Annotated in this window: 41 protein-coding genes, 1 tRNA gene and 2 pseudogenes; 14 read left to right on the top strand and 30 right to left on the bottom strand. The window is 61.7% G+C overall.

Annotation, left to right across the window (positions count from 1 at the left end):
- From pyrG to cyoA, 5 genes and pseudogenes are all read right to left on the bottom strand, one after another.
- A pseudogene (pyrG, locus tag V7M64_RS15300) lies at nucleotides 1–404 on the bottom strand (CTP synthetase); the annotation flags it as partial.
- A 223-nt stretch (nucleotides 405–627) separates the two neighbouring features.
- Nucleotides 628–999 carry a cytochrome o ubiquinol oxidase subunit IV gene (gene cyoD, locus V7M64_RS15295; protein ID WP_333680223.1) on the bottom strand — a complete coding sequence of 124 codons (372 nt, stop codon included), beginning with the start codon at nucleotides 997–999 and terminating at the stop codon, nucleotides 628–630.
- Nucleotide 1,000: 1 nt separating this feature from the next.
- Nucleotides 1,001–1,621 carry a cytochrome o ubiquinol oxidase subunit III gene (cyoC, locus tag V7M64_RS15290; protein ID WP_333680221.1) on the bottom strand — a complete coding sequence of 207 codons (621 nt, stop codon included), beginning with the start codon at nucleotides 1,619–1,621 and terminating at the stop codon, nucleotides 1,001–1,003.
- A 3-nt stretch (nucleotides 1,622–1,624) separates the two neighbouring features.
- Complete coding sequence (gene cyoB, locus V7M64_RS15285; RefSeq protein WP_333680220.1) at nucleotides 1,625–3,640, bottom strand: cytochrome o ubiquinol oxidase subunit I; 2,016 nt, start codon at nucleotides 3,638–3,640, stop codon at nucleotides 1,625–1,627.
- A 3-nt stretch (nucleotides 3,641–3,643) separates the two neighbouring features.
- Nucleotides 3,644–4,573, bottom strand: a complete 930-nt coding sequence (gene cyoA, locus V7M64_RS15280) for a ubiquinol oxidase subunit II (protein WP_333680219.1) — start codon at nucleotides 4,571–4,573, stop codon at nucleotides 3,644–3,646.
- 593 nt (nucleotides 4,574–5,166) lie between these two features.
- Here cyoA and V7M64_RS15275 point away from each other — a divergent pair.
- Nucleotides 5,167–6,966 (top strand): aminopeptidase P family protein, encoded by a 1,800-nt coding sequence (locus tag V7M64_RS15275; protein ID WP_333680218.1) that lies wholly within the window; start codon nucleotides 5,167–5,169, stop codon nucleotides 6,964–6,966.
- A gap of 85 nt (nucleotides 6,967–7,051) precedes the next feature.
- Here V7M64_RS15275 and pcp read toward each other — a convergent pair whose 3' ends face one another.
- The 6 genes from pcp to pxpB all read right to left on the bottom strand — a co-directional run bounded on the left by pcp (nucleotide 7,052) and on the right by pxpB (nucleotide 11,986).
- Nucleotides 7,052–7,705, bottom strand: a complete 654-nt coding sequence (gene pcp / locus V7M64_RS15270; RefSeq protein ID WP_333680217.1) for a pyroglutamyl-peptidase I — start codon at nucleotides 7,703–7,705, stop codon at nucleotides 7,052–7,054.
- Between the two features lie 17 nt (nucleotides 7,706–7,722).
- A complete protein-coding gene (locus V7M64_RS15265) occupies nucleotides 7,723–8,691 on the bottom strand; it encodes a DUF979 family protein (protein WP_333680216.1) in 969 nt (322 codons plus the stop codon).
- A 2-nt stretch (nucleotides 8,692–8,693) separates the two neighbouring features.
- Nucleotides 8,694–9,377 carry a DUF969 family protein gene (locus V7M64_RS15260; protein ID WP_333680214.1) on the bottom strand — a complete coding sequence of 228 codons (684 nt, stop codon included), beginning with the start codon at nucleotides 9,375–9,377 and terminating at the stop codon, nucleotides 8,694–8,696.
- 13 nt (nucleotides 9,378–9,390) lie between these two features.
- Nucleotides 9,391–10,167, bottom strand: a complete 777-nt coding sequence (locus V7M64_RS15255) for a 5-oxoprolinase subunit PxpA (protein WP_333680213.1) — start codon at nucleotides 10,165–10,167, stop codon at nucleotides 9,391–9,393.
- A gap of 8 nt (nucleotides 10,168–10,175) precedes the next feature.
- Complete coding sequence (locus tag V7M64_RS15250) at nucleotides 10,176–11,147, bottom strand: biotin-dependent carboxyltransferase family protein (RefSeq protein WP_333680212.1); 972 nt, start codon at nucleotides 11,145–11,147, stop codon at nucleotides 10,176–10,178.
- Between the two features lie 155 nt (nucleotides 11,148–11,302).
- Nucleotides 11,303–11,986 carry a 5-oxoprolinase subunit PxpB gene (gene pxpB, locus V7M64_RS15245; protein ID WP_333680211.1) on the bottom strand — a complete coding sequence of 228 codons (684 nt, stop codon included), beginning with the start codon at nucleotides 11,984–11,986 and terminating at the stop codon, nucleotides 11,303–11,305.
- 541 nt (nucleotides 11,987–12,527) lie between these two features.
- Between pxpB and parE the strand changes: the two genes are divergently transcribed.
- From parE to V7M64_RS15230, 3 genes are all read left to right on the top strand, one after another.
- Nucleotides 12,528–14,417: a DNA topoisomerase IV subunit B gene (parE, locus tag V7M64_RS15240; RefSeq protein ID WP_333680210.1), complete on the top strand. Its 1,890-nt coding sequence runs from the start codon at nucleotides 12,528–12,530 to the stop codon at nucleotides 14,415–14,417.
- Between the two features lie 184 nt (nucleotides 14,418–14,601).
- Nucleotides 14,602–15,360: a hypothetical protein gene (locus V7M64_RS15235; protein WP_333680209.1), complete on the top strand. Its 759-nt coding sequence runs from the start codon at nucleotides 14,602–14,604 to the stop codon at nucleotides 15,358–15,360.
- Between the two features lie 49 nt (nucleotides 15,361–15,409).
- Nucleotides 15,410–15,931, top strand: a complete 522-nt coding sequence (locus tag V7M64_RS15230; protein ID WP_333680207.1) for a 3-hydroxyanthranilate 3,4-dioxygenase — start codon at nucleotides 15,410–15,412, stop codon at nucleotides 15,929–15,931.
- Between the two features lie 109 nt (nucleotides 15,932–16,040).
- Here V7M64_RS15230 and V7M64_RS15225 read toward each other — a convergent pair whose 3' ends face one another.
- Nucleotides 16,041–16,505, bottom strand: coding sequence for an NUDIX hydrolase (locus V7M64_RS15225; RefSeq protein WP_333680227.1), 465 nt, complete (start codon nucleotides 16,503–16,505; stop codon nucleotides 16,041–16,043).
- A gap of 214 nt (nucleotides 16,506–16,719) precedes the next feature.
- Here V7M64_RS15225 and V7M64_RS15220 point away from each other — a divergent pair, with 214 nt between their 5' ends.
- The 3 genes from V7M64_RS15220 (at nucleotide 16,720) to V7M64_RS15210 (ending at nucleotide 20,936) form a co-directional block, all read left to right on the top strand.
- Nucleotides 16,720–17,697, top strand: coding sequence for a transporter (locus tag V7M64_RS15220; RefSeq protein ID WP_333680206.1), 978 nt, complete (start codon nucleotides 16,720–16,722; stop codon nucleotides 17,695–17,697).
- Nucleotides 17,698–17,900: 203 nt separating this feature from the next.
- Nucleotides 17,901–19,385 (top strand): amino acid permease, encoded by a 1,485-nt coding sequence (locus V7M64_RS15215; protein WP_333680204.1) that lies wholly within the window; start codon nucleotides 17,901–17,903, stop codon nucleotides 19,383–19,385.
- A 78-nt stretch (nucleotides 19,386–19,463) separates the two neighbouring features.
- Nucleotides 19,464–20,936 (top strand): amino acid permease, encoded by a 1,473-nt coding sequence (locus V7M64_RS15210; RefSeq protein ID WP_333680202.1) that lies wholly within the window; start codon nucleotides 19,464–19,466, stop codon nucleotides 20,934–20,936.
- Nucleotides 20,937–21,347: 411 nt separating this feature from the next.
- Here V7M64_RS15210 and V7M64_RS15205 read toward each other — a convergent pair whose 3' ends face one another.
- Entirely contained in the window at nucleotides 21,348–21,680 is a 333-nt protein-coding gene (locus V7M64_RS15205; protein ID WP_333680200.1) for a high-potential iron-sulfur protein, read from the bottom strand.
- Between the two features lie 156 nt (nucleotides 21,681–21,836).
- Between V7M64_RS15205 and V7M64_RS15200 the strand changes: the two genes are divergently transcribed.
- The 4 genes from V7M64_RS15200 (at nucleotide 21,837) to V7M64_RS15185 (ending at nucleotide 25,171) form a co-directional block, all read left to right on the top strand.
- Nucleotides 21,837–22,517 (top strand): methylthioribulose 1-phosphate dehydratase, encoded by a 681-nt coding sequence (locus V7M64_RS15200; RefSeq protein ID WP_333680198.1) that lies wholly within the window; start codon nucleotides 21,837–21,839, stop codon nucleotides 22,515–22,517.
- 230 nt (nucleotides 22,518–22,747) lie between these two features.
- Nucleotides 22,748–23,308, top strand: coding sequence for an acireductone dioxygenase (locus V7M64_RS15195; protein ID WP_333680197.1), 561 nt, complete (start codon nucleotides 22,748–22,750; stop codon nucleotides 23,306–23,308).
- A gap of 134 nt (nucleotides 23,309–23,442) precedes the next feature.
- Entirely contained in the window at nucleotides 23,443–24,129 is a 687-nt protein-coding gene (mtnC, locus tag V7M64_RS15190; protein WP_333680196.1) for an acireductone synthase, read from the top strand.
- Between the two features lie 19 nt (nucleotides 24,130–24,148).
- Entirely contained in the window at nucleotides 24,149–25,171 is a 1,023-nt protein-coding gene (locus V7M64_RS15185; protein ID WP_333680225.1) for a C13 family peptidase, read from the top strand.
- Nucleotides 25,172–25,262: 91 nt separating this feature from the next.
- On the opposite strand, the gene hisIE is transcribed toward V7M64_RS15185, so the two are convergent.
- The 9 genes from hisIE to V7M64_RS15140 form a co-directional block, all read right to left on the bottom strand.
- Nucleotides 25,263–25,895: a bifunctional phosphoribosyl-AMP cyclohydrolase/phosphoribosyl-ATP diphosphatase HisIE gene (hisIE, locus tag V7M64_RS15180; RefSeq protein ID WP_333680195.1), complete on the bottom strand. Its 633-nt coding sequence runs from the start codon at nucleotides 25,893–25,895 to the stop codon at nucleotides 25,263–25,265.
- A complete protein-coding gene (hisF, locus tag V7M64_RS15175; protein ID WP_333680194.1) occupies nucleotides 25,888–26,679 on the bottom strand; it encodes an imidazole glycerol phosphate synthase subunit HisF in 792 nt (263 codons plus the stop codon). Before hisF ends, hisIE begins: the two co-directional genes overlap by 8 nt.
- Nucleotides 26,673–27,401 (bottom strand): 1-(5-phosphoribosyl)-5-[(5-phosphoribosylamino)methylideneamino]imidazole-4-carboxamide isomerase, encoded by a 729-nt coding sequence (hisA, locus tag V7M64_RS15170; RefSeq protein ID WP_333680193.1) that lies wholly within the window; start codon nucleotides 27,399–27,401, stop codon nucleotides 26,673–26,675. The genes hisF and hisA overlap by 7 nt, the downstream gene beginning before the upstream one ends.
- 158 nt (nucleotides 27,402–27,559) lie before the next feature.
- Nucleotides 27,560–28,150 (bottom strand): imidazole glycerol phosphate synthase subunit HisH, encoded by a 591-nt coding sequence (gene hisH, locus V7M64_RS15165; protein ID WP_333680192.1) that lies wholly within the window; start codon nucleotides 28,148–28,150, stop codon nucleotides 27,560–27,562.
- Nucleotides 28,150–29,214 carry a bifunctional histidinol-phosphatase/imidazoleglycerol-phosphate dehydratase HisB gene (gene hisB, locus V7M64_RS15160; RefSeq protein ID WP_333680191.1) on the bottom strand — a complete coding sequence of 355 codons (1,065 nt, stop codon included), beginning with the start codon at nucleotides 29,212–29,214 and terminating at the stop codon, nucleotides 28,150–28,152. Before hisB ends, hisH begins: the two co-directional genes overlap by 1 nt.
- Nucleotides 29,215–29,222: 8 nt before the next feature.
- Nucleotides 29,223–30,314 carry a histidinol-phosphate transaminase gene (gene hisC / locus V7M64_RS15155; RefSeq protein WP_333680190.1) on the bottom strand — a complete coding sequence of 364 codons (1,092 nt, stop codon included), beginning with the start codon at nucleotides 30,312–30,314 and terminating at the stop codon, nucleotides 29,223–29,225.
- A complete protein-coding gene (gene hisD, locus V7M64_RS15150; protein ID WP_333680188.1) occupies nucleotides 30,311–31,618 on the bottom strand; it encodes a histidinol dehydrogenase in 1,308 nt (435 codons plus the stop codon). The genes hisC and hisD overlap by 4 nt, the downstream gene beginning before the upstream one ends.
- A 10-nt stretch (nucleotides 31,619–31,628) precedes the next feature.
- Entirely contained in the window at nucleotides 31,629–32,522 is an 894-nt protein-coding gene (gene hisG / locus V7M64_RS15145) for an ATP phosphoribosyltransferase (protein WP_333680187.1), read from the bottom strand.
- Nucleotides 32,519–32,854: a YerC/YecD family TrpR-related protein gene (locus tag V7M64_RS15140; RefSeq protein WP_188796381.1), complete on the bottom strand. Its 336-nt coding sequence runs from the start codon at nucleotides 32,852–32,854 to the stop codon at nucleotides 32,519–32,521. Before V7M64_RS15140 ends, hisG begins: the two co-directional genes overlap by 4 nt.
- 196 nt (nucleotides 32,855–33,050) lie before the next feature.
- On the opposite strand from V7M64_RS15140, the gene V7M64_RS15135 reads away from it, so the two are divergent.
- On the top strand, nucleotides 33,051–33,683 hold the full coding sequence (locus V7M64_RS15135) for a DUF998 domain-containing protein (protein WP_333680184.1): 633 nt from the start codon (nucleotides 33,051–33,053) through the stop codon (nucleotides 33,681–33,683).
- Here the strand turns inward: V7M64_RS15135 and V7M64_RS15130 are convergent.
- The 3 genes from V7M64_RS15130 to hisS form a co-directional block, all read right to left on the bottom strand.
- Nucleotides 33,680–35,572 carry an aromatic amino acid ammonia-lyase gene (locus V7M64_RS15130; RefSeq protein ID WP_333680183.1) on the bottom strand — a complete coding sequence of 631 codons (1,893 nt, stop codon included), beginning with the start codon at nucleotides 35,570–35,572 and terminating at the stop codon, nucleotides 33,680–33,682. The genes V7M64_RS15135 and V7M64_RS15130 overlap by 4 nt on opposite strands.
- 48 nt (nucleotides 35,573–35,620) lie before the next feature.
- A complete protein-coding gene (locus tag V7M64_RS15125) occupies nucleotides 35,621–35,917 on the bottom strand; it encodes a GIY-YIG nuclease family protein (RefSeq protein WP_333680181.1) in 297 nt (98 codons plus the stop codon).
- Between the two features lie 167 nt (nucleotides 35,918–36,084).
- Nucleotides 36,085–37,458, bottom strand: a complete 1,374-nt coding sequence (hisS, locus tag V7M64_RS15120) for a histidine--tRNA ligase (RefSeq protein ID WP_333680179.1) — start codon at nucleotides 37,456–37,458, stop codon at nucleotides 36,085–36,087.
- Nucleotides 37,459–37,619: 161 nt separating this feature from the next.
- On the opposite strand from hisS, the gene V7M64_RS15115 reads away from it, so the two are divergent.
- A tRNA-Pro gene (locus V7M64_RS15115) sits at nucleotides 37,620–37,696 on the top strand.
- A 56-nt stretch (nucleotides 37,697–37,752) separates the two neighbouring features.
- Here the strand turns inward: V7M64_RS15115 and V7M64_RS15110 are convergent.
- From V7M64_RS15110 to V7M64_RS15100, 3 genes are all read right to left on the bottom strand, one after another.
- On the bottom strand, nucleotides 37,753–38,598 hold the full coding sequence (locus V7M64_RS15110; RefSeq protein WP_333680177.1) for a hypothetical protein: 846 nt from the start codon (nucleotides 38,596–38,598) through the stop codon (nucleotides 37,753–37,755).
- Nucleotides 38,599–38,726: 128 nt separating this feature from the next.
- Complete coding sequence (locus tag V7M64_RS15105; protein WP_333680175.1) at nucleotides 38,727–39,875, bottom strand: hypothetical protein; 1,149 nt, start codon at nucleotides 39,873–39,875, stop codon at nucleotides 38,727–38,729.
- Between the two features lie 57 nt (nucleotides 39,876–39,932).
- Nucleotides 39,933–41,405 (bottom strand): PLP-dependent aminotransferase family protein, encoded by a 1,473-nt coding sequence (locus tag V7M64_RS15100; RefSeq protein ID WP_333680173.1) that lies wholly within the window; start codon nucleotides 41,403–41,405, stop codon nucleotides 39,933–39,935.
- A gap of 216 nt (nucleotides 41,406–41,621) precedes the next feature.
- Here V7M64_RS15100 and V7M64_RS15095 point away from each other — a divergent pair, with 216 nt between their 5' ends.
- Complete coding sequence (locus V7M64_RS15095; protein WP_333680172.1) at nucleotides 41,622–42,518, top strand: transporter; 897 nt, start codon at nucleotides 41,622–41,624, stop codon at nucleotides 42,516–42,518.
- A gap of 222 nt (nucleotides 42,519–42,740) precedes the next feature.
- On the opposite strand, the gene V7M64_RS15090 is transcribed toward V7M64_RS15095, so the two are convergent.
- Both V7M64_RS15090 and V7M64_RS15085 read right to left on the bottom strand, forming a co-directional pair.
- A complete protein-coding gene (locus tag V7M64_RS15090; protein ID WP_333680171.1) occupies nucleotides 42,741–43,550 on the bottom strand; it encodes a ferritin-like domain-containing protein in 810 nt (269 codons plus the stop codon).
- Nucleotides 43,551–43,748: 198 nt separating this feature from the next.
- Nucleotides 43,749–44,255 (bottom strand): annotated as a pseudogene (locus V7M64_RS15085) (amidophosphoribosyltransferase); the annotation flags it as partial.

Genomic DNA, 44,255 nt, shown 5'->3' with positions numbered 1-44,255 from the left:
ACGTCGAAGCCGCGGGTGGCCTCGTGGATGCAGTGCTTGATCTCGTCGGTGATGTGCGGGATCACCTGGACGGTGGCGCCCAGGTAGTCGCCGCGGCGCTCCTTGCGGATCACCGATTCGTAGATCTTGCCGGTGGTGATGGAATTCTTGCCGGTGAGACGGGTGTGGACGAAGCGCTCGTAGTGGCCAAGGTCCAGGTCGGTCTCCGCGCCGTCGTCGGTCACGTAGACCTCGCCGTGCTGGAAGGGACTCATGGTGCCCGGATCCACATTGATGTAGGGATCGAGCTTCATCATGGTGACCGAGAGGCCGCGGGCCTCGAGAATGGACGCGAGCGACGCCGCCGCGATGCCCTTGCCTAGCGAGGACACCACACCGCCAGTGACGAAAATCAGGGGGGTCATGGAAAGCAGCCGTGCTGGAAATCGGCATTTTAGCGGCAGATCGCTTCTACCGCGAGATGGCTGCGCATGGAAAGAGAGAAATATTATGCTGCGGCGCGATTGGGCGAGACGCCAATCGTGGATTTGGGTGGGCGAATGAACCCCAATATCGCCAGCCTGGATCGACTCGGCACGGTTGGGGTCGCATTCGCTCACCCCAACCGGTGGGTGCTCGCAATTACGTCTAGCCGATGCTCGAGGAAGTGGACTGCATCACCGGATGCATCATGTACAGGTTCATGTTGTGCATCACCCACAACGAACCCACCACCACGATGGCGATGATGAGCAGGGTAAACACGCCGATCGACAGGTTGTCGCGCTGCCCCGGTGCAGCACTCATGTGCAGGAAGAACGCCAACTGCACCAGCAGCTGTGCAACGCAGAACACCACGATGCCAGGCGCCACCAAATGCTGCGGCACCGCCCCGCTCATCACGCAGCCAAACGACAGCACCGTGAGGATCAACGACAGCGCGAAACCGACGGTGTAGCTCTTCAAGCTGCCATGTGCGTTATGCGCGTGGGCGTCAGAATGACCATGCTGGCTCGACATTTCAGAGCACTCCGAACAGATAGACGAAACTGAACACGCAGATCCACACCAGATCCAGGAAGTGCCAGAACAGGCTCAGGCACGACAGGCGGCGCTGCACGGCATCGTTCAGGCCGAACTTGCCGACCATCACCATCATCACCGCCAGCCAGATCAGGCCGGAGGTAACGTGCAGGCCGTGCGTGCCGACCAGGCCGAAATAGGCTGAAAGGAACGCGCTGCGATCCGGGCCGGCGTGCTCGAACGCAATCAAGTGGTGGAATTCGTAGACTTCCATGCCCACGAAGCCGGCACCGAACAGGAAGGTGACCAACAACCAGGCAATCACCTTGTTGCGCTTGCCCGCGTGCATATTCAGCATCGCCAGGCCAAAGGTGAAGCTGCTGATCAAGAGCAGCATGGTTTCACCGAACACGAACTTCAGATCGAACAACTCCTTGCCGGTGGGGCCGCCGGCGGTGGCGTGTCCCAGCACGGCAAAGGTGGCAAACAGGCCCGAGAAGATCAGGCAGTCGCTCATCAGGTAGATCCAGAACCCCAGCAGGGTCTTGGAACCGTCGTCGTGATGCTCGTGGGCACCGCCATGTGCGATGGCGCCGTTAGCAGTAATTGCGGTACTCATGGATTAAGCCACCTTCTCGCCGGCCGAGGCCGGACCCACGTTTTCGATCAGCTTGTGCAGCGGCACCAGGCGTGCACGCTCGATCTGCTCGACCTCGGCACCCGGCACGTAGTAGTCCACGTCGGTATCGAAAGCGCGCACCAGGAACGAGCCGATCATGCAGAGCAGGCCGCCGATGGCCAGCCACCAGATGTGCCACACCATGGCAAAGCCGAACACCGTGCCGAACGCGGCCATGATCAAACCGGCGCCGGTGTTGCGTGGCATGTGAATGTCGTCGTAGTGCGCGTACTGCGGGTAGGCGCGTTTGTGTTCCTTGTCGGCCCAGAACTGATCCAGTTCATCGACCTTCGGCAGCACCGCAAAGTTATAGAACGGCGCCGGCGAACTGGTCGCCCACTCCAGCGTACGACCGCCCCACGGATCGCCGGTCAGGTCGGGATTCGCAGCGCGGTTGCGGATGCTCACCACGAACTGCAGCAGCATGAAGCCGATGCCCGCAGCGATGAAGACGGCACCTACAGCAGCCACGATCAGGTAAGGCTGCCATGCCGGGTTCGCATAGTGGTTCATGCGGCGCGTCATGCCCATCAGGCCCAGCACGTACAGCGGCATGAAAGCCAGATAGAAGCCGACCACCCAGCACCAGAACGACGCCTTGCCCCAACGCTCTTCCAGCTTGAAGCCGAAGGCCTTCGGGAACCAGTAGTTCATCGCCGCGAACAGGCCGAACAGCACGCCGCCGATGATTACGTTATGGAAGTGCGCGATCAGGAACAGGCTGTTGTGCAGCACGAAGTCCGCACCCGGCACCGCCAGCAGCACGCCGGTCATGCCACCGATGGTGAAGGTGACCATGAACGCTACCGTCCACAGCATCGGCAAGGTGAAGCGGATGCGGCCGCGGTACATGGTGAACAGCCAGTTGAACAGCTTCACGCCGGTCGGAATCGAAATGATCATGGTCGAGATGCCGAAGAAGGCATTCACGTCCGCGCCCGAGCCCATGGTGAAGAAGTGGTGCAGCCACACCACGAAGGAGGCGATGCCAATACCCGCGGTGGCGTACACCATCGACTTGTAGCCGAACAGCGGCTTGCCACTGAACGTCGCCACCACTTCGGAAAACACGCCGAAGCACGGCAGGATCAGGATATATACCTCAGGGTGACCCCAGATCCAGATCAGATTGATGTACAGCATGGCGTTGCCGCCAAGCTCGTTGGTGAAGAAGTGCATGTCCAGGTAGCGGTCGGCCGCCAGCAGCGCCAGCGCCACCGTCAGGATCGGGAATGCCGCCACGATCAGGATGTTGGTGACCAGCGCCGTCCAGGTGAACACCGGCATCTGCATCATCTTCATGCCTGGCGTACGCATGCGCAGGATCGTGACGATGAAGTTGATGCCGCTAAGCGTGGTACCCAAACCTGATAGCTGCAGCGACCAGATGTAGTAGTCCACGCCCACGGTTGGACTGAACTTCAACTCCGACAGCGGCGGATACGCCAGCCAGCCGGTAGCGGCGAAATCGCCCACGAACATCGAGATCATCACCAGCACCACGCCTGACGCGGTGAGCCAGTAGCTGAGCGAATTCAGGAACGGATACGCCACGTCGCGCGCGCCGATCTGCAGCGGCACTACCAGGTTCATCAGGCCCACCACGAACGGCATGGCCACGAAGAAAATCATGATCACGCCGTGTGCGGTGAAGATCTGGTCGTAGTGATGCGGCGGCAGGTAGCCCGCGGCGTCCGCCGATGCGATCGCCTGCTGCGCGCGCATCATGATGGCGTCGGTAAACCCGCGCAGCAGCATCACCAGCGCGAGGATCACGTACATGATGCCGATGCGCTTGTGGTCCACCGTGGTGAACCATTCGCTCCACAGATAACCCCACTTGCGCTGGAGCGTGACCCAGCCGAGCAGCGCCGCGCCGCCCAGGGACACCATCAGCAGGGTGCCCATGATGATCGGCTCATGGAAAGGAATGGCCGATAAAGAAAGTTTTCCGAACATGGCCTACTCCGCAGCCTTGGCGTGATCGTTTGGCGAGGGGATGGCGCTGGCCTGTGCCGGCGCATCGCCGATCTTGTCCATCTTCATGTCGCCCATGTACTGGCCGATGATGGCGTTGAACAGGCCCGGCTTGACGTTGGTGTAGTACGTCACCGGCACCTTCTCGCTCGGTTGTGCCAGCGCGTGATAGGTCTGGTCATCCAGGCTGAGCTGGCTGGCCTTGGCTTTGTTGATCCAGTCCTTGAAACCTTGTTGCGAGGTCGCAATCGCCGTGAAGTGCATGTCCGAGAAACCCGCGCCGCTGTAGTTGCTGGACAGGCCGGCATAGGTGCCCGGATGGTTCGCAATCAGGTGCAGCTGCGTTTCCATGCCCGCCATCGCGTAGATCTGGCTGCCCAACTGCGGAATGAAGAACGCGTTCATCACCGAGTCGGACGTGATCTCGAAATGCACCGGCACATCGGTCGGCAGCGCCAATTCATTGACGCTGGCCACGCCGTATTCGGGATAGATGAACACCCACTTCCAATCCATTGACACGGCCTGGATGGTGAGCGGCTTGGCCTCATGCGCCAGCGGCTTGTACGGATCGAGCGCATGCGTGGTGCGCCAGGTGATGGTGCCGAGTATCGCGATGATGATGCAGGGAATGATCCACACCACCGCCTCGATCGCGGTCGAATGCGACCACTTCGGCGCGTACTTGGCTTTGGTATTGGAAGCACGGTAGCGCCAGGCAAAGATCAGGGTCATCGCGATGACCGGGACCACGACCAACAGCATCAAACCTGTGGCGATCAGGATCAACGACTTTTCCTGGGCGCCGATATCGCCCATGGGCGACATGAGTTCCAGATTGCAACCGCTGAGCAATAGCGCAGCGATACCTACGCACGACCAGCGCGCGGCGGAGACGAGGGAACGCTTGTTCACGAACGACTCTTGAGAAGGACTGATTGGGATGTGTCGTTGGGGAAACGACCCGTATATGTTATCGCGCTGCAGCAAGGTGTGACTAGCCTGTGAACGGTTGCCGCCGCCAGACGGAATGTCGCAGGCGATGCGCGTGACGCATCGGTGATCGACTCCCCCCCCTGCGTACAATAGGGGAGAGGGCTGGGTCTGAGGTATCCCCGCGTTTTTGCTCGTCATTCCGGCGAAGGCCGGAATCCAGTCTAAGTACGCGGTGCGCAGCACACATTGCTTTTTCTATGCTGCGTGCCTCGCACATCGTATTGCACTGGACCCGGCCTTCGCCGGAATGACGATTCGCTTCGAAATGGGCTCGATGTAACCCTTACATTTTCTGGACAATTGGCAAAAAACGCGGGGATACCTCAGGGGCTGGATGGGGCGAAGCGAATCTTGCGGTGATGTTCGATCATGCGCGGGACATCAGTCCGGCGTAGCCGGACGCGAGCTTCGCTCGCAGCACCCCACCCCAACCCACCCTGTAAACAGGGGAGGGAGTGCAACGTGGCAAGCATGGGTTACGCTGCACTAACCCAACCTACGATCCAGCGCCGATGAGCACTCCGATCCCCGCACGCATTGCTGCCTTGCGCGAAGCGATGGCCAAGCACGCCATCGCCGCCTGCCTCGTTCCTACCGCCGATCCGCATTTGTCCGAATACCTGCCCGCGCATTGGCAGGCACGCGAATGGCTATCGGGTTTCAACGGTTCGGCCGGCACGTTGCTGGTTACCGCGATGGACGCCGGCGTGTGGACTGATTCGCGCTATTTCTCACAAGCCGAACAACAGCTTGCCGGCAGTGGTATTGCGCTGATGAAGCAGCGCGTGTCGCACGCGCCGGAACATTTGACCTGGTTGCAGCAACACCTGCATCAAGGTGACGTGGTGGCAGTGGCTGGCGACAGCGTCTCGGTGGCCACGCAGCGGCAGATCGAGCGACTATTAAATAGCGTGGGAGCCACATTGCGCGTCGATCTCGATTTGCCCGGCATGGTATGGCTCGATCGCCCCGCCCTGCCCCATGCACCGGTGTTCGAGCATCCGCTCACCTACGCCGGCACCACGCGCGCCGAAAAATTCGAAAAGTTGCGCAACGCCATGCGCAAGCAGCATGCGACACATCACCTAGTCTCCAGCCTGGATGACGTCGCCTGGCTCACCAACCTGCGCGGCAGTGACGTCGAATGCAATCCGGTGTTCCTCGCGCACTTGTTGGTGGAGGCGTCTGGACGGGCCACGCTGTTCGTCGATCGGGACAAGCTCAAGGATGACGTCGTCGCCGCCTTGCTGGCCGACGGCATCCGCATCGCCAATTACGCCACCCTGGATGATGCGCTCGGCGAATTGAAGGCCAGCGACACCTTGTTGTTCGAGCCGGGGCGCGTGGTGAGCAAGGTGCTGCAAGCCGTCGCGCCGGAGGTGAAGCGCGTCGAGGCGCCCAACCCTTCCACGGCTTTCAAGGCGATCAAGAGCAAGAGCGAGCTGGCGCATATCCGCGAAGTGATGCGCCGCGATGGCGCCGCCCTGGCGCGTGCCTTCCGTCGCCTGGAAGAACGCCTCGCCGCCGGCATGGCGCAAACCGAGCTGGACGTGGATGCCTTGCTGCGCAACGAACGCTCCGCGCAACCCGACTTCGTTGGCGAAAGTTTCGCCACCATCGCCGGCTACATGGAAAACGGCGCGCTGCCGCACTATCGCGCCACGCCCGAAGCGCACAACACCTTGCAGCGCCACGGCCTGCTGCTGGTCGACTCCGGCGGCCAATATCTTGGCGGCACCACCGACATCACCCGCGTGCTGGCCCTGGGGCCGACGACGCCGGAGCAACGACGCGATGCCACGCTGGTGATGAAAGGCATGATCGCGCTCTCCCGCGCGCGCTTTCCCAAAGGCGCCAGCGGTCCGCAACTCGATGCGCTGGCCCGCGCACCGCTGTGGGCCAGCGGCATGGACTACGGTCATGGCACCGGCCATGGCGTGGGCTACTTCTTGAACGTGCATGAAGGGCCGCACGGCATTCGTCCGCCGGCATCCGGCGCCACGCTGGTGTCGCTTGAACCAGGCATGATCACCTCGATCGAACCTGGCTTATATAAACCTGCGCGTCACGGCATCCGTCACGAGAATCTCGCCGTGGTGGTGGAAGCCGACCAGACCGAGTTCGGTGATTTCTACGCGTTCGAAACGCTCACGCTGTGCCCGTTCGACCGGCGCGCATTGGAACCCGGCCTGCTCAACCCCGAGGAGCGCGCCTGGCTCGACGACTACCACGCCACGGTGCGCGCGGCATTGGCGCCGTTGCTGGAAGATGCGGATCTGGCGTGGCTGGAAAAACACTGCGCGCCGCTCTAGATGTCGCTAGATGATCATGTCGGCCGGGGAAAATTTCCGCGTCGACAAGCGCACGAAAGCAGGGATTTCATTCCAGCCTACGTTATCAATCGAGCGTACCTGCGCCAAAGCGGTCATCGTCGCGCCGCGCCGTTGCAATCTCCAACACAATGGACAGGGCGCGCAGCACATCTTCGCCACCCATGCTTGGCGCATTCGGAAAGCGCACCGCCTGCGAAGGCGAGTACGGAATGTGGATAAACCCCGCGCGCACACCGGGACGTTTCGCCGCCAAGTGCAGCATTAAATAAGCCACGTGATTGCAAACGAAGGTCCCTGCCGTATTGGATATCTCGGCCGGCAGCCGCTCGGCAAGCAGGGCCTTGAGCATCGCCTTGATCGGCAGGGTACTGAAATAGGCAGCTGGCCCCTCCACCACGACGGCTTCATCAATAGGCTGCGCACCGCTGTTGTCGGCCATGCGCGCGTCCTGCACGTTGATCGCCACGCGCTCGATGGAAAGCCGGCTTCGCCCACCCGCCTGCCCTACGCCAAGCACGATCGCCGGCGCAAGCTCATCCATCATCATCGCCAGCTCGCGTTGCGATTGCGCAAACGCGGTGGGCAGCACGCGCGATATCACGCGATGACCGCCGATGTGCTTGCCATCAAGCACCCGCACCGCCTCCCAGGAAGGGTTGATGTCTTCTCCGCCGAACGGCGTGAACCCCGTCAGCAAGATGCGTGGCTGTTCGCTCATGGCGTTACGGATACCTGTCAACGGAAGACCAGCAGCCACATGGTAATGAAGGTGACCACAAAGATGCTTGCCGCACTCCATGCCTGCGCGCGGATGACGCCATATGGACTGCGCAGTTCCAGCAACGCGGCAGGGACCAGGTTGTAGTCGGCGGCCATCGGCGTCAGCAGCGTACCGCAGTAACCGCACAGCATGCCCATGGAGCCCAGCACGGCCGGATTGGCGCCATAACGCTGCACCAGCAGCGGCAGACCGATGCCCGCCATCATCACCGGGAAAGCCGCAAAGGCGTTACCCATGATCACGGTGAACAACACCATGCCGAACGCAAACACCAGCAAGCACAGGAAGGCATTGCCTTCGGGTAGCAGCATGCTCGCCAGCGCCGCGATATCACCGCCAACGCCACTCTGCGTGAATACCTCGCCAAGCGCAGCCAGCAACAAAGGCAGCAAGGCCGCCCAGCCGATGGCGTCGAGCAGCCGCCGCCCTTCCGCCAATCCCTGATGTGGCGACACTCGCGCAATACGGGCGGCGGCAAGTAAAGCCACCACGCACGCCAATGCGAGACCAGTCAGCGTCATTTGCGGCTTGGCGAACAAAGCCACGCCGCCGACAGCTAGGTGCGCGCCAAACAACGCGACCAGCAGCGTGACCAGCGGAATCAACAACGCCGGCACAAATAACTTATGGCCAAGGCGGATCGCCGAGGCGATCCGCACAGGACTGCTCACTGGCTCCGAATGCGATCGCCTGCGCAGGCATGGCGCCAGCAGCGCCAGCGCAATCACCATGCATCCGGCCAGCTGCGCGGGCCACGCGTTGCCAGCTTGCTGTTGCGCGAGCACGACATCGCCGCCCGCGAACAACACGCCCAACAGCAACCAGAAAGTGGCACGCGCAAACTGCCGTTCGCGCAGATTGCGCCAGGCGGTGAACAACAGAAAGACCGCGATCAGCCAGTACACATACTCGATGCGCAACATGCTCAGGCTTCCGTTGCCTGCGCGCGGCGTGCGAGACGGCGCTGAAACAACCAGACGCGTACGGACTGAATCACGAATGCAGCAATCGCCGTGGGCAATGCCCACAGCGCGATGGACAGCGGCGCAAGCTCGATGCCGTGCTGCGCGTAGAACCCTTGAATCAACAGCACGGCGCCCAAGGCAATGAACACGTCTTCGCCAAAGAAGCGGCCAATGTTGTCAGTGGCGGCGGCGACAGCGCGCACATCGTCCCGATCGGCGTCGCTCAAGCCAGCAAGCATTTTTTCGGCAGCGGCCTCGCTCATTGGCGCCAGCAACGGACGCACCGTCTGCGCTGGCCCTGCGACGCCAGTGAGCCCCAGCATCGCCAATCCTTCGCGCACCACCAGATAACCGATCAGCAGGCGCGCAAGGGTAAGGCCTCGCAATTGCTCCATCCATCGTTGGGCGTGTTCGCGCAATCCGGCATGTTCGAGCAGGCCGATCGCAGGCAAGGTGAGCACGAACAACAACAGCATGCGCGAGGACTCAAAGCTCTTGCCCAACAGCCCCAGCAGATCCGGCAGATGCAGTCCGGCCAGCAAGCCGCTCACGAGCGCCGCCCCAACCACCACCGGAACGGCATTGAAGCGCACGGCAAAGCCGATGACGATCACGGCAACACCCAGCAGTGGCCAGTAGTTCATCCCGGTTCCTTGTTCAATGTGGGCGTGTGATACCCATATCGGCCGCTTCCAGCGCGGCGCGCAGCTGGCGTGCAAAATCCACCGCATGCGCACCATCGCCGTGCACGCACAAGGTATCGGCCTGCAACGCAACAATGCTGCCGTCGACTGCACGCACATGCCCTTCGCGCGCCACCGCCATCGCCTGTGCGATGGCTTCGTCGCTTTCCTTGATCACGGCATCCGCCTCGCGTCGCGATTGCAGCGTGCCGTCGGCACAATAACGCCGATCGGCAAACGCTTCAGCGGCCACCGGTATGCCGATGGCTTTGCCCGCATCGACGAGCGCCGAGTTCGCCAGGCCAAACAAGCGCAGTGCGGGATCGAAGTCATGCACCGCGCGTGCGATCGCCGCCGCCAGCTTTGCGTCGCGTGCCGCCATGTTGTATAGCGCGCCATGCGGTTTTACATGGCTCAACCGCGTACCTGCCGCCTGCGCGAATCCGTGCAATGCGCCGATCTGATATAGCGTGAGCGCATAGGTCTCGTTCGGCGTGATGGCCATCTCGCGACGGCCAAAACCCTGCAAGTCGGGCAGCGATACGTGGGCGCCGATGGCGACATCGTGCTCCACCGCCATCGCCACGGTGCCGCGCATGATGTCCGGATCGCCGCCGTGAAATCCGCACGCGATATTGGCCGAACTGACGATGGCAAGCAGTGCCGCATCGTTGCCCATGCGCCAGGCGCCGAAGGATTCGCCCAAGTCGCTGTTGAGATCGATGGTCTTGGCGAAGCTAGTTCTTTTCATAGAGATTCCTATGTGGATTCCAGCCCTTGTCCGATGCGTTGGAGCAGTTGCCGCAAGGATGCCTCGCGCTTGCGCAGTCGCTGCCATGACTCCTCCATGGACGTCTCGCGGAAATATACGGCATCGCCCGGCCGGCGCTGCGCAAGGCGCGCAAGATCGACGGCGGCAAGCTGCCCGATGCGCGGGTAGCCGCCGGTGACCGGCGCCTCGGCCAGCAACAGGATCGGCTGTCCTGAAGGCGGCAATTGCAAGGTGCCGGGCAGCGTGGCCTCGGAGATCAACTCAAGCGTCTCGCGCAGACGCAGCGGCGTGCCATCCAGGCGATTGCCCGTGCGGTTGCTGTCCTTGCTGACCACGAAGCGCTGCGTGAACAGCACGCGTTGCGACGCATCGTCGAGGGCAGCGTAGTGATGACCACGCATCAGCGCCAACGGCCCCTGCGGATAATCCAACCAAGGCTGCGGATCGGGTCCCCAGCGCAGCGCCTGCATCTGTGTGCCGGAACGGAACCACGGCGCCGCGGTGTGCCCGCCTACCGTCAACACATCGCCTGCCTTGATGGCGCCGCCAATGCTTGCGTGCAGATCCGTGCTGCGGCTGCCGAGCACAGGCGTGCTGTCAAAACCACCGCGCACGGCGAGATAGCTACGGCAACCGTGACGCATGCCACCAAAACGAAGCACGGTACCGGCCGGCAGCAAGCAGCTTGTCCACAGCGGTACTGGCTGGCCGTTTGCGCGTGCATCGATGATCGCGCCCGTCACCGCAACCACCGCATGCTGATGAAAACGCAACGTTGGGCCGCCAAGCGTCATCTCCAACGCAGCCTCACCATCCGCATTGCCCACCAGCGCATTGGCGAGCCGCCATGCTGGCTCATCCATCGCACCCGCGCGCCCCACGCCGAGCGCGGCATAACCGCGGCGCCCCGCGTCTTGCAGGCTGGTGAGCAGGCCGGGCTTGATGACCTCAATCGCCATTGCCGAAAGCCCATGCAACCCGCATGGCCGTCATTCCCGCGAAAGCGGGCATCCACTTGCTCTGATGCAAAAGCGAAGATGGATGCCCGCTTTCGCGGGAATGACGGCCATATAACGCCGCATGCATGGAAGAGCATGTTGGGCTTCGCATTCGCTCACCCCAACCTACGACGATATTCGCGTTCGTCGATCGCTTGAAAGCGCACGTAATCCCCCGGTTGAACCAGCGATGGCTGCTCCGCCGCCACATCGAACAGCCGCAACGGCGTGCGGCCAATCAATTGCCAGCCACCGGGAAGCGCTTGCGGGTAGATGCCGGTTTGTTGCCCACCGATCGCCACGCTGCCGGCGGGCACCCGTATGCGCGGATGGCTTCTCCGCGGCATGGCCAACGCAGGATCAAGACCAAGCAGGTAAGGAAAGCCTGGCGCAAAGCCGAGCATCGCAACGCGATACGTCACGCCCGTATGACGGGCAATCACCTCGTCCGCCGACAACTGCGCATGTGCCGCCACAGCATGAAGGTCCTCGCCTGCCGCTCCGCCATAGCAGACGGGAATGGTCACCTCGCGCGATGCGGTTTCCGGTTCGCCTGATGATTGCAGGACAGCGCCGATGGCATCGCGCAAGCACCGAGCGGAAAAGTGCCCCTCATCATCCAGCCAGCGCGCGGGGTCGAAACGCAACAGCAGGCTCGCATAGGCTGGCACGCATTCCACATCGCCAAGCTCCGCTTGCAGCCTCGCCGCAGCAGCAAGCACCCGCGCGTTCACGCCGGCGTCGATGGTGTCGCCAAAACGCAACAGCCATGCGTCTTCCGCCAACGGCTCCGCTTGCATGTTTGACCAGACCCTTTCCGTGTCATCCAGTCGATGACTTTAATCCAGTTGCCGCCACAAATCCGTCATTCCAGCAAAAGCTGGAACCCAGTGCCTCCAACCCCAAAAGTCGCTGGATTCAGCTTTCGCTGGAATGACGAGCAAGCGCTTCCGGCGATACTTAAGGCAACACTGATCAAGTATCGCCGTCGTCATGATGGCTGGAAGGCTCGCAGGGTGTGCCGCGTGGCGCGGGGAAGGCTGGCCGTCTTGCCAAGCCGCGCGGCACACCCTGCGGGCCTTCCAGACATCACCCAATCATTTAAATTCAGCATGTGGGGCCAGCTCTGTCTGTCCGCATGCCGCAGGGCTGGTGACGACGTCGATACTTACTCAGTGTTGCCTTAAGCTCGAAGCACCGGGTTGCGCCCTCCGTGGGCGGCAGCCCCAATGCTATGATCCGGCGCAGCCTGGCCAACCAGGCCATTCAACCACACCATCCGCTTGACCTCCCCGGCCTGACCACCCATTCTCCGCGCTCACTTCCGTATCCAGCACCCGCATGAGCAGTCGCTACAACGCCGCCGACATCGAAGTTCTTTCCGGCCTAGACCCCGTCAAACGCCGGCCGGGCATGTACACCGATACCACGCGCCCGAACCATTTGGCGCAGGAAGTGATCGACAACTCGGTCGACGAGGCGCTGGCCGGCCACGCCAAATCGATCGAAGTGATCGTGCATACCGACGGCTCGGTGGAAGTGAGCGACGATGGCCGCGGCATGCCGGTGGATATCCACCCGGAAGAAGGCATCCCCGGCGTCGAGCTGATCCTGACGCGCCTGCACGCGGGCGGCAAATTTTCCGGCAAGAACTACAACTTTTCCGGCGGCTTGCACGGCGTGGGCGTGTCGGTGGTGAACGCGCTGTCGAACAAGGTGGAAGTGACCATCCGCCGCGATGGCAACGAATACCGCATGACGTTCGCCAACGGCGACCGCGCCACGCCGCTGGAAACCATCGGCACGGTGCCGAAGAAAAAGACCGGCACCACCGTGCGCTTCTGGGCCGATCCGAAATACTTCGATTCGCCCAAGATCTCGCTCTCCAAGCTCAAGCACCTGTTGCGCGCCAAGGCGGTGCTGTGCGCCGGCCTCAACGTTAAGCTCACCGACGAAGCCAGCGGCGAAGTCAGCGAGTGGTATTACGAGGACGGCCTGCGCGACTACCTGCGCGGCGAACTCGACGGCGCCGAGTGCCTGCCGGCCGAATTGTTCGTGCATCACGTGGCGCGCGACACGGAAGGCCTCGATGTCGCCCTCACCTGGCTGCCGGAAGGCGAACTGGTGCAGGAAAGCTACGTCAACCTGATTCCCACCGTGCAAGGCGGCACGCACGTCAATGGCCTGCGCAGCGGCTTGACCAATGCGGTGCGCGAATTCTGCGACATCCGCAACCTGCTGCCGCGCGGTGTGAAGCTGGCGCCGGAAGATGTGTGGGAGCGACTGGCTTTCGTGCTGTCGGCAAAGCTGCAGGATCCGCAATTCGCCGGCCAGACCAAGGAACGGCTTTCCTCGCGCAATGCCGCCGCACTGGTGGAAAGCGTGGCACACGATGCTTTCAGCCTCTGGTTGAACCAGCACGTCGATCTGGGCGAACGCATTGCGCAACTGGCGATCGAACGCGCCAGCGCACGCCTGAAAGCCGCCAAGCAGGTGGTACGCAAGAAAATCACCCAGGGCCCCGCCCTGCCCGGCAAGCTGGCCGACTGCACCGCCACCGACCTCACCCGGACCGAACTGTTCCTGGTGGAAGGCGATTCGGCCGGCGGCAGCGCCAAGCAGGCACGCGACAAGGAGTTCCAGGCGATCCTGCCGCTGCGCGGCAAGATCCTCAACACCTGGGAAGTGGAATCCACCTCGGTACTGGCTTCCGAAGAAGTGCACAACCTGGCCGTGGCCATCGGCTGCGACCCCGGCAAGGATGATCTCTCCGGCCTGCGCTACGGCAAGGTGGTGATCCTGGCCGATGCCGACTCCGACGGCCTGCACATCGCCACCCTGCTCAGCGCGCTCTTCCTGCGCCACTTCCCTGCCCTGGTGCGCGAAGGCCACGTGTTCGTGGCGATGCCGCCGCTGTTCCGTGTCGACGTGGGCAAGCAGGTGTTCTATTGCCTCGACGAGAACGAAAAGCAGGCCATGCTGCAGAAAATCGAGCGCGAGAAGATGAAGGGCCAGGTCACGGTGACCCGCTTCAAAGGCCTGGGTGAAATGAATCCTGCGCAGCTGCGCGAATCCACCATCCATCCCGATACGCGTCGCCTGGTCCAGCTGACCGTGGAAGACAATGACGGCACCGCCAAGCTGATGGATATGTTGCTGGCGAAAAAACGCGCTTCCGATCGCAAGAGCTGGCTGGAAGAAAAAGGCGACTTGGCCACGCTGGAGGTGTGAACCTCCTGCCTCACGTCGCTATGAATGCCAACACTGGGGTTCGCGTTCGCCCACCCCAATCTACGGGCGGCATTCGCTTGCACCATCGCACGGCGAACACCGAATAGGGCCGCGACGAAACATCCAACACAATGCGCCGCCACAAGCGGCGCATCTTTTTGCGCACATGGATAGGCGCATAAGCATGAAAAAGAAGAAGTACGTGAGAGGGTGGCTGACGTTGCTTGCCGCGGCTTGTGCAGGCTGCAAGCCCATCCCGCCCGTCAACGGCCACATCGTGCCCGAAGCGAAACTCACCAAGGGCCAGCTTATCCAGTCCGATCCCAATCGCATGGCCAGCCTGGAGATGCGCAACAACCTCGACGCGCTGTATTTACTGATGGACAAGCTCTACAAACGCAACCCCGCGGAATGGAAAAAGGGCGGAGCCGCCAGCCGCGACGAGGCCGAGACTCAGGTAAGCCGTGCCATCGACCAGCGCACACCGCTGCCCGGGCTGGATGCGCGCGACACGAAGGCGATGGCATTGGCGCTCGACCCGCACTTCAAGGGAGATCGCGTCGCCACCTTCATCTATGGCATCGGCGACATGCTGGTCACCGCGCACGGCGGCAAGCACGTCTTCTACCTTGTCGACGGACTCGACGCACAACGCGTCTACAACGCCGCTCGCAACGTGGAGATCGCCATGTGGCTACTGTCACAGCGCAAAGACAGTGCCGGCCATCCACTGCTGCTCTCCAATGCACTTTCCGGCGAAAACCAGAATCTCAGCTTTGAGCGCCTGTTCGGTGGCATCATCGGACGCACGGACCTGGTCGCGGAATTCACTGCCGAAAAATACCGACGTGCGGTGATCGATTATGGACAAAGCTTTTTTGGCGGCCAGTTCCTGCAATTCCTGCCGGTGAGCGAGGTCGCGGGTGCAGCATCTTCCCTCTGATGCCGCATCGGCGTTATGGTGACGGCCGGTTTTTCACCGGATCGGGCTTATGTCGTTGCTACCACCCTTCGACCTGCAACGCTGGATCGACGAACACCGCCACTTGCTCAAGCCGCCCGTTGGCAATAAATGCATTGTCGATGGCGATTTCATCATCATGATCGTCGGCGGCCCCAACGCGCGCACCGACTATCACCATGACGAAGGCCCTGAGTTCTTCTACCAGCTCGAAGGCGAGATGGTGCTGAAAGTGCAGTACGAAGGCGTTGCCCGCGACATTCCCATCTGCGCAGGCGAGATCTTCTACCTGCCGCCTCGTGTACCGCATTCACCGCAACGCATGCCCGACTCCATCGGCATGGTGATCGAGCGCCGCCGGCTTGCGCACGAGAAAGATGGCTTGCTGTGGTTTTGCGAGCGATGCAATCACAAGCTGTACGAGGAATATTTTTTTCTGCAGAGCATAGAAGCCGATTTCCCGCCAGTGTTCGATCGTTTCTATGCTTCGAAAGAAGTGCGTACGTGCAAGGCTTGCGGGCATCTCAATCCAGCGCCGGCGCGTTACGGCTAACCCTTCCCTTCACGGGGTACGGGTTGTCATGAAAACGCATGCTCCTTTGTGGTCGTCATTCCCGCTTTCGCGGGAATGACGACCATGAGGCAAAAACGCAACCGCACGTTCAAACAGCGCACGCCAGCCACTTTTTCGCCATGCGGCGTAGCGATTCATCAGTGTCGTCCGCGCCCACCAGCTCGCGTATCGCCACCCAGGCAAGCTCCAGCGATTCTTCACTGACCGCGAATTTTTCATCTTCACCCGCACGCACGACATAACGCACGTCGTAATGCCAATGCCCAGGCTCATGCTTGCGTTCCGGTATCCAGTGCCGGTCGACATCAAAAATACCGGGTTCGACGGTCAAACCTTGCAAGCCTGATTCCTCTTCCGCTTCACGCAACGCCACCGCAGCAAGATCGTTGTCACCGTCCGCGTGGCCACCCAATTGCAGCCAACGCCGCAACTTGCGGTGGTGGGTCAACAACACACGCTTGCCATCGCTGCTCACCAGCCACGCCGAGCCCGTGAAGTGTCCCGGCGCATGCTCGCGATCGAACGGCCGCTCCGCTTTCTCAAGAAAATCCAAAAACGCCGTTGCGTGTGGATCGCAGGGAAAGATTTCGCTGTAGCGCTGCAAGGCCTGTTGCAAGTTCACGTGCATTTCCTCAATGAACATGTTCAACGTGGATGGATTTTAAAAGTAATCCGATGGTTCAACTGCGCCCCCTTCTTTTAGTTTCGATCGAGTGTCGGCGCGCACCTACGGCGTCTTCTTATTCCCCGCGATCGAGACTTTTTCCATGCAACGATTTGGCCTGAAACATACGACCCTCGCATTGTTGTTCGCTTCCGTCGGCTGGTGCGCACAAGCCAGCGCCGCCGATTCGGATATCAACCTCACCGGACCGCTGCTCACTGCAAGCCCGAACGTTCCATCCAAGGGAACATGGAATATTGAGCCCTATCTCATGTACTACAAGAGCGCAGACTCTTACGACGACCGCGGCGATACGCAAGCCAAAGACAACAGCACGTACCAGTGGCAGACGCTGGTGCCAATCACCTACAGCGTCACCGACCGCTTCATGCTGACTGCATCCGTTGGCATGGCACACGCCATGTCCGCTGGCATGCGCACAGATGGCTGGGGTGCCACAGATACCTCCATCGGCGGCCAATATCAGTTGCTTACGCACAACGAACAACGCACCACGCCGGCACTGGCCGTGCGCTACACGCACCGATTTCCCACCGGTAGCTATGACAAGCTCAACGAAAACCCACTCAATGCCACCGGCAACGGTGCGCACGTCGATACCTTCTCGCTGCTGGCCCAGCAGTACGCTTGGCTGCCCAACGGTCGCCCCCTGCGCTTTCGCGCGTCAATCTCCTACTCGCTCCCTCCCAGCCACGTCGACGTGAAAGGCACAAGCGCTTACGGCACGCCGCAGGATTTTCACGGCGGCATTCGCCTGGGCAGTGCGTTCGGTATCTCCACCGCAGTGGAATACAGCATCGACTCGAAATGGGCGCTTGCGCTGGATCTGACCTATAACCGCAGCTCAGCTTCGCAGTTGCATGGCGTGCAAGGGAAAGGCGAAAACATCGCGCCGTTTTCGCGCCGCGATCCGGTGCAGCACGTGTACAGCCTGGCGCCCGCGGTGGAGTACAACTTCAATGATCGCTTCGGCCTGATCGCCGGCGTGCAATTCAGTTTTGCCGGACGCAACAATGATGCATTCATGACCCCCATGGCGGCCTTCAACATGGTGTTCTGAAGGACGATCAGCGCAGAAAACACAAGTGCCATCCGGCGTCGGGAAAACGGTGTCGGAGTGATTCACACCTCGTGATTCGAACTGCAATGCAGCTTGTACCATCGCCCTCCGCTGGGCTATGGTTCGCCGATGCCTCGGGCCTGCGGGCTGATTCTTAAAGGTGTCGATTAAACGAGGCAGTTCGTTCTCACGGGGACCACTCAATGCTATTCAAACGCGTCAAGCCACTCGATCAGATTCTCGCCACGGCCGAAAAAAAGGGCCTCACTCGACAGCTTGGCGCATTCCAGCTCACCATGCTCGGCATGGGTGCGATCATCGGCACCGGCATCTTCGTGCTTACTGCCGAAGCAGGCCAGAAAGCCGGTCCCGGCATGATGGTCTCGTTCGTCATTGCCGCCATCGTCTGCGCACTGGCCGCGCTGGCCTACGCGGAACTCGCATCGATGGTGCCGGTGGCCGGTTCCGCTTATACCTACACGTACGGCGTGCTCGGCGAAGGCCTGGCCTGGGTCGTCGGCTGGGCGCTGGTGCTTGAATACACGATCGCGGCCAGCACCGTGTGCGTGGGCTGGTCCGGCTACATGAACGGCCTGCTCGCCAATCATGGACTCGGCTTGCCAGCCTTCCTGCGCGCAGGTCCGATGGACGGTGGCGCATTCAATCTGCTGGCCTTCCTTATCGGCGCCCTGATTACTTTTCTGCTGATCATCGGTACGTCGAAGTCGGCGAAGGTCAATTCGATCCTGGTGCTGATCAAGGTCATCGCCTTGACTGTCTTCATCGTCATCGCCCTGCCAAGGGTGCAGGACACCAACTTCCATCCCTTCACTCCCAATGGCTGGGGCAGTCCGATGGGCGGCATTGGCGTGCTGGGGGCTGCCGCCTCCATCGTGTTCGCCTATATAGGTTTCGATGCCGTTTCCACCGCCGCCGAGGAAACCAAGAATCCCAACCGAAACATTCCCATCGGCCTGATTGGTTCGCTCGGCATCTGCACCGTCTATTACTTGTTGGTGAGCTATGGCGCGATTGGTGCGGTGGGTGCGCAGCCGGTGACCGGTCCGGGCGGTGCGGTGCTGCAGCCTGGCACGCCGGGCATGGCGGAAGCCTGCAATGGCTCTGCCGCACTGGTCTGCAGCAAGGAAGCGCTTGCGCATGCCCTGCGCCTGCTGCACCACAATTGGTGGGGTGACGTGATCGGCGCAGCAGCCAGCATTGCGCTGCCTTCGGTGATTCTCACCATGACGTACGGCCAGACCCGCATCTTCTTCACCATGGCGCGCGATGGCCTGCTCCCCGCATCGTTCGCCAAGATCCATCCACGTTTCCACACACCGCACGTGATCACACTGACCACCGGCCTGTTCGTGTCGCTGTTCGGCGCCATCTATCCTGTGGGCCAACTTGCCGACATCACCAATTCGGGCACGCTGTTCGCCTTCATGATGGTGGCCATCGGCGTCATGGTGCTGCGCGTGAAGCAACCCGATCGCAAGCGTCCGTTCCGCACGCCACTGGCGTGGCTGGTATGCCCGCTCGCCGTGCTTGGTTGCCTGCTGCTTTTCGTCAACCTGCCAGCCAGGACGCTGGCCGTCTTCTTCGGCTGGGGTATCGTCGGCCTGGTGGTCTATTACCTCTACGGCCGCCGCAAGAGTCATCTGGCCAACGGCACCGAACCTGCCTGAGGTTGCGCGCCGCGTCATAAAGTGAATCTGATCCGGCACGGTGAGCCACACCGTGCCGGCTTTCTTTCAGGGAATCGTATGCTGAAACAGCTGTTCGCCCGCAAAACCGATTTTTCTGACGATACCGATACCGGGCACGGGCCGAGCTTGCGGCGAACACTTGGTCCCTGGGGCATTACCGCACTAGGCATCGGCGCCGTCATCGGCACCGGCATTTTCGTCGTGACGGGTCAGGCAGCCGCTGATAATGCGGGGCCGGCCGTACTCATCTCTTTCATTCTGGCGGCGATCTGCAGCGGCTTCACTGCGCTGTGTTATTGCGAGTTCGCCACGCTGATCCCGATTTCCGGCAGTTCCTATTCCTATGCCTATGCCACGCTGGGCGAACTGGTCGCCTGGTTCATCGGTTGGAACATGGTGCTGGAATACGCCATCTCCGCGTCAGCCGTCGCGGTGAGCTGGACTGGCTATTTCACCAGCCTGCTCGATCACGCCGGTCTTCACCTGCCCGCCGCATTGACTGGAGCCCCGCTCGATTTTTCCAACGGCCACCTGGTCGCCACCGGCAATCTGTTCAACCTGCCGGCGGTCGCCATCGTGCTGGCGCTTACATGGGTTTGCTACATCGGCATCCGGGAATCTTCAGGCATCAATTTCCTGATGGTGCTGCTCAAAGTTGGCCTGATTGTGATCGTAGTGGTGGCGGGCTATCGCTACATCGATACCGCCAACTGGCACCCCTTCATTCCCGAATCGCAAGGCGGACATAAATACGGCTGGGCCGGCATCATGCGTGGCGCAGGCATGGTGTTCTTCGCCTACATCGGCTTCGAAGCCACCTCCACCGCCGCGCAGGAATGTAAAAACCCGCAGCGCGATCTGCCATTCGGCACATTGGTGTCGCTGGTGATTTGCACCGTGCTTTATCTGGCCATGGCCGCGGTGTTGACCGGCCTGATCCCGTACACCCAACTGGGCACCGATGAGCCCGTGGTCACCGCCATCAAGGCGCATCCCGAGCTCGGCTGGCTGAGGTTGATCGTGGAGATCGGCGCGATGATCGGCCTGTCGTCGGTGATCCTGGTGATGATCATTGCGCAGCCGCGTATCTTCATGATCATGTCGCGCGATGGTCTGCTGCCGACGGTGTTCAGCCGTATCCATCCGCGCTATCGCACGCCGCATCTGAACACGCTCATCACGGGTTTTGGCATCGCGATACTCGCGGCGTTGTTTCCGCTTGGCGTACTGGCGGACCTCACCTCCATGGGCACATTGATCGCTTTCGCGGCCGTGTGCGTCGGCGTGCTGATCCTGCGCTATACCGCGCCGGAGCTGCCGCGTACGTTCCGCGTGCCATGGGCGCACTTCGTATGCATCGCCGGCACCCTCAGCTGCGGGGCGCTGCTTGCCACCATGGGCTGGTACAACTGGGCGCTGATGGTGGTCTGGACCCTGTTCGGCTTTGCGATTTATTTCACCTATGGGGTTCGCCATAGTCACCTGCGGCGCGCCAATGATTCGATAAAGAGCCGAACGCCGGCAATTTGACGCAATCTTCGGGGAACGCCAGGAATCAGCCATCCATTAGTCGCTAACGGTCTTTTAATGAATCGAATGTAGATTCGCCGTTTTATTGCCCAATCTATTGAATTATAAGAATATTTTTTTCAGTCCACACAAATTTCCTACCCCAGCCCGCCCCATTTCGGCCAACCGGAGTATCATCAGTGGCCCGTGGGTTGATCACTTGGCAGTGGGCCCCGGATCGCGACCCGGCGCATCAGGCCAGTTAGCTCCTCGTCCTGATGCGCCGGGAAGCACCTTTCAGCAACACCCCTTCGTTTCTTTTTACAAACGCCTGTCTCGCACAGGCGTTTTTTTATGCGTCCGTTTTTTGGACGCATTCGCGCAAACAAAAAGGCCGGCGCGAGGCCGGCCTTGCTGGTATCAGGCAACGTGTCAGGCTTGCTTGGCGGTGTGCGAGATACACCAGCCCTTCGCCGACACGGCTTTGCCGGGGAACAACTGGCACGGACCATAACCCGTCGGACCGCCCGAGTAGAACTGGCAATTGGCGCACGTATCGCCCGCGTGGTGCTTCGGATCTTTCGTTGTCGAAGCATCCTCGACGTAGCCGAGCGCCTTGGCCGTTGGGTCGGCATCGGAAACATGCGGCATATCATCGGCGCGCGCGACGCGCGGCAACCCGCTCACCAGCGCCGCTGCGGCAGCAGTGCCGGCAGCAAACTTGAGGAAACGACGGCGTGATTCGATATCTTTTGGTTCTGACATAACCACCCTCATGGCACGTTGTTCGCCGCGGGGACTGCGGCGATGCTTTTCGCATCCTAACGCCATGCCTCCTGCCGGAGCCTTTTCGCGAATAACTCGCATTTGGCGCTTTCCCTGCCATGCTATAGTCGCCGCTCATTTGGACGTCCATTTGCCATGAGCCAAGCCCTGCCCGCCTCCATTCCCGCCGCGCTTTTCCACGAGCGGGCCGACGCTATTGCCGACACGGCGCGCGAACTTGCGCAACACGGCTGGACACCTGCGACCAGCAGTAATTTTTCCATGCGCGTAGACAGCGATCACGCAGCGATAACAATCTCCGGACGCGACAAAGGCAAGCTCAGCCGCGACGACATCATGCTGGTGGACATGCAAGGCAAGGCCGTCGGCACCGCCTCGCGTCCCAGTGCGGAAACCGAGTTGCACACGCAGGTATATCGCCGCTGGCCCGAGGTGAATGTGGTGCTGCATACGCACTCGCGCACGCAAAGCGTGGCCTCGCGCCTGTTCGCCGCCAACGGCGTAATCCGGCTGGAAGGCTGGGAACTGCAAAAAGCGATCCGCGGCCACACCACGCACGAAAGCGTGTTGAACATTCCGGTGTTCCCCAACACGCAACACATGCCCGAACTGGTCGCACAAGTGGATGCCTGGATCGACGCCGGCAAACCCCTGCACGCCTACTTGATCAATGGCCACGGCATCTACACCTGGGGTCATGACATGGCCGAAGCGCGCCGCCATCTGGAGGCGCTGGAATTCCTGCTCGGCTGCGAACTCGATCTTAGGGTCTGCCTAGGGTCTCAGCATGGCCCACGCCGGGATCTGTTTGCCTGACGGACAAGGAGTAACGAAGGCGTGTATGTCGATATGCAACTGAGAGAGGACGCGGCCCGGCGAGCAAACAGACCCGGCCCTTCGGGTTGTCACGGTGCGTCCACCATGCGGCAGCGCGCAGCTTGGCTTGCCAGCCAGGCAAGCGCTGCGCCGCGCACTGCCACCTGGCGGACGCACCGTGACAACGCGGGCTATGCTGAAACCCTAAGCAGACCCTGGAGACTGAACGCATGAGCCGCCTGCGAATTTTCGACGAGCGTCATCCGCAAGAACCGCTCTCGGTGCACAAGGATCACGCGAGCATCACTCGCGAACTCGGGAAGGTTGGCGTACGCTTCGAGCAATGGGCAGCCAACCAGCCGGTGGCGCCCGGCGCCAGCCAGGACGAAGTCATCGCCGCCTATCGCGCGGATATCGACCGCCTGATGCGCGAAGAGGGCTATCAATCCGTCGACGTGATCAGCCTGACGCCGGATCACCCCGACCGCGCCACGCTACGCCAGAAATTCCTGGGCGAACACACGCACAGCGAAGACGAAGTGCGTTTCTTCGTTGCCGGCGCGGGCCAGTTCACCCTGCACATCGACGGCAAGGTCTATGACGTGCTGTGCGAACAGGGTGACCTGATCGGCGTGCCGGACGGCACGCGCCACTGGTTCGACATGAGCGAGTCGCCGTATTTCGTGGCGATCCGCCTGTTCACCAACAAGGAAGGCTGGGTCGCCAATTTCACCGGCTCGGATATCGCGGAACAGTTTCCACGGATGCAGCCCCTGGCGGCCGTGGTGTAAACCGCGGCATCCACTCAGCTTCCAGACGCATCGGCATGGCCATGCTGGGATTTGCATCCCAGCCCACGAAATCAACCGCTTGCACCCGCGCAAGCCCACGCTAAGCTTGGGAGCCCCATCCCCCGGCCGCTCCCATGACCGCCATCCGCGCCATCGTCACCGACATCGAAGGAACCACCAGCTCGATCCGTTTCGTCAAGGACGTGCTGTTCCCCTATGCCCGCCGACGCCTGCCAGCCTATGTGGAAACCCACGGCGACACGCCCGAAGTGCAGCATTGGCTGCACGAGGCGGCCAAGGAAGCGGATATCGTCGAAGCGACCCGGCAGGAAATCATCGAGCTGCTGCTGCGCTGGATCGACGAAGACCGCAAATCCACTGCCCTCAAGGCCCTGCAGGGCATGATCTGGCGGGAAGGCTACGAAGCCGGCGAATACCGCGCACACCTGTATCCGGACGTGGCGGCGCGCCTGCACGCCTGGCGCGGCGAAGGGCTGCATCTTTACGTGTATTCCTCCGGCTCGGTGCCGGCGCAGAAGCTGTTCTTCCGCTACAGCGAGTCCGGCGACCTCACCCCGCTGTTCGCCGGCTACTTCGATACCGAGACCGGTCCCAAGCGCGAACAAGCCTCCTATCAGCGCATCGTGGAAGCGATCGGCGAGCGGCCCGAACACGTGCTGTTCCTGTCCGACATCGAGCAGGAGCTGGATGCCGCACGCGCCGCCGGGCTGCGCACCGGCTGGCTGCTACGACCGCCCCTGGAGATGCCGCCCCGGCCCAAGCATCCTGCCTATACCAGCTTCGACGCCATCCAGCCCTGAGCGTGAACCCACCATGCGCATGCGCACCCTACTGACCGCCCTGCTTTCCTTCGCCGCCGGCGTGCTGGTGATGTTGCTGGTCACCGGCCACCGCCCGCCGCCCAATCCGGAACCACCGGGCGTGGCGGCCAGCAGCAGCGCCTCGCCGGCGCCCGCTTCCTCCAGCAGCGATACGGATGACAACAACGACAACGACAATTGGCCCAGCCAAGGTCCCTCGCCGGAACAGGTGATTTACTCGCAGCCGAACATGGTCAGACAGGCCGTTTCGAAACTGTCGCCGCGCGTACCCGACAAAACCAATCTCTACCTGGTCACCTTCGCCGGCGACGCCGGCGAAGATGTCTTCCGCAACGAAGCCGAATACGCCGCCCAACTGTTTACCCAACGCTTCGGCCCTACTGCGCACGCGCTGGTGCTGGAAAACAATCCCGCCACCTTGCAATCGCATCCGCTGGCCAGTTGGAGCAACCTCGAAGCCACGCTGGATCAACTCGCTGCGGTGATGAAACCCGACCAGGACATCCTGGTGCTCTACATGACCTCGCACGGCGATGAAGACCACAATTTGCTGGTCGACATGGATCCGCTGCCGCTGGACCAGATCGGCGCGCCCGACCTCGCCGGCATTCTCAAAAAACGCCAGTTCAGATGGAAAGTGGTGGTGGTGAACGCCTGCTATTCCGGTGGCTTCGTGCCCGAGCTGCGCGGCGCCGGCACGCTGGTGCTGACGGCAGCACGCACGAACCGCAGCTCGTTCGGCTGCGGCAGCGATTCCGACATTACCTATTTCGGCAAAGCGTGGCTCGTGGACGCGCTGAATAAAACGGACGACTTCGTCGATGCGTTCCAGCTCGCCAAACGCGATATATCCAATTGGGAACAGCAGGACAAGCTCACGCCATCCGAGCCGCAGGTGGATGTTGGCGCGGGCATAGCGCAGCAGCTCGCTGCGTGGCGCAAGGAAGTGACGCCAGGACCGCCCGTGCCGTTCGTGCCACCGCCGCCGTCGGCAAGCGGTGCGAGTACGGCAACACCATGATCTTTCCCGCGGGAATGCGGGCCGGGATGACAATCCCAGCTTTCATGCAAGCGTCCTGACGCTGGGATTTCATCCCAGCCTAGGCATCGCCCTACCCGTGCCGCTCCACCAGCACCTGCGCTACATCAGCAAGCCCGAATCCGCGCGCGCGCAACAACACGGTGAGATGGAACACCAAATCCGCCGCTTCGCCCAGCAGCTCCTCGTCGCCTTGCGCGACTGCAGCAAGCGCCGTCTCTACGCCTTCCTCGCCCACTTTCTGCGCAATCCGCCGCGTGCCGTTGTCGAACAATTTGGTGGTGTAGCTACCTTCGGGCATCTCGTTCTTGCGGCTTTCCACTAGCGCATCCAGTTGCGCCAGAAACCCCAGCGGCGGACGCACTTCATTACCGAAGCAGCTGCGCGTACCGAGGTGGCACGTCGGTCCATGCGGATCGGCCATCACCAGCAAGGTATCGCCATCGCAATCCACGCGAATCGACTTCAAATGCAGGACGTGGCCCGAGCTTTCACCCTTGGTCCATAGGCGTTGCTTGCTGCGGCTGTAGAAGGTCACCTTGCTGCTGGTCTGCGTAAGGGCCAACGCTTTCTGGTCCATATAACCGAGCATCAGCACCTCGCCCGTCAACCAGTGCTGCACGATGACGGGCACCAGTCCATCCGATTTATCCCAATCGATCTGGCTCAGGTCAAGCGCATCGAAGCCGTTCACTATTTCACTCATGGTTGGCTGTCTCTTGCAATCGAATGACGATGCCTTCCTGCCGCAAATACTGCTTGAGCTGGGGAATGGCGATGGTGCCACCGTGGAAAACGCTGGCCGCCAAAGCACCATCAACACGAGCCTGCGTGAATGCGTCGCGAAAATGCTGCTTGTCGCCAGCCCCACCCGATGCGATCAGCGGCACGGTGCACACCTTGCGTGCCGCTGCCAGCTGCGCCAGGTCGTACCCCTGGCGCACGCCATCCGTATCCATGCAGTTGAGCACGATCTCGCCGGCACCCCGGCGCTGCGCTTCGACCATCCAGTCCAGCGTGCGCCGAGCCAATGGGCGCGTCTTGGACGGATCGCCGGTGTACTGGCGCACGCGCCATTCGCCATCGGCATCGCGCATGGAATCGATGCCCACCACCACGCATTGCACGCCGAAGGCATCGGCCAATTCATCGATCAGTTCCGGGCGTTCGAGCGCAGGCGAGTTGACCGATACCTTGTCTGCACCGGCATGCAATACCTCGCGCGCATCCGTGACCGAACGGATGCCACCTGCCACGCAGAACGGAATGTCGATTTCCCGCGCTACGCGTTCCACCCAGCCGCGATCCACGCTGCGTCCTTCGGGGCTGGCGGTGATGTCGTAAAACACCAGCTCATCAGCGCCTTCATCGCGATAGCGCAACGCCAGTTCGACGATCTCACCCATCACCACGTGATCGCGAAAACGCACGCCTTTGACGACCTTGCCATCGCGTACGTCCAGGCAGGGAATGATGCGGCGACTCAACATGCTAACGCGCCCTCCAGCGTAAAGCGCCCTTCCAGCAGGGCGCGCCCAAGGATCACGCCGCGCGCGCCAGCATCACGCGCCGCGCGGATGTCGTCCAGCGAACGCACGCCACCCGACGCCTGCACGGCCAACTGCGGAACCGTTTGCGCCAGATGGCGATAAAGCTCCAGATTGAAGCCGGCCAGCATGCCGTCGCGCTCGATATCCGTGCACAACAGATGATGTGCTCCGCGTGCGGCATACCATGGCGCCAGCTCGTCCAGGGTACGCGCTTCGTCCTCCGTCCAACCCGCGCTCGGCAGCGTCCAGGCGTTGTCGCGACGACGCGTATCCAGCGCGACGGTGAAATGCTCCGCACCATGCGTGTTCAACCACTGCGCTACGCGTTCGGGTTCGCGAATGGCCACGCTGCCCACCACGACGCGGCGGACGCCGGCATCGAACAGCCGGCGCACGTCATCCTCAGCACGCACCCCGCCCCCCGCCTGCACCTGCATGCCGGCCTTGGCCAGCGCTTCGATCACCGAAAGATTGGCCAGGTTGCCGGCACGCGCACCGTCGAGATCCACCACGTGCAGCCAGCGCGCACCGGCTTGCGCATATGTCGCCGCCAGGTCGCTCGGTGACGGCGCGTACTGTGTTTCTTGCGCGTAATCGCCCTGGCGCAGGCGGACCACCTGGCCGCCGCGCAGGTCGATGGCTGGAATCACTTCAAAGTTCATGCTGATCGGCTCTTTTACTATGTAAACAGAACACTCATGCTTGTCCCGCAACGCTCAATCTTGCCCGGCCGTCATTCCCGCAAAAGCGGGAATCCATCTTGCTCTGATGCATCCCTAAAATGGATTCCCGCTTTCGCGGGAATGACGGCTTGGTGAAGTCAAAGCTCAAGAAAATTCTTCAACAACTTCGCCCCCACCTGCGCCGAGCGCTCAGGGTGAAACTGCATGCCATGAAAATTCCCATTGGCGATCACCGCCGAAAAAGCATCGCCATACTCGCAACTCACCAAGGTGTAATCACCCATCGGCACCGCATAGCTGTGCACGAAGTAGGCCCAATCGCCCTCTTCCAACTGTTTGAGCAGCGGATGGCTACGCTTCGGTGACAAACGATTCCACCCCATGTGCGGCACGCACAGCTCCGGTGTCTCCTCGAACTTGCGCACGGACGCAGGAATCACGCCCAGGCACGGGGTATCGCTTTCTTCGGAATGCTCACACAGCAATTGCATCCCCAAACACACGCCCAGCACCGGCTGCGTCAGCGAACAAATCACATCCACCAGGCCCAGCTCGTGCAGCCGCGCCATGCCCGGCTTCGCCGCGCCCACGCCCGGCAAAATGACTTTGTCGGCCGAGCGAATGCTTCGGGCATCCGCCGTCAGCGCGGCATCAACGCCAAGGCGCTGTAACGCATAGCGCACCGAGCCGATATTGGTGCCGCCGGCATCGACCAGGACCACGCTCATTACAGCGCTCCCTTCGTGCTCGGCAACTCATCGCCTTCGCGCCGGATCGCCTGGCGCAGGGCGCGTGCCGTCACCTTGAAGCACGCTTCCACCATGTGATGCGCATTCTCGCCCTGCACGCTCAAATGCAGATTGGCACCAAGCGTGTCGCACAGCGAGCGGAAGAAATGCGGCACAAGTTCGGTCGGTACTTCACCCACGCGCTCGCGCGGAAAATGCCCTCCGAAGACGAAGTACGGGCGCCCCGAAAGATCCAGCGCGGCACTGGCCAGCGCTTCATCCATCGGCAAGGTAAAACCATAACGGCCGATGCCGCGCTTGTCGCCCAAGGCTTGGCGCAAGGCCTGCCCTAGCGCGAGGCCACAATCTTCGATGGTGTGGTGCTCATCCACCTTGGTATCGCCATTGCATTGCAGGCTTAACGCAAAGCCGCCGTGCTTGCCGATCTGTTCCAGCATGTGATCGAAGAAGCCCAGCCCCGTATGCGCCACCGGCTCGGTCTGTGTGTCCAGGTCCACACGCACCTTGATGCGCGTTTCCTTGGTATTGCGCACGACTTCCGCCACACGCGGCCGATCGAGCAGTTGATGCGCGACAGCCTCCCAGCTGATGCCTTGTGGCCCCACGCGAAAACCGCGCACGCCCATGTTGGCGGCAAACAGCAGATCCGTCTCGCGGTCGCCCACCATCGCCGATTCGGCACGCGTCCAGCCGTCATCGGCCAGATACTCGCGCATCATACCGATGCCTGGCTTGCGCGTATCCAGCCCTTCGTGCGGGAAACTGCGATCGATCAGCACCTCGCGAAAGCGCACGCCCTGCGAGGCCAGGATGCGCATCAAAAGGTCATGCGGGCCATCGAAGTGCGCTTGCGGAAAACTGTCCGTGCCCAGGCCATCCTGATTGGTCACCATCACCAGTTCGTAGCCGGCAGCGACAATGCGCTGCAAGGCCGCGATCACGCCGGGCAACAGCGCAAGCTTTTCATAGCTGTCGATCTGCTCGTCGGCCGGCTCCTCGATCAGGCAGCCATCACGGTCAATAAAAAGAATCTTGCGGCTCATGGCTTGCCTTATGCCAGTCCATTGGCAAAACCCCGGCCATCCATGGCCGGACTGTTCAAAAGGGTAAGCACGCGGGCGTTTTCCTCGGGCGTGCCGATGGTAATGCGCAAGGCCTCCTGCAACTTGGGATAACGGCGCACGTCGCGCACCACGATGCCGGCTTGCAACAGGCGCTGGTAAATCTCGCCCGCATCGCCGAAGCGCACCGCCAGGAAATTGGCATCCGAAGACAGCACCTCCCGCACGCAAGGCAGCTCGGCCAGCGAGCGACGCATGAAGGCGCGTTGCTCGCGCACAATCGCGATATGCGCGCGCGCAGCGGCCTGCCCCGAGGGCGAGAGCGCAGCGAGCGCCGCCGCCACGCACGGCAACGGCAGCGGATAAGGCGGCATGATGCGGCGGATCAATCCAATCACATCCGGACTTGCCACCAGGCTGCCGATGCGCGCGCCGGCAAGCGCCCACGCCTTGGACAAGGTGCGCAGCACGGCCAGATGCTCATAGCGGCCGATCAGCTCGATTGCACTGCGTTGATCGGAAAATTCGATGTACGCCTCATCCACCACCAGCAAGGCACGCCCAGCCAAAGCCTGCGCCACCTGTTCGATATCCGCGCGCGATATCGATTTGCCGCTGGGATTGTTGGGCGTGCAGAGAAATACCAGCTTCACTGCTGGTGTGATCGCAGCAAGCAGCGCCGAGATATCGAGGCTGAAATCCTCCGCCAGCGGTACGTCGATCACCGCGGCATTTTGAATGCGCGCGCTGACCGCATACATGCCGAACGTGGGCGGCTGGATCACGATGGCATCCTGCCCGGCGCGGCAGAACGCGCGCACCAGCAGATCGATCGCTTCATCGCTGCCACGCCCCACGAACAACTGATCGCGCTGCACGCCATACAGCGTCGCCAGCGCCTGCAACAAGGTTTGCGGTTGCGGATCGGGATAGCGGTTGCAGCCGGCACCTGCTTCACCGATTGGCTCCCAAGCGGATTCGTTGGCATTGAGCATGATCTTCCCACCGCTCGCTTCCATGCGTGCCGACGAATACGGCTGCAGCGTGCGGATTTCTGGCCGCGCCAGGTCGAGAACGCTCATAACCGAGTCCCCAGCGCTTCCAGACGAAGCGTGACAGCACGTCGATGCGCTTCCAGCTGCTCGGCCTCCGCCAGGATGGCCGTGCACGGACCGATCGCGCGCAAGCCATTGGGGTCCAGTTCCTGCACCGTGATCTGCTTGAGATAGCTGGCCACCGACACGCCGCTGTAGCTGCGTGCATAGCCGTAGGTTGGCAAGACGTGGTTGCTGCCGCTGCAGTAATCGCCAACCGACTCGGGCGTCCACGCGCCGACAAAGATGGACCCTGCGCTTTCGATGCTGGCCACCAGCTCGCGTGCGTTATTCACTTGCAGGATCAAATGCTCCGGTGCATAGCGATTGCTGACTTCCACCGCTTGCGCCAGCGATTGCACTTCAATCAACCGGCTTTGCGCCAACGCCTGCTCCGCAATGGCGCCACGCGGCAGTTGTGCGCATTGGCGGTCCACTTCCGCGGCCACCGTGTCGAGCAGCGCCGCAGATGGACTGACCAGCACCACCTGCGAATCCGGACCGTGTTCGGCCTGCGACAGCAAATCCGCCGCGACGAACGCGGGATTGGCTTGCGCATCGGCAATCACCAAGACTTCGGAGGGCCCGGCGGGCATGTCGATGGCCGCGCCATTGGGATCGGACGATACCTGCAGCTTCGCCTCGGTGACCCACGCATTGCCCGGGCCAAACAGCTTGTCGCAACGAGGCACGCTTTCCGTGCCGTACGCCATGGCCGCAATCGCCTGCGCGCCGCCGAGCTTGAATACGCGATGGACCCCGACGACGCGCGCCGCGAATAGCACGGCTTCATCGCAGGTACCGTCGGCACGCGCCGGCGAGCACAGCACCACGTCGCGGCAACCGGCGATACGCGCCGGCACGCCCAGCATCAATGCAGTGGAAGGCAGCGGCGCGCTGCCAGCAGGCACATACAAACCGACGCGATTTATGGGGCGAAGAATGCGCTCCACGCGCACGCCGACGGCGGTATTCACGCCGACCGGCTGGGGCGCCGCTGCCGTGTGGAAAGCCTCGATGCGCGCAGCGGCTTCGCGGATGGCCGCTTTCAATGCGGGCGCCAGCTTGGCCTCGGCAGCGACAAATTCCGCCTCGTTGACTTCAATCGCATCCAGCATGCAGCGGTCATAACGGGCGGAAAGCTCACGCAGGCCCGCATCGCCCCCGGCGCGCACTTGGGCAATGATGCTTTCCACGCCATGGCGTAGCTCTTGCGCGCGTGACTGGGCGGGTCGCGCCAAGGCGCTGCTGCGCTCGGCCTCGTTCAAGGTGTTCCAATCGATTCGCTTCATGCCGAACGTCTCATGCGAGCATCTTCTCGACCGGCAGCACGAACATCTCGCGCGCACCGGCCTTCTTGATTTCTTCCAGTTGCCGCCAGCTCACCTCGCCGGCGCACAGCGCCTGCAACATCAGCTGATCGGGCTGGCCCGCCACCGGCAACAAGGTGGGTTGCGGACCGCCTGGCAACAGGCGCGTCACCGCATCGAGCGTGTTGCGCGAGGTTTGCAGCAACAGCAGGCGCGATTCACGCACCTGGATCACGCCGTCCAGCCGCTTGAGCAGCAGCTCGATCATGTCGCCGCGCTCGTCTGTGGGCAGCGCTTCCGGGCCGGCCAGTACGGCTTCGCTCTGCAGCAGCACGTCCGTTTCGCGCAACTGGTTGGCCACCAGCGTGCCGCCGCTCTGCACCAGGTCGCAGATCACATCGGCAGTGCCGAGCTTGGGTGCGATTTCCACCGAGCCGGCCAGCGTGATGATGCTGGCGTCCACCTGCTGTTCGCGCAGCCAGACGCCAAGCAACCCCGGATACGAAGTGGCGATGCGCAGGCCGGAAAGGTCGCCCGGCCCGCCGTATGCGACATCCTGCGGGACAGCAATCGAAAGGCGGCAACGGCCGAAACCCAGCGAACGCCATTCCGTCAACGTTGCCGCACCGTCGCCAGCCACGCCTTTGAATTCGTTGAGCACGTTGCGGCCGACGATGCCGAGATCGCATACGCCCTGGGCGATCAGCCCGGGGATGTCGTCGTCGCGTACCAGCAGAAGATCCACCGGCTCGCCTTCGCCGAAGCAGAACAGCTTGTCGCGGCTTTGGCGGAAGGTAAGGCCGCAGCGATTGAGCAGATCCAGCGCCGGCTCGGTCAAGCGGCCGGATTTCTGCATGGCGATACGCAAACGATCCCGCGGTTTCATGCGCGCGCCCTTTTCGCTGCCGCACGCGCACGCGTCGCACGCGCCGCCGCTGCGAGGTAACCGCCGCTACCCTGGTTGAGATAGCGAGCGACGCGGCCGATGGTGGTGATGCTCACTGCCGTGCGGTCATGGATCTCGCGGTAGGACACCCCTTCCAGCAGATACGGCACCACTCGCCAGCGATCCACCAGCACTTCCAGCTCGGCCGGCGTGCACAGGTCGTTGAGGAAGGCATTCATTTCCTCGGCGTTCTTCAGCGAAAGCAAGGCGCGGCACAGGCTTAGCCTGGCGGACTCTTCCGGGGTTTCGGGATCGATCGATCGGCGCTTCATAATGTGCTAACGCGTTAATACAGTGGAGCGGATTGTAGTGGGATGCCGGGGCCGACGCAAGCTCGCGGGCCTGGATGACAATCCTGACGTTTTGCAGCCTCCCGCTGCCCGCGGTTGTCACCCCCGCGTTCCATCGTGCCGACACCTGTATCATCTGGCGCAGACGGCATCCACACCGCCTGGACATGGAGATGTTATGAATCACGGAATTTCACCGGCGATACGTCCCGCCGCTTACTTGACGATCTTCGCGGCTTTCGCCTTTGCCGCCATCTGCGGTGCAGCACAGTTCTGGCGCACGGATCTGGACCCCGTCCATGTACCGCTAAGCATCTATCTCACCGGCCCAGGCGGTTCATACGTGCGCATGACGTATTACCTGATGGGCGTTGCACTGATCTTCTTTGCGGCAGGCAGCTACCGCGCCACGGCGATACCGCTGCGTAGCGGCCTGGCACTCGCGCTGTTCGCCATACCCGGATTATTGCTGCCCGTGGTGGCAGCCACCGAACTATTCAAAGGCACGCCGTATGAAAGCCTGGCCGGCTTGATACACGGCCTGGCGGCGCAGTCCACGTTTCTCACCCTGAGCTTCGGCATGCTGCTGCTTTCCAGCCGCTGGCGCCGCGATCTGCGCCTGCACGCGAGCCGCCACCTCGGCGTGTCGCTCGCCTGGCTCGCTACAGGCGTACTCTGGTTGCAAACCTTCATGCGCACGCTGCCGCATGGCTTGATGCAGAAGCTGCTGATCGTGCTGATTCTGCTGTGGCTGGCATGGGCCGCACGCCAATTGCTGCGTGCAGCCCGGCCACGCTACGCGAGCGTTTAAACGCCTGCGAACGCGCGCTGCTGCACCAGTTCGCACACTGCGCGCACATCGCCATCCATCGCACGATCGCGGTGGATAAAGCTGATCTTATCGCGCAAGGTTTCATACGCCTTGCGCACCGCTTCACCGGCGTGGAACTCGCCCACTTCCGCCAAGGCGGCCGTGAGCTGTTTCACTTCCTCCACAAACCGCGCGTAATGCGCATGGTCTTCGCGCGGCGCGTTGTTCACCTTGGAAGCCAGCGCCTGCCAATCGCCGCGTGCCGCAAGGCGACGGGCAGCGTTGAGCATTTCCTGGCGGTAATCCAGCGCTTGTGCCGCGGTGTAGAGCTCCAGCGCCAGCACGTGGCTCAGGTCTTCGGTCATCTCCAGCACGTGGCGCGCTTCGTTGGCACCCATGGAAACGTGGTCTTCGGCATTCGCACTGGTCGGAACCGAGTACACGCTGGCCGGATGCGCACGCGTGGCCAGGTCATTCACCAGCGCCGCCGCCGTGTACTGCACGATCATGAAGCCTGAATCGGTGCCGTCTTCGTTGCCGGTGAGGAACGCCGGCAAGCCATCATTGGTAGCGGGATCGACCAGCTTGTTGAGGCGCCGCTCGGAGATCGAGGCCAGCACCGGAATCGCTGCCTTCACGTAGCTCATCGCCAAGGCGAGCGGCATGCCATGGAAGTGGCCCGCCGAAATCACCTGCTCTTCGATGTGTCGGGCATCGGTGTTGTCGGGGAAGATCAGCGGATTGTCGGTGACCGCATTCAATTCGATATCGATCACGCGACACGCCTGCGCCCAGGCATCGCGCACCGCGCCGTGCACCTGCGGCATGCAGCGCAGGCAGTAGGCGTCCTGCGGCTGATGCTTCTTGCCGCCCTTGAACGGCAGGAAACGGCTGTAGAACGCCTCGCGGCCGTGGCGCTGGTTGGCCGGCACCCAATCCCAGCCGATGTCGAAGCTGAGCGCCTGGTCTTCCGGCGTATTCCACGCCTCCGCGCTCCATGGACGGAAGCGCGGCACCAGGTGATAAGGAATGTCGACCAGGGTGGAGCCAGTAAGTAGGTCGCGCACGTGGTCAGCCGCCTGCACCTGGCCCGGATGCGGACGCAGCGCATGCACTTCCGGCCGCAGCGCACCGCTGCGGCCAGCAAAGGCATCCAGGGTCATCGATGCGGCGAGATCCGCCACGTTGAGCAGGTATTCCAGCGTATCGAGCGCCAGCGCGGCGGTGGCGAGCATCTGCGCCGTGCCGTTGTTGAGCGCCAGACCTTCCTTGAAGGAAAGACGGATCGGCTTCAAGCCCGCGCGCTGCAGCGCTTCGGCGCCCGGCAAACGCTGGCCCTTATAGAACGCCTCACCGCCACCGAGCAGCACGATCGCCAGATGCGAAAGCGGCGCCAGGTCGCCACTCGCGCCGACGGAGCCCTTCTCCGGCACCACCGGGATCACCTCGCGGTTGAGCAATTCCGTCAACGCTTCCAGCGTCTCGACGCGAATGCCGGAATGGCCGCGCATCAGCGTATTGATGCGGATCACCAGCAACGCGCGCACCACTTCAGCCGAAAACGGCTTGCCCACGCAGACCGCATGTGTGGTGATGAGGTTGTGCTGAAGCTCCTCCAGCAGCGTGCCTTCCGGCTTATGGGGATTGCCACCCGGCAGTTCGTCACGCAAACGATAAGCGCCCAGCAGCTTGTCCGCATTGCTGCCGAAGCCGGTGGTAACGCCATAGATCGGCTCGCCGCAGCTCACCTTCTCCGCCAGGAAATCCGCCGTGCGGCGCACGCGCGTAAGTTGCTCGGCATCCAGTCTTACGCCGTAACCGTGACGCGCCACCGCGACCAGTTGCTGGCGGCTGAGGCTGTTACCGTCGAGGAGAATGGTTTGGTTCACAAAGGCTCCAACGTGTTGTCATGTCCGCTTTAAGCGGGAAACCACGAGTCAATCCTGCAGATGTTCCCAGAGCTCATGCCGTGTGGGGTTGGCCGTCTCGATCAGTTGAAGCTTCCATGCGCGAGTCCATTTCTTTAGTTGCTTTTCGCCGGTGATGGCTGCTGGAAAGTCCGCATGATGTTCAAACCAAACCAGACGCTTCACGTCGTAGCGTTTGGTAAAGCCACCACCCAAGCCTTCACGGTGCTGCCATACGCGGAATTTAAGGTTTCCTGTTATGCCGATATACAACGTGCCGCGCTCGGCGCTGGCCATGATGTAAACGGCAGGTTGCCGTTGAGCCATCCATGCTCTCCTTCCAAGATGCAGAACCTGAAAACAATAGCCTCACCCTCCCTCAAGGCCGTCATTCCCGCGAAAGCGGGAATCCATTTTGCTCTGATGCAAAGGCGAAGGTGGATTCCCGCTTTCGCGGGAATGACGGCACAAGGAAAGCTGAGGCAGCTAAACCCTCACCCCATCACCGCCGCCTGCTCCAACTCCACCCGCAGCGTCTTCACCAATTCCATGCGCGCCACTTCAAACTGGTCCTCGCGACGCAGATCCTTTACCGTCACCACGCCCTTCGCCAGCTCGTCCTCACCCAGCACGATCACAAAGCGAATACCTGCGCGGTCCGCATACTTGAACTGCTTGCCAAGCTTGCCGCCTTCCAGCACCACCTCCGTGGCAATACCCGCCGTGCGCAATTCGCTCGCCAGCGCCAGATAGGCCGGCAACCGCGCCGCATCCATCTGCGTGACCAGCACATCCACCGTACTGCGCGCCGTGTTGACCAGGCCGGCATCGCGCAGCTGCCAATAAAGGCGCGTCAGGCCAATGGAAATACCGACGCCCGGCAAGTGCGACTTGGTGTACTGGCCGGCCAGGTTCTCGTAGCGCCCGCCCGAACAAATCGAGCCGATCTGCGGGTGGTCGTTGAGCGTAGTCTCGTAGACCGTGCCGGTGTAGTAATCCAGGCCGCGCGCGATCGACAGGTTCAGCGCGTAATGCGTTTCCGGCACACCGAAATCGCGAATCAGGCCCAGCACCTCTTTCAGTTCCGCGCGCCCCTGCTCCATCGCCTCGGGGCCCGCGCCCAGCGCATCAAGTTTGTCGAACGCATCCTGCAATGAGGTAGAGCGCACCTGCACGAAATCGAGCACCTTCTGCGCCACTTCCGCGTTGAGGCCAAACGCCTCGCCGGTCAAGGTGCCGCGCACATAATGGGCGCCGCGCTTGTCCAGCTTGTCCACCTCGCGCAGCACCAGCGTCTGCTGCTCCGGATCGGCCACGCCCAGGCTTTCGAAGAACCCGCGCATCAACTTGCGGTTGTTCAGCTGGATGGTGAACGCGCCGATGTTCAGCTCGCGGAACACGCTGTAGATCACCGCCGGCACTTCAGCGTCGTAGCGCACCGACAGGCTGTCCTTGCCGATCACGTCGACGTCGCACTGGTAGAACTCGCGGAACCGCCCGCGCTGCGCACGCTCGCCGCGGTAGACGCGCTGCATCTGGTAGCGGCGGAAGGGAAAGTTGAGATCGTGCTCGTGTTCGGCCACGTAGCGGGCGAGCGGCACGGTAAGGTCGAAGCGCAAGGCCAGGTCCGGCTTCTCGCCCTGCTCCAGCGCGCCGGTCGACTGCACGAAATACACCTGCCGCTCGGTCTCCCCGCCGGTCTTGGTCAGCAGCACATCCGAATACTCGATCACCGGCGTCTCCACCGGCAGGAAGCCGAAGCGCTCGTAGTTGCGACGGATCACGTCGAGCATGCGCTGGAAAGCAATCTGGTCGAGCGGCAATAGCTCGAGCACGCCGGGCATGGTGCGGGCCTGGGTAAGCGCCATGGAATCCTCTGCTTAAGGTGAAAAACGCCGTGGAACGGCAGCCCAGCAGTTTAACAGATGCATCCATCGGCCCTTCCCTCCGCCAGCCGGAATTCCGTCGCAGCCGCTCGCCCTCGCCTGTTGCCAAGGTCATTTAGGACCGTTAAGATACGCGGCTCCCGCGGGGTGTAGCTCAGCCTGGTAGAGCGCTACGTTCGGGACGTAGAAGTCGCATGTTCGAATCATGTCACCCCGACCAAAGTTCAAAAAAAGCCGACCCTTGGGTCGGCTTTTTTGTTGGGTCGGGCCACGCAATCAGTCCTGCAATGGCGTAACAAGATGCGCAGTGGAATCGCCCTGCGCAGCCGTTACAACGAAATTGGCATCCGGCGGCACGGCTGCTTGCACATCGCCAGGCAGCCATGAAACCGGTTGGATCGGCCCAGGATTGTAGGGAAGCAAAATGCGATAGTTATCCATGGGAGGCACACCGTCGGTGACAATGCGGCATGGAACTGGCTGCCGGATGTCCCAATACGGGTCTCCAACATGGCTACCCGTGGAAGGAAGGTTGAAAGTCGCCGATTTCACCCCTTCCATCGCCGCATCCGCAAGCAGATTGCGAAACTTGCTCAGCAGCTTTTCAGGACCGTAAACGTCAAGGTCGACTTGCTCCACGGCAGCCTTTTCAACTTTGCCTTGCCGATTTATCCGCAGTGCCAAGTACGCCGTTCCAGTCACGTGCGATGCTTTGGCGGCGTATGGATAGGTGCCAACAGACCCACCATTTAGATAGGGATGATCGGTAAGCCTCCAACTTGCATCAATGAAGGATGCACGACTGATAGCAATGGAATCGTGCTTATCGTCAACAGGCGTTACAGTAATGCGCAGATACATTATCTCGCGCTGAACCGCATTGACGGGCTTGTCGAAACGGAACTTCCAAGCAGGCACTTTTTTATCAACCAGCCTACGGATGACCTGCGGAATCGTGTCAGCAAGGGCAAGGCCGTGGTCACGTACCGAACCATCGGGAAGCACGTCGATCCAGCCAGTAACAAGCATGCTCGCCTTGCCGACCGCGCGATTCTCGTTGGAACTGGCCAAGGCCGTGCATGCCAACAACCCCAATAACATCCCCGAGAGCCAACGCTTCACGTGCTTTCCCCTTGAAAAAAAACAGAAAACCGGCTACGTAATCTTGAGGTGATCCTTGAGACCGCACTCGTGCGCCACGCTCGAGCTTGGCCTCGATGGAAAAGGTCCTGCGCTACACAACCAGTCTGCTAATCGTTGTGTTTCACATTGACGGTGTGCATCGGACGACATTGACCACTGTCGCAGTCGATCAGGACGCTGTAATCGCCACAAGGCGCAATAAAAGTCGTCGCACCATTGGCTTGCACCACGCCGCAACCCAGTTGGATCGCAACCGCTTGAGCAAGCGGCGTGATGGCGGCGGTGGCAGCGGAGTCTTGTGGCGAGGTAGCGGGTATCGGTGCGGGCGTTGCATCAATTGCAGCCGACGAAGTTGAAGGCGCCTCCGATGATGTAGCCGCCCCCGACTCCGGCGTCGCAACAGCCAGAGTCATTGGTGCAGCTGCCTCGACAGGTGGATCTGCACTGGGAGAAGAAGACTGCGGTGGCGTTGAAACAACAGTTGCCGCGGAAACGCTTGCCTCGGTCGGCGGTTGATTCGGTACCGCCGCAGGGGTGGCGCCAGTAGCTGGCAGCGGAGTGGTTGTGACCAAAGCGGACGCACTCGCCGCTATTACGTCACCGCTTTGCATCCGCTTTGTGACTTCGGCGCGATAGGCGTCCAGACCCTTATCTACTGTCTCTATCCAGTCGCCATCAGTCGCTATCGCGTAGTAATTTTCAACGTGAGTACTCACTGTCACAGGCGCCCCTGTGCCATTGAAGACCAGGTCCGTCGCAATATTGTTACTGAGCGTGACGGCGAAAACGCCAGGCGTGAACCATGACCAGAACTGTTTGATATGAACATCCACTACGAGCGGCGAAGGACCCGCGCCGCTCTCTTCCTTCACTCGATAGCCTGCCTGCTCGAACGCAGCAACGAGGTTCTCCCGAACAGTTCCCTCCACGGTCTGCCCTGGCTGCAGCAACACATCGCCCAGGGCCTTGCCGTAGGTATTGCGTTTGCGGCCAACGGCCCGCGCCTTTATCTCAGCCGTAGCCTTGTCTGCACCACCGAAGCCCAAAGTGGGAGTGCTGGGATCATCCGGAGCCTCCGCAAAAACGCGTTCATCGGTGATCTTGCCGATGACTACCACATGCTGGCCAGATGATTCCGTCGTCGTCGGCGAGACCACCGTGGGGCTATGCAGCTTGATCTCGCTGCGCGACGTGGCGCATCCACTCATAAGCAGTACCGCCGTCAATGCGACGGCAGCCATCAACTTGCGCATCATTTCCCTTCCCCTGTTTTCCTGTCCAAGTTGGACGGCTTTCTTTACCGCTTTTATTCCCTAGACACAAGACCGCAGCTTGCGTATCCCCTCCCGAATCTCCTGCACGCTCGCCCCCGAATAACCCAGGATCACCCCACCCCGCTTCGGTGGCTTCGCATAGCAAATCGACAACGGTCGCGTGGAGACACCCAGCTTGGCGGTCCTGATGGAAAGCGCAACATCATCGACACCGCGCGGCAACAGTGCAGCGAGTTGCATGCCGGCATGGGTACCGATGACTTCCAGTTTGCCCTCCATGTGCTGGTCGATGGCTTCGAGCAAAGCCATGCGGCGTTCGAGATAAAGCGCACGCATGCGGCGGATGTGGCGTGCGAATTGGCCGTCGCGGATGAAGTCGGTGAGTGCGGCTTGGTAGAGCGTGGATGAGAACGTGTCGAAGGCGTCGCGCACGGCAGCGAAGGCGCTGATGAGGTCTTTGGGCACGACGATGTAGCCGACGCGCAGTGCGGGGAACATCACTTTGCTGAAGGTGCCGACGTAGATGACGCGGTCGTCGGTGTCCATGCCTTGCAGTGAAGCGAGTGGTCGGCCGCCGAAGCGGTATTCGCTGTCGTAGTCGTCTTCGATGATCCATGCACCGGTGCGGGCGGCCCAGTTGAGCAACTGCATGCGGCGCGTGGCGCTCATGGTGACGCCGAGTGGAAACTGGTGCGATGGCGAGATGTACGCGGCGCGTGCGTTGCGGCTCAGCTTGATGGCCTGGTCGACGTCCAGGCCTTCGTCGTCGACGGGCACCGGCACGATGTGCGCGCCCACGGTGCGCAATGCCTGGCGTGCGCCGGGGTAGCCGGGGTCTTCCATCCACACGGGGTCTTTCGCTTCCAGCAGCGCGTGGGCGCAGAGTTGCAGGCCGTGTTGCGAGCCGGTGGTGATGATGATCTGCGACGCATCGCAGCGTACGGCGCGCACGGTGGCGAGGTATTCGGCGATGGCTTCGCGCAGTGGCGGGTAACCCATCGGACCGGCGTAGACCATGTGGCCGATGGGCGCTTGCCGCGCATGGCGGTTGACGAGCTTGGCCCACGCCGCGTTGGGGAATTGATCAATGGCGGGCAAACCGACGCGAAAGGCGCCCTGGTTGTTGGCCCAGGTTTGCGGCGGCGTGCGCAGGCTTTCCACGCGCTGGGCGATTTTGCGCGGCGCGCTTTGCGCAAGGCGCTGCGACGTACGTTGGGCTGGATTGACCGGCTTGCTGTCGGTCGGTATCGAATGCGCCACGCAGGTGCCAGCGCCGACGAAGGTTTCCAGATAGCCCTCCGCGAACAACTGCTCGTAAGCGCTGAGCACGGGCACGCGGGAAATGTTGAGTTCCTTCGCCAGGCTGCGGGTGGAGGGTACGCGCTGTCCCGGCCGCAATTGTCCATCGAGGATGGCGCGGCGGAACCATTCGGAAAGCTGGTCGTACATGGGCACGCCGCTGGCGGTATCCAGCGCGATCGGGGGCAGGAAACCCTTGGAGAGCCGTTTCATGCGAGTGGCCTGAAGTGGTTGCCTGGAATGATACCGAAGTGGCTATTTTCGCGAACCACTGGCGGACTTATTTTTTGCCTATTCCCCCACCCAACGCACATGTTCCGGATGGCGAAAGCAGTGCCGCCAGCCGAAGCTTGTCGGTCTACCGATCCAAGGCCAACCATGAGAACGAGGCTACGCACCGCCCTTTTGCTCTGCATGCTCGGCTGTATCGTGCCGCTTCACGCTTTTGCGCAGGAGGCGATGAGCGATGCCTGGTGGACCGGCCCCATGCTGGCGAACTCCGCCGAAACGTTGCCGCCGGGGCATTTTCTGTTCGAGCCTTATCTCTACGACGTTCGCCGTCCGCACACCGATACCTTTGGCTCGAACTCCTACATCCTTTACGGCTTGGCCGATCGGCTTTCGGTCGGCATGATCCCCGTGATCAGCTACAACAAGGTCAGCAACGGGCCGAACAGCTCAAACGTCAACATCGGTGACTGGACGCTGCAGGCGCAATACCGGCTGACGGAATTCCAGCAAGGCAGCTGGATACCGACCACCGCCCTCTTGCTGCAGGAAACCTTGCCGACCGGCAAATACGACCAGCTTGGCAGCCGGCCTGCCAATGGCATGGGCAGCGGTACTTACACGACGACGCTGTGGCTCAATTCGCAGATGTATTTCTGGCTGCCGAATGGACGCATTCTGCGCACGCGCTTCAATGTGTCGCGCTCGTTTTCGCGCAGTGCGTCGGTGAAGGGCGTGAGCGTGTATGGCACGGATCAGGGGTTTAGCGGGCGCGTGAAGCCCGGCAATGGTTTCTTTGCCGATCTCGCTTTTGAATACAGCCTCACGCAGCGATGGGTGCTGGCGATGGATTTCACTTATAGCCATAGCGACAGCACGCGCCTGGCGGGCGTGGATATGGTGGATCCGAACGGTGTGTTCTATCCGCAGGACATGCGGTTGAATTCAGGCACGAGTACGTCGTTTGGCGTGGCACCGGCGATTGAGTACAACTGGTCGCCGCGGATTGGGGTGTTGTTGGGGACGCGGGTGATTTTTGGCGGGCACAACAGCACGGGGAGTGTGACGCCGGCGGTGGCGGTCAATTATGTGTATTGACGCTTGTGCTGCCTGATGCGTGACCTCACCCTGCCGTCATTCCGGCGAAGGCCGGACGAAGCGCGCAGCGCGGAGAACATCCGAAGGATGGCCCCGAAGGGGTGAGCGAAGCGAATCATCCAGTTTAAATAACGCGTCCGAAGGACACTGCATACATTATGCGGAGTGCTTCGCACAGCATGTTTAACTGGATTCCGGCCTTCGCCGGAATGACGGCAGTGGTTACGAAGCAAGTGCCAGCGCGGTGAGCTGATCCAGCTCCGCTTCGTCGAAGCCTGCCTGCAAACGCGCGGGTCGATTGAATGGCCCGCGCAGGTTGCGGCCCAGGTAATCGCGCACGAAGTCGAGAAAGGTTTCGCGCGGATCGACCCCATCGCGTTCGCAGCACCAGGTGAACCAGCGTGTGCCGGCGGCAACGTGGGCCACTTCTTCGCGCAGGATCACTTCCAGTATCGCAATGGTGCTTTCGTCGCCGACGCCGCGCAGGCGTTCGATCATGCCGGGCGTGACGTCGAGTCCGCGGGCTTCCAGTACGCGCGGTACCAGGGCCATGCGCGCGGTGTCGTGGTGGGCGGTTTTCTCCGCCATTTCCCATAACCCGTTGTGCGCATCGAAATCGCCGTACGCGTAACCGAGTTCAGCAAGCCGTTGGGAAAGCATGGCGAAGTGGCGTGCTTCGTCGTTCGCGCAACTGGCCCAGTCGCGGTAGTAGTCCCGCGGCATACCGCGAAAGCGGTAGACCGCATCCCAGGCGAGATTGATGGCGTTGAATTCGATGTGTGCGACGGCGTGCACGAGTGCGGCGCGGCCTTCGGGCGTGCCTAGGCCACGGTTGGGGACTTGGCGTTGCCGGACGAGCCGCGGGAGTGGTGGGCGGCCGGGTGCGGCGATGGGATCGGGTGCCGGAGATGCTGCATCGGGGTGCAATAAACCCGCTTGCAAGGCATTCCAGGTTGCGTGGGTGAGGCGGAGTTTCTCGGCGGGGTCGGTGGCGTCGAGACAGCGCTTGGCGGCGGTGTGGAGGTCGGTCATGGCGTTATGCGTGACTACACGTAAGACCGTCATTCCTGCGAAGGCAGGAATCCATGTTCAGAGGTACATCAGAGCAAAATGGATTCCCGCTTTCGCGGGAATGACGGCCAGGTGGTATTTGAGCTTCATGGCAAGCCTTGGCCCCCCACCCTACCCTCTCCCCGTTATTGATCAAAAATGGGGGAGAAGGAAAAGCAATCAAGCGCTGCGTCGCGCCGCCTTCGCATCGTCCGAACGCAGCATCTCGATCTGCTCCAGATAGTGCTGGTCGAGTCCCGTGATGTACTCGCCGGAGAAGCACGACGTATCGAAATGCTTGATGTTTTCGTTGCCATCCTGTACCGCCCAGATCAGGTCCTTCAGATCCTGGTAGATCAACCAATCGGCGCCGAGTATCTTCTCCACTTCTTTTTCGCTATGCCCCGCCGCAACCAGTTCGGAAGCGGCCGGCATGTCGATGCCGTACACATTCGGATAGCGCACCGGCGGCGCGGCGGAAGCGAAGTACACGTTCCTCGCGCCGGCGTCGCGCGCCATCTGGATGATCTGGCGCGAGGTGGTGCCGCGCACGATGGAGTCGTCCACCAGCAGCACATTTTTCTTGCGGAATTCCAGTTCCACCGGATTGAGCTTGCGGCGCACCGATTTCACGCGCTCGCCCTGCCCCGGCATGATGAAGGTGCGGCCGATGTAGCGGTTCTTGAC

Source organism: Dyella sp. (assembly GCF_036746095.1).
Lineage (GTDB): Bacteria > Pseudomonadota > Gammaproteobacteria > Xanthomonadales > Rhodanobacteraceae > Dyella_B.
Note: the sequence above shows the minus strand (reverse complement) of the source record. Positions and strands in the feature narration are given on the sequence as shown.

What these genes read in the sequence shown, in the direction of transcription:
- V7M64_RS15090 (WP_333680171.1), bottom strand. Translation starts at nt 43,550, where the DNA reads ATGACCGACCTCCACACCGCCGCCAAGCGCTGTCTCGACGCCACCGAC.
- V7M64_RS15200 (WP_333680198.1), top strand. Translation starts at nt 21,837, where the DNA reads ATGAGCCAAGCCCTGCCCGCCTCCATTCCCGCCGCGCTTTTCCACGAG.
- hisB (WP_333680191.1), bottom strand. Translation starts at nt 29,214, where the DNA reads ATGAGCCGCAAGATTCTTTTTATTGACCGTGATGGCTGCCTGATCGAG.
- hisG (WP_333680187.1), bottom strand. Translation starts at nt 32,522, where the DNA reads ATGAAACCGCGGGATCGTTTGCGTATCGCCATGCAGAAATCCGGCCGC.
- V7M64_RS15105 (WP_333680175.1), bottom strand. Translation starts at nt 39,875, where the DNA reads ATGATGCGCAAGTTGATGGCTGCCGTCGCATTGACGGCGGTACTGCTT.
- pxpB (WP_333680211.1), bottom strand. Translation starts at nt 11,986, where the DNA reads ATGCAAGCGGAGCCGTTGGCGGAAGACGCATGGCTGTTGCGTTTTGGC.
- V7M64_RS15185 (WP_333680225.1), top strand. Translation starts at nt 24,149, where the DNA reads ATGCGCACCCTACTGACCGCCCTGCTTTCCTTCGCCGCCGGCGTGCTG.
- V7M64_RS15215 (WP_333680204.1), top strand. Translation starts at nt 17,901, where the DNA reads ATGCTATTCAAACGCGTCAAGCCACTCGATCAGATTCTCGCCACGGCC.
- V7M64_RS15275 (WP_333680218.1), top strand. Translation starts at nt 5,167, where the DNA reads ATGAGCACTCCGATCCCCGCACGCATTGCTGCCTTGCGCGAAGCGATG.
- V7M64_RS15260 (WP_333680214.1), bottom strand. Translation starts at nt 9,377, where the DNA reads ATGAACTACTGGCCACTGCTGGGTGTTGCCGTGATCGTCATCGGCTTT.
- V7M64_RS15210 (WP_333680202.1), top strand. Translation starts at nt 19,464, where the DNA reads ATGCTGAAACAGCTGTTCGCCCGCAAAACCGATTTTTCTGACGATACC.
- mtnC (WP_333680196.1), top strand. Translation starts at nt 23,443, where the DNA reads ATGACCGCCATCCGCGCCATCGTCACCGACATCGAAGGAACCACCAGC.
- V7M64_RS15265 (WP_333680216.1), bottom strand. Translation starts at nt 8,691, where the DNA reads ATGTTGCGCATCGAGTATGTGTACTGGCTGATCGCGGTCTTTCTGTTG.
- hisH (WP_333680192.1), bottom strand. Translation starts at nt 28,150, where the DNA reads ATGAGCGTGGTCCTGGTCGATGCCGGCGGCACCAATATCGGCTCGGTG.
- V7M64_RS15195 (WP_333680197.1), top strand. Translation starts at nt 22,748, where the DNA reads ATGAGCCGCCTGCGAATTTTCGACGAGCGTCATCCGCAAGAACCGCTC.
- V7M64_RS15220 (WP_333680206.1), top strand. Translation starts at nt 16,720, where the DNA reads ATGCAACGATTTGGCCTGAAACATACGACCCTCGCATTGTTGTTCGCT.
- hisA (WP_333680193.1), bottom strand. Translation starts at nt 27,401, where the DNA reads ATGAACTTTGAAGTGATTCCAGCCATCGACCTGCGCGGCGGCCAGGTG.
- V7M64_RS15250 (WP_333680212.1), bottom strand. Translation starts at nt 11,147, where the DNA reads ATGGCGATTGAGGTCATCAAGCCCGGCCTGCTCACCAGCCTGCAAGAC.
- cyoB (WP_333680220.1), bottom strand. Translation starts at nt 3,640, where the DNA reads ATGTTCGGAAAACTTTCTTTATCGGCCATTCCTTTCCATGAGCCGATC.
- pcp (WP_333680217.1), bottom strand. Translation starts at nt 7,705, where the DNA reads ATGAGCGAACAGCCACGCATCTTGCTGACGGGGTTCACGCCGTTCGGC.
- V7M64_RS15100 (WP_333680173.1), bottom strand. Translation starts at nt 41,405, where the DNA reads ATGAAACGGCTCTCCAAGGGTTTCCTGCCCCCGATCGCGCTGGATACC.
- cyoD (WP_333680223.1), bottom strand. Translation starts at nt 999, where the DNA reads ATGTCGAGCCAGCATGGTCATTCTGACGCCCACGCGCATAACGCACAT.
- hisF (WP_333680194.1), bottom strand. Translation starts at nt 26,679, where the DNA reads ATGTTGAGTCGCCGCATCATTCCCTGCCTGGACGTACGCGATGGCAAG.
- hisIE (WP_333680195.1), bottom strand. Translation starts at nt 25,895, where the DNA reads ATGAGTGAAATAGTGAACGGCTTCGATGCGCTTGACCTGAGCCAGATC.
- hisS (WP_333680179.1), bottom strand. Translation starts at nt 37,458, where the DNA reads ATGGCGCTTACCCAGGCCCGCACCATGCCCGGCGTGCTCGAGCTATTG.
- V7M64_RS15205 (WP_333680200.1), bottom strand. Translation starts at nt 21,680, where the DNA reads ATGTCAGAACCAAAAGATATCGAATCACGCCGTCGTTTCCTCAAGTTT.
- V7M64_RS15125 (WP_333680181.1), bottom strand. Translation starts at nt 35,917, where the DNA reads ATGGCTCAACGGCAACCTGCCGTTTACATCATGGCCAGCGCCGAGCGC.
- hisD (WP_333680188.1), bottom strand. Translation starts at nt 31,618, where the DNA reads ATGAAGCGAATCGATTGGAACACCTTGAACGAGGCCGAGCGCAGCAGC.
- parE (WP_333680210.1), top strand. Translation starts at nt 12,528, where the DNA reads ATGAGCAGTCGCTACAACGCCGCCGACATCGAAGTTCTTTCCGGCCTA.
- V7M64_RS15230 (WP_333680207.1), top strand. Translation starts at nt 15,410, where the DNA reads ATGTCGTTGCTACCACCCTTCGACCTGCAACGCTGGATCGACGAACAC.
- V7M64_RS15255 (WP_333680213.1), bottom strand. Translation starts at nt 10,167, where the DNA reads ATGAAAAGAACTAGCTTCGCCAAGACCATCGATCTCAACAGCGACTTG.
- V7M64_RS15140 (WP_188796381.1), bottom strand. Translation starts at nt 32,854, where the DNA reads ATGAAGCGCCGATCGATCGATCCCGAAACCCCGGAAGAGTCCGCCAGG.
- V7M64_RS15235 (WP_333680209.1), top strand. Translation starts at nt 14,602, where the DNA reads ATGAAAAAGAAGAAGTACGTGAGAGGGTGGCTGACGTTGCTTGCCGCG.
- V7M64_RS15135 (WP_333680184.1), top strand. Translation starts at nt 33,051, where the DNA reads ATGAATCACGGAATTTCACCGGCGATACGTCCCGCCGCTTACTTGACG.
- cyoC (WP_333680221.1), bottom strand. Translation starts at nt 1,621, where the DNA reads ATGAGTACCGCAATTACTGCTAACGGCGCCATCGCACATGGCGGTGCC.
- hisC (WP_333680190.1), bottom strand. Translation starts at nt 30,314, where the DNA reads ATGAGCGTTCTCGACCTGGCGCGGCCAGAAATCCGCACGCTGCAGCCG.